A 56,127-nucleotide genomic window follows, 5' to 3' on the forward strand; every position below is an offset into this window, starting at 1 on the left:
GTCGTCGTCCAGGAGGCCCGCAAGGGCACCGGCGCCGCCGCCGACACCGGCGTGCGGCACGCCATCGCCCAGGGCGCCACCCATCTGGCCAGGACGGACGCCGACTGCGTGCCGCGCCGCGACTGGGTGCGGGCGATCAAGCGGGCCTTCGGCGACGGGCTGGAGATGGTCGGCGGCAAGCTCAGGCCGCGCACGGACGAGTTCCCGCTCAAGCTGTGGGAGCGGCGCCTCATCCCCTTCGTCGTCGGCGTGGCCGCCGCGTTCGGCCGCCTGCGGCCGGGCAACCGCGACGCCGGCCATCTCGGGCCGTACATCATGATGCCCGGCGCCACGGTGGGCATCACGGCCTCGCTCTACGAACGGTCGGGGGGCTTCCCCCGCACGGCCATCGAGGAGGTGCACGAGGACCGCGCCCTGGTCAACCGGGTGCGCAAGGTGACGCGCGCGTACGGCTCGCGGCGCGACGTGGTGGTGTACGGCTCGGTGCGCCGCCTGCGCGCCTACGGCCTGGCGGGCACCCTGGCCTGGTACGCCGACCACCACTACCGTCCCGACGTCGTCGACGTGCGATGACCGCCCGCGCTCCGGGCAGGGAGGCGCGCCCGCGCCGCGCCGGGCGGCGCCCGTGGAACGCCGGCCACGAGACCCGCCTCTACCTGGCCGCCCATCCGGTCGTCTACCCGCTGATGCGGCTGCTCGCCCGGCTCGGCCCGGTGGTGCGCGTGCCCGGCGTCGGGGTCGTGGTGAACGACGCGGCCACCGCCCGCGCCGTGCTGATGGACGAGCGCTTCCGCAAGGACGGCCCCGGCTCCCCCGGCGATCTGTGGACGCCCGTGCTCGGCCCGTCCGTGCTGCTCAACATGGAGGGCGAGGCGCACGCCGCGCTGCGCCGCAAACTCGCACCGCTGTTCGCCCCGGCCCAGGTCGCCTCGCTGGTGTCGCAGGTGCTGCGGGCGCCGCTCGCCGACCTGTCCGCGCGGCTCGCGCGCGGCGACACGGTCGACCTGGTGGACGAGATGCGGCTGATGGCGGGCGCGGTGATCTGCCGGCTGATCGGCATGGGGGAGGTCTCCCCGGACGACGCGCGGGCGCTTTTCGCCGACGGCGAGCGCATCGTGTCCATGGTGTCGCTGCGCTCGCGCCGCCTGTCCGAACGGCAGGTCGCGGCCGCCCGCCGGGTGCTGGACCGCATCGGCGACATCGCCGCCGCCGCGTACGAGCGGGGCGAGGAGACGACGCTCATGGGCCGCATGCGCTCCCTCGGCCTGTCGGCGGGCGAGGCGCGCGGCGCGGCGGGCGCGTTCTTCCTCACCGGCACAGAGACGGTGGCCACGTTCGTCCCCCGGCTGGTCGCGCTGCTGCACGACGCGGGCTCGCCGCCCGCCGGGCCCGGCGACCTCGACCGGGCGATCGAGGAGGCGATGCGGGTCACCACGCCGACGCCGATGATGCTGCGGTCGGTCGCCGCCCCCGCGCGCGTCGGGCGCGTGCCGGTGCGGCCGGGCGACCGCGTGCTGATCGCGACGCACAACTGCGCCCGCGCCCACGGGCCGTTCGACCCGGCCAGGACGCACCCTCCGGAGCTGCGCAGGCTCTGGTTCGGGGCAGGTCCGCACTTCTGCATCGGGTACCCGCTGGCGCTGGCCGAGATCCGCGCCGTGGCCGGCGTCGTGCTGTCCGGCCCCGTCCACGTGGTCCGCCGCAGCGCCGCCCGGGGCGTGCTCATCCCCACCTATCGCCACCTGTGGATCAGACGGGTCCCCACATGAGCGACGTGGTCGGCGGCGTCCTGGACGCCGCCCTGCGCGCGCCGCGCGGGGTCGCGCTCGTCGACGGACGCGGCGCGGCGCTGACCTACGGCGAGCTGCGGCGCCGGGTCCTCGCCGTCGCCGAGGCCATGACGGGGCTGCGGCCGGGCGACGGGGTGCTCTTCGCGGTGCGTCCCGGCCCGGACGCCGTGGCGCTCGCCCTCGGCGCCGTCGCGGCCGGGGGGATGCTGGTGCTCGCCGACCCGGGTCTCGCCCCCGCCGTGGCCGCCGGACGGATGGCCCTCGCCGAGCCGGCCTGGGTGGTCGCCGACTCGCTCGCCTACACGCTCAGCGGGCCGCTGCGCGGCCTGGCCCGCCGCCGCGGACTCTCGCTCCCGCACCTGCGCGACCCCGTGCCGGGCCGCCCGGTGCGTCACCTGTACGCCGGCCCGTGGCTCCCCGGCGTCCCCCGCGGCGCCGTACCACTGCGCGCTCTCCCCCGAGCCCGCCCCTCCGGCCCGCCCGAACACCAGGACCCGCCGGACGCTCCGGCGCGGTCGGGCTCGCCAGGCGACCTCGCAAGGGCCGGGCGCGCGGGACACCCCGAGCGGCCGGGCGGGGGCGCGGGGCATCCTGGGCAGCCGGCCGTGGTCGCGTTCACGTCGGGCACGACGGGACGGCCGCGCGGGGTCGTGCACACCCGCGGTTCGCTCGCCGAGGGGTCGGCGCTGTTCCGCTCGGCGGTCCCGCTCGGCCCCGGCGACGTCGTGCACACCGACCAGCTGATGCTCGGTCTGCCCGCGCTCATGGCGGGCGCCACCTGGTCGCTCCCCGGGGCGCGGCCGTTCGCGGAGGAGCTCGCGGCGCGGGGGGCGACCCATGCCTTCTGCGTGCCCGTTCGGCTGGACAGGATCCTGCGGGACGACCCGCGCCTGCCCGGCACCCTGCGCTGCCTGCTGCTCGGCACGGCCCCCGCGCCGCCCGCCGTGCTGCGCCGCGCCCGCGCCGCCGCGCCGCACGCCGAGATCCTGTCGGTGTACGCCATGACCGAGGCCCTGCCGATCGCGATCGCCTCGGCGGAGGACAAACTGGCCTGCCGGGAGGGCGACCTGCTGGGCACGCCGCTGCCGGGCGTCGCCGTGCGGATCGCCGGCGACGGGGAATTGCACGTCTCGGGGCCCCAGCTCGCCCGGGGCTACCTCGGCGAGCCGCCGCTGCGCGAGGTGGCGACCGGCGACCTCGCCCGCGTCGACGAGCGGGGCCGGCTGGTCCTGCTGGGCCGCAGGAAGGACATGATCCTCAGGGACGGGGTCAACATCTACCCGGGGCTGTACGAGCCCGCGCTGGCCGCGCTCGCGGGCGTGGCCGAGGCCGCCATCGTGGGCGTGCCCGACGCCGAGACCGGCGACGAGGAGGTCGTGCTGGCCGTGGTGGCCGACGACGGCTTCGACCCGGCGGCCCTCCGCAGGGCCCTCCGCAGGGCCCTGCCCGGCCTCATGGACGCCGGGGCGCTGCCCGACCGGGTGGCGGTGCTGGCGGACTTCCCCCGCGCCGGCCGCACCGACAAACTCGACCGCGCCCTGCTACGCGCCAGGCTCGCCCGGGAGGCGCGATGACCCGCGCGGCGGCCGCGCGGGCCCCCCGTCCCCCGGCCTCCCCACGACGGTCAGCGACACCCCGGCCGGAGGCGGCGCGGCTGGTGGCACATCGGCCGGGGACGCCTGGCGGTGTCCGGTGAGGGTGGCGGTGACCGGGGCGACGGGGTTCGCCGGCGGGGCCGTCTGCCGCGCCGCGGCGGCCAGGGGCTGGCAGGTGCACGCCTTCGGCCGCCGCCCCTTGCCCCCGTGCGACGGGCCCGGCGGTGGGGGGCTCGGGGATCTGGTGCGGTGTGGCGTCGTGCGTTATCACTTGTGGGACATCACCGGGCCGCCGGCCGAGGAGCCGCCCGAGGTGGACGCGGTGGTGCACTGCGCGGGCAGCGTGACCGACTGGGGTCCGGCGCGCGGGTTCTTCCAGGTGAACGCCGGCGGCGCGCTGCGGGTCCTGCGGGCCTTCCCCGGCGCGCGGTTCGTCCACGTCAGCACGGCGAGCGTCTACGACCCGTTCCGGCCCACCGTGATGGCGCGCGAGCACGAGTGCCGGGCCACGCGGTACGTCAACGCGTACGGGGCCTCCAAGGCGCTCGCCGAGCGGATGGTGCGGGACTCGGCGGTGGTGCTCAGGCCACACGCCGTCTACGGCCCGGGAGACCGCACCCTGCTGCCCCGGCTGATCGGCGCGGTCCGCGGCGGGCGCCTGTGGGCGGTCGGAGACGGTCGTCAGCGCATCAGCCTGACCTCGGTGGACAACCTGGTACAGGCGTGCATGCTGGCCGCGGAGGGCCCGGTGGACACCGGCGTGTTCAACGTGACCGACGCCGAGCCGGTCGTGCTGGACGACGCCCTCCGCCTTCTCCTGCGCGAGCGGGGGATCGCCGCCCGGCCGGCGTACCTGCCCGCCGCCGTCGCCGGGCCGCTGGCGGCCGTCGCCGAGACCGCCTTCCGCGTGCTGGGACGCCCGGACCCGCCGCGCCTCACGCGGTACGCCGTCGGCCATCTCGCCGTGGAGCGCACGCTGGACATCACCGCGGCCCGCGAGCGCCTCGGCTTCCGCCCTTCGCGAACGTCGTTCCGGGGAGCATCGCACTGGTGAGCCGCCCATGGACCACTTTTGATCACTATCTGTCATGACAAGTCTTGACAATGGGCATTGCGAGATCGTGGCGCAGATGCGACGGTCGATAGGACCGTTCGCGATGGGCAAGCGAACCGACGAGAGAGGCGCCACCGTGACCGATCTCCCTCAGCTGCCGTTCCAGCGGCGCCACCAGCTCGACGTGTCACCGACGTACCGCGAGCTGCGCCGGCAGGCGCCGATCACCAAGGTCCGCACCCAGACCGGTGACGAGGCGTGGCTGGTCACCGGCTACGAGGACGTCCGGCGCATGTTCGCCGACGACCGCCTCGGCCGCTCGCACCCCGACCCGGACTCGGCCGCGCGGGTGTCGGGCTCGGTGCTGCTCGGCGGCCCGATGGGCGACTACGAGACTGAGAAGGAAGAGCACCAGAGGATGCGCAAGCTGCTGGCGCCCGCGTTCTCGGCGCGCCGGATGAAGGCCCTGTCGGGCCACGTCCAGGAGCTGGTGTCCGGTCTGCTGGACGAGATGGCGCAGAAGACGCCGCCGGTGGACCTGCACGAGAACTTCTCCTTCCCGCTGCCCGTGCTGGTCATCTGCGAACTGCTCGGGGTGCCCTTCGAGGACCGCCACCACTTCCGCGCGCTGTCGGACGGCATGGCCGTCACGACCGACCCCGCGGCGTCCATGGCCGCGATGGAGAAGTTCAGCGCCTACATCCTGGAGTTGGTGCAGCAAAAGCGCAGGAACCCGGCGGAAGACGTCCTGTCGGACCTGGCGCACATGGACGCCGACGACAAGGAGATCGCCAGGCTGGGGGCGGGCCTGCTGTTCGCCGGGCACGAGACCACGGTCAACCGCATCGACTACGGCGTCGTCTTCCTCCTCGGCGACCTCGCCCAGCGTGACGCCCTCGCGGCCGACCCCTCGCTCGCGCCGGGTGTCGTCGAGGAGATCCTGCGCATGACCTCGCCCTCCGACCACGGCCTGGTGCGGTACGCGAAGGCCGACATCGAGGCCGGCGAGGTGACCATCCGCAGCGGGGACGCGGTGCTGCTCATGCCGTCGGCGGCGAACCGCGACGACAGCGTCTTCCCCGACCCGGACGCCTTCGACATCCACCGCGACAACCCCGAGCCGCACGTCGCCTTCGGATACGGCCACCACTACTGCATCGGGGCGAACCTGGCCCGGGTCGAGCTGAACGAGGTGTTCGGCACCCTGTTCCGGCGGTTCCCGACGATGGAGCTGGCCGTGCCCACCGAGGAACTGCGCACCCGCGGCGGCCGGTTGACCGGCGGGCTGATGGAGGTCCCCGTCACCTGGTGACCCGTCCCGGCCGCCTCGCCGGAAGGTTCTTCCGGTGTGTCGCGGCCGTGCGCAGTCGCGCGGCCACTCACCGTTACTAACCTGTTATCGATTACTGGTGCGGTGAGAGTTTGGGAGGCGCGATGCCGATGAGAGGCGATCGGGGTTCCCTGCGGCTGGGCGGGGCCCTCGGGCTCACCCTCGCGTCGGCCGTGGTGTGGGGGCTGGCCCACCTGCGCGCCGGTCGCCGCGCGGCCGGCGTCGCGCTGCTGGGGACGCACGTCGTGCTCGTGGCGAGCGTGACGGTGGCGGCCACGGCGTTGCGCCCCGAGGTGATCGCGCTCATGGTGCGGCCCGGCCGGCTCGCGGGCCTGGCCGTCGCGGCGGTGCTGGCCGGCGTGTCCTGGACGATGGTGATCCTCTGGTCCTATCGGCTCGCGCGGCCCCCCGTCCTCAGCGGGCCGGCACGCCTGCTGGGACGGGCGTCGGTCGGCCTGATGTGCGTCGCCGCCCTGCTGCCCACGCTCTACGCGGCGCGGCTCGCGTACGTGGGCCGCGAGGTGGTGACCACGGTGTTCACCCCGCGCGGCGCCGCCGCCCCGGCCGACCCGTGGCAGGGCAGGCACCGGGTCAACGTCCTGCTGATCGGGGCCGACGCGGCGGCCGGCCGTCCCGGCGCGCGCACCGACAGCATGTCGGTCGCGGCCATCGACACGAGGACGGGCAGGACGGTGCTGTTCGGCCTGCCGCGCAACCTCCAGCATGTGCCCATGCCCGAGGGGCCGGCCCGGCGGATGTTCCCCTTCGGCTTCGCCGGCGACGGCACGCCGGGCCACCCCGGCCTGCTCAACGAGGTGTACCAGTGGGGCGAGGACCACCCCGCGGCGGTGCCGGGCGCCCCTGCGGGGCGGCACGGCGCCGAACTGCTGAAACGCACGATCGGCGGCATCCTCGGCCTGCCCGTCGACTACTACGCGATGGTCGACATGAAGGGCTTCGCGCGGATCATCGACGCGACGGGCGGCGTCACGGTCACCGTCAAGCACGACATTCCCTACGGCCTCGCGGGCGGCGTCCTGCGGGCGGGCACCCGCAGGCTGAGCGGGGCGGAGGCCCTGTGGTTCGGCCGGTCCCGGTCGGACGGCGACGACTACGTCCGCATGGGGCGCCAGCGGTGCCTGCTGGACGCGGTCGCCAGGCAGGCCGACCCGCTCACGGTGATCAAAAGCTTCGACCGGCTCGCCGACGCGGCAAAGCGCTACATATCTACCGATATCACCCAAGAATCACTTCCGGCATTTATCGCCCTTTCACGCAAAATAAAGGACGCGCGCCTCGAAAGCGTGCAATTCGTGCCACCGCTCATCGACACCGCCGCCCCCGACTGGGCGCTGATCAGGGAGAAGGTGTCGGCCACGACGGGCGTCCCCATGCCCGAAGACGCCGGGAACCGGCGCGGAGACGACCAGGTCGCCCCCGGGGCGCGCGCTTCCGGGACGCCGTCCGCCACCCCTTCCCGAACGGAAGCACTGTCGCCCGACGCCTCTTGTAACTGATTCTCATATGGCCGGTTTAGGATGCAGTCGATCACCACGCTGATCGGGGAGACATGCTGAGCCTCTGGTACGACCGTCCCGCGGACGGGCCGGACGACCATGACGCGTGGGAAAGGCGGGCGCTGCCGATCGGCAACGGCAGGCTCGGCGCGATGATCTTCGGGCGGCTCGGCTCCGAACGGGTCGCGCTCAACGAGAGCACGCTGTGGACCGGCGGTCCCGGGTCCAAGGACGCCGGGCCGGGCGGCTACCGGTCCGGCGACTGGCCCGCGCCCCGGCCCGGCGTCCTGGACGAGGTCAGGCGGCGCGTCGCCGAGGAGGGCCGCGTCGATCCCACCGAGGCCGCCCGCCTGCTCGGCAACGCCGCCGGCGAGGACGGCCGCATCCCCGGCTTCGGCGCCTACCAGCCCTTCGGCGACCTGCTGCTCGACATCGCATCCCCGGCCGCCGCGGGCTCCCTCGGCACCGGCTCCCCCGCCACCGGCTCCCCCGGCACCGACTCACTCGGCACCGGGGCCGCGGCCGCCGCCTCCGGCGTCCGCGACTACCGCAGGGAACTCGACCTGGTGACGGCGATCGCGACCGTGCGCTACACGACCGGCGGCGTGCGCCACACCCGGGAGCACTTCGCCAGCCACCCCGCCCAGGTCCTCGTCCTGCGCCTGGCCGCCGACCGGCCCGGCCAGATCTCCCTGACCGTGCGCCTGTCCCCCGGCCCGCCGACCGCCCCGCCCGAGTACGGCGTGGCCCGGGGCCGGCTGACGCTGCGCGGAGCGCTGGAGGACAACGGGCTGCGGTACGAGGCGCAGGTCCAGGTGGTCGCCGAGGGCGGCCGGGTGACCGACCAGGCGGACGCGGTCGCCGTCCACGGGGCCGACGCGGTGACGCTGCTCGTGTCCGCGGGCACCGACTACGCCCGCGCCCACCCGCGCTACCGAGGGCCGCACCCGCACGACGCGGTCACCGCGCACGTCGACCGCGCGTGCGCGCGCACCTACGCCGACCTGCGCGCCGAGCACGTCGCCGACCATCGGGGCCTGTTCGACCGCGTCCGGCTCGACGTGGGCGGCGACGCCGCGGCCTGCCCGCCGACCGACCTGGCGCTCGCGGCGTACGGCGGCGGCGGCCCCGGCGACCGGGCGCTGGAGACGCTGCTGTTCGCCTACGGCCGCTATCTCCTCATCGCCTCCTCCCGGGAGGACTCCCCCTTGCCGGCCGGCCTGCGGGGCCTGTGGACCGACGGCCCCGCGCCGCCCGCTCACCGCGACCGGCACAGCGACGTCAACGTCCAGATGAACTACTGGCCGGCCGAGGTGACCGCGCTGAGCGAGTGCGCCGTCCCGCTGCTGCGCTTCGTCGACGCGCTGCGGGCCCCGGGGAGGGCCACCGCGGCCGCCATGTTCGGCTCGCCCGGCTGGGTGGTCCACTCCGACACCAACCCCTTCGGGTTCACCGGCGTGCACGACCGCCCGGCCTCGTTCTGGTTCCCCGAGGCCGCCGCCTGGCTCGCCCAGCACCTCTACGAGCACTTCCTGTTCGGCGGCGACCTCGGCCACCTGCGCGAGCACGCCTACCCCGTGCTCAAGGAGGCGGCGGACCTCTGGCTGGACAACCTGGTCGAGGACGGCGGCCTGGTGGTGTCCCCGAGCCACTCGCCCGAGCACGGGCCCTTCTCGGCCGGGGCGGCGGTCTCCCAGCAGATCGTGTGGGACCTGCTGGGCAACACCGTCGAGGCCGCCGACCACCTCGGCGTCGACCCGGGGTACCGCATGCTCAAGGCTCTGGGAGAGCTCGACGAGGGCCTGCGGGTCGGCTCGTTCGGGCAGTTGCAGGAGTGGCGGGAAGACTGGGACGACCCGGAGGACACCCACCGGCACCTGTCGCACCTGTTCGCCCTGCACCCGGGGCGCCGCATCCATCCCTGCACCGAGTACGGGGACGCCGCGCGGGTCACGCTGGAGCATCGCGGCGACGGCGGCGACGGCTGGAGCAGGGCCTGGAAGATCAACCTGTGGGCGCGGCTGCTCGACGGCGACCGGGCGCACCGCCTGCTGGGCGAGCAGCTGCGCCACGGCACGCATCCGAACCTGTTGGGCGCGCACCCGCCGTACCGGATCGACGGCAATCTGGGGACGACGGCCGGCATCGCCGAGATGCTCCTGCAGAGCCACCTCGGCGTGATCGACGTGCTGCCCGCGCCGCCCTCGGCGTGGCCGTGCGGCTCGTTCGACGGGCTGCGCGCCCGGGGCGGCCACACGGTGGGCGCCTCCTGGCGGGACGGCGCGCTGGTGGAGGTGCGGCTCCTGGCGGGCCAGGACGGTGAGGTGCGGCTGCGCAACCCGGCGTTCCTGAACGGGTGCCGCACCCGCGTCCCGTGCGCCGTCGAGGGGGACACCGCGGTGTTCCAGGCCGACGCCGGCCACACCTACCGCCTCGCCATCGGCTGACCCCCGCCGTCTCCCCGCCGCTTTCCCCGCGCCGCCTCGCCATCAGCCGGCCCGCGCCGCCTCTCCCGTCCCACCACTCACCGCTGACTCCTCGCCGACATAAACGCATATATCGCCATATAGGCAGGTAGGCGGCTCGCCTTCGGGCACCAACCGATAACGACGGACGCCGCGAACCCCTCCTCCGCTTGACATGTCGCGCCCCATGCCGTCTTATGGCATCTAACCGACTTATTAAGTAGGAAATTAGGGAGAGGTACATGAGGGTTCGCAGGCTACGAGCGATGGCGGCCGTGGTGGCCGCGGTCGCGGTGACCGCCCTCGCGGCTGCCTGCGGAGGGGATGGGGGATCCTCCGGCGGCGACGCTGCCAAGACCGAGGTCCGCCTCGGCTTCTTTCCGAACATCACGCACTCCACGGCCCTGGTCGGCGTCAAGAAGGGCTTCTTCGCCAAGGCCCTCGGCTCCGGCGTCACGCTGAAGACCGCCACCTTCAACGCCGGGCCGGCCGCGACCGAGGCGATCTTCTCCGACGCCATCGACGCCACCTACATCGGGCCGAACCCGGCCATCAACGCCTGGTCCAAGTCCAAGGGCGAGGCCATCAAGATCGTCGCGGGCGCGGCGTCCGGCGGCGTCTACCTGGTCGTCAAGCCCACCATCAACGACGTCGCGGACCTCAAGGGCAAGAAGATCGCCACGCCGCAGCTCGGCAACACCCAGGACGTGGCGCTGCGCTACTGGCTGCAGGAGAAGGGGATCACGACCGACACCAAGGGCGGCGGCGACGTCTCCATCGTCCCCCAGGACAACTCCCAGACCCTGCAGACCTTCGCCACCGGCGACATCGACGGCGCGTGGGTGCCCGAGCCCTTCGCCAGCCGCCTGGTGCTCGAGAGCAAGGGCAAGATCCTGGTCACCGAGGCCGACCTGTGGCCGGACAAGCAGTTCGTGATCACCCACCTGATCGTCAGGCAGCAGTTCCTCAAGGAGCACCCCGACCTGGTCAAGAAGCTGATCGAGGCGCACGTCGAGTCGACCGCCTACATCGAGTCCGACCCGGCGGGCGCCAAGGAGGCGATCAACGCCGAACTGCAGGACCTCACGGGCAAGCCGCTCAAGCCCGAGGTGCTGGACAGCGCGTTCAAGAACATCGCCTTCACCAACGACCCGATCGCGTCCTCCCTGGTCACCAGCGCCGACCACGCGGAGAAGGTCGGCCTGCTCGACCCGGTGGACCTGAACGGCATCTACGACCTCAAGATCCTCAACGAGGTGCTCGCCGCGAAGGGTCAGCAGGCGGTGAACGACAGGTGACCGGCCCCGCCCTCCCGGGCGGGCGCCGCGGCCCGTCCCGCCCTCGCGGCGGGACGAGCGCGCCGCCCCGCTCCGCCGGCGTCACCGGCGGCGGGGGCACCGAAGGTGGAAACAGCCGACACGGCGCCCACGGCCACCGGCCGGCGCGGGCGCCGGGTGAGGAGTCGAAGTGACAGCTCCGACAGAGGAGCTGCGCTCCAGCCGGATCGACGGGCACGGGCCCGCGGTCCGGCTGGACGCGGTCTCCAAGGTGTACGGCAGGGAGTTGCTCGCCCTGGACCGCGTGACGCTTTCGGTGAGCAAGGGCGAGTTCGTCTGCCTGCTCGGCGCGTCCGGTTGCGGCAAGAGCACGCTGCTCAACCTGGTCGCCGGGCTCGACCGCGCGACCGCCGGGACGATCGACACGGCCGGGGCGCGCATCGCGATGATGTTCCAGGAGCCCGCGCTGTTCCCGTGGCTCACGGTCTCGGCCAACATCGAGCTGGCGCTGCGGGTGACCGGCAAGGCCAAGAGCACGACCAGGAAGGAACGCCGCGCGCGGGCGGCCGAGCTGCTGGAGATCGTCCATCTCGGCGGCTTCGGCGCCAAGCGGCCGCACGAGCTGTCCGGCGGCATGCGCCAGCGGGTCGCGCTCGCCAGGGCGCTCGCCCAGGAGGCCGACGTGCTCCTCATGGACGAGCCCTTCGGCGCGCTGGACGCCATGACCCGCGACCTGCTCCACGACGAACTGGAGCGCATCTGGCGCGAGCGGGAGCTGACGGTCCTGTTCGTGACGCACAACGTGCGCGAGGCCGTCCGCCTCGGCGACCGGGTGGTCCTGCTGAGCAGCAGGCCCGGCACGGTGATCGAGGACCACCCCGTGACGCTGCCCCGTCCCCGCCGCACCGACTCCGGCGAGGTCGCCGAGCTGGCCGCGGGCATCACCGACCGGCTCCGCCGCGAGGTCCTGCGCCACGCGCGCCCCGCACAGCGGTCGTCCTCGGCCGAAGCCGTCCCCGCCGGAGCCGACCGATGACCGCCGACGTCTCCCAGCACCTCGCCGGCCTGGACGCCCTGGAGCTGTCCGGCGGAGAACGGCGCGGCGTCGCCGCGCGCGTCTGGGCGCGGGCATGGCCGATGTTCTCGGCGATCGTCCTCGTCTTCGCCATCTGGCAGGTGGTGGTCCTCACCGGCTGGCGTCCCGAGTACGTCCTGCCCGGCCCGATCGCGGTCCTCGGAGAGCTGGGGCACCGCGTCGGCGACCTGGAGTTCTGGGGCGCCGTGGCGGTGACCATGCGCCGCGCCATCACCGGATTCGCCGTCGCCATGCTGGTGGGGCTGGTGGTCGGCGCGGCGGTGTCCCGGGTGCGGCCGCTGCGCGCGGCGTTCGGCTCGCTCATCACGGGTCTGCAGACCATGCCGTCCATCGCGTGGTTCCCGCTGGCGATCCTGCTGTTCAAGCTGAGCGAGAGCGCGATCCTGTTCGTGGTGGTCCTCGGCGCCGCGCCGTCCATCGCCAACGGGCTGATCGCCGGCGTGGACTACACCCCGCCGATCCTGCTGCGCGCCGGGCACATCCTCGGCCTGCGGCGCCTGGCGCTCTACCGGCACGTCATCCTGCCCGCGTCGCTGCCGTCGTTCCTGTCCGGCCTCAAGCAGGGCTGGGCGTTCGCGTGGCGGTCGCTCATGGCGGGAGAGCTGCTGGTGATCATCGCGCACCAGACGTCGATCGGCGAGCAGCTCGACAACGCGCGTGAACTGTCCGACGCCCCAGGGCTGCTCGCGACGATGATCGTGATCCTGGTCATCGGCATCGTCGTGGACATGTGCTTCGGCGCGGCCGACAACGCTCTCCGGCGCCGCTGGGGGCTCGACCAGCGCGTCGGCTGATGCGGATCTCCGCCAGAACGCAGTACGCCCTGCGCGCCGCCGCGGAGCTCGCGGCCGCTCCCGCGGACCGCCCGGTGTCCGCCGAGCGCATCGCGAGCGCCCAGGACATCCCTCGCAGATTCCTGGACAACATCCTGCTCCAGCTGCGGCGCGCGGGGCTCATCGAGAGCCAGCGGGGCCCCGACGGCGGATACTGGCTGGCCAGGCCGGCCACGGAGATCACGCTGGCCGACATCATCCTGGTGATCGAGGGCGTGCCGTCCCACAGCGAGCGGTTCCCCGGCGTCGCCGGGCCGCTGGCCGAAGTGTGGTCGGTGCTGCGCACGTTCGAGAACACGACGCTCACCGATATCACGCTGGCCCACATCGCCAGCGGCTCCCTGCCGCCGCTCTCATCCCCGCCCCTGCCCGCGCCGCCCCGCTGAGCACGGCCGTCCGGGCGTCGCCCGGACGGGACACCATCGGCGTCCAGACGGGACACCATCGTTGGAGCGCGCGGACGGCGGCAACTGTGGAAGACTTCCCCATCTGCTAATTTCTCGCGCTATCGCCCGCGAAGGGGCACTTTGGATGGGAACTCCTGGGCAACTGGTGGTGAAGCGGTACCGGCTGGTGCGAGCCCTCGGGCAGGGCGGCATGGGCATGGTGTGGGAGGGACACGACACCCTTCTCGACCGGCCGGTCGCCGCCAAGGAGGTCCTCGTCCCGCGCAGGCTCGACTCCCGCCAGCGGCTCCAGATGCTCCATCGGACCTCCCGGGAGGCGCGCACGGCGGCGCGACTCAACCACCGCACCATCGTGGGCGTCTACGACGTCGCCGAGGAGGACGGGCATCCGTGGATCATCATGGAGCTCGTCCCGTCCCGGTCCCTGGACCGGGTGCTCGCCAGCGAGGGTCCCCTGTCGGTGCCCAGGGCGGCGACGATCGCGAGTGAGGTGCTCACGGCGCTGTCCATCGCCCACTCCGCCGGCGTGGTCCATCGCGACGTCAAACCGGCGAACATCCTGATCGGCTATGACGGGCGGGTGGTGCTCAGCGACTTCGGCATCGCCACCTCGCTCGAAGACCCCTACACGCAGCACAGCGGCACCGTCGGCTCGCACGGCTTCGTCGCTCCCGAACGCCTCGACGGCGCGCCCGCGGCTCCGGAGGGCGATCTGTGGTCGCTGGGCGCGACGCTCTTCGCCACCGTCGTCGGCCGGCCGCCGTTCGAGAACTCCATGGGCCCGCTGGCCTCGCTGCTCGCCCAGGACGCCGAGCTGGCCAGGGTGCCCGACGCACTGCGCCCCGTGCTGGCCGGCCTGCTGGCCAAGGACCCCGCCAGACGGATGACCGCCGCGCAGGCCAAGGCCCTGCTCGAACCGCTCCGCTCGCCTCCGCCGGCGCAGGCCGCCCCCCGCCCGCGTGGGCTCACCGGCCGTACCAAGCTGCTGGCCGGCGTGGCGGCGGCCATCGTGGTCGCGGTCGCCATCGGCGGGTGGGCGGTGCTCCGTCCCCCCGGCGCCGCGACAGCCGCGCCGGACGGCGCCTCCGCCTCGGGCGCTCCCACCTCCAGCGTGCTGTCCAGCCGCGCGGCCTCGGCCGCGACGGCCTCACCGGCCCCGAGCCGGATGCGGCTGAAGTGGTACGACGCCGAGGACGGCTGGCGGGCCGGGGTCCCGCGCAGCTGGCGGCTGTCGATCCAGCGGGGCCGCCACACCTGGGCGGCGCCGACGGGCACCGCCTATCTGAGCGTGGAGGTCGTCGAGGCGCGAGGACGCGACCCGCTGGACGTGCTCGCCGAAGTCGAGGCGTCCCTGTCGGCCTCGGTGCGGAAGTACCACAGGATCCGCCTGGAGAAGCTCCCGTCCCTGGCCCCGTCTTCGTCCCCGGCACCGTCCCCGTCGCCCTCCGCGGCGACCGGGTCGCCGGCCGCCGAGAGCACCGGCCCGGCCAGGCAGGCACGCGCCAAGCGCGTCGTCATCGCCGAGTGGGAGAGCACCTGGACCGGCCCGGGCTACCACTCGTGGGCCGTCAAGGGCGTGCCCTACCACGAGTCGCAGCGCGTGATCGTGACCGGCGACCGGATCGGCGTCATCGGCTGGGCGACCACCCGGACCGAGTGGGACCGACTCCGGCCCACCATGGACGCCGTCTTCAAGTACTACCGCCCCCGCGCCGCCCGTCCCTGACCGCGGTCCCCGGGCGGCCCCGGGCCGGACACCGGTGGACGGGTGCCAGGCGGTGCGCCCCGGCCCGGGCGAGCACCGGCGGAAGCGGCCGGCCGGCGGGTCAGGACTTGGTGAAGAGCAGGAATCCACAGGGTGACGCGTGCCATGATGTGCGCGGTCATACTTGCAATGGTTTTCATAACCAGATTGGATCCCTCGTATGAGAGTCGCCTTCGTCGGGAAGGGCGGCAGCGGAAAGACCACGCTGTCGTCCCTGTTCGCCCGGCACGTCGCACGGCAGGACGGCCCCGTGGTCGCCATCGACGCCGACATCAACCAGCATCTGGGCCTGGTACTGGGCCTCGATCCAGCGGCCCTGCCCGAGCCGCTGGGCGCCCACATCAGCGAGATCAAGGACTATCTGCGCGGTGACAACCCGCTGATCGCCTCGGCCGCCTCCATGATCAAGACGACGCCGCCCGGCCGCGGGTCACGGCTGGTGGGCCTCACCGACCCGTTCTTCATCGACCGGTTCGCGACCCCCGTCCAGGGGTTCCAGCTCATGGTCACCGGCCCCTTCAACGAGGACGACCTCGGCGTCGCCTGCTACCACTCCAAGGTCGGCGCGGTCGAGCTGTTCCTCAACCACCTGGTCGACGGGCGCGACGAGTACGTCGTCGTCGACATGACGGCGGGGGGCGACTCCTTCGCCTCCGGCATGTTCACCCGCTTCGACATGACCTTCCTGGTCGCCGAGCCCACACGGCAGGGCGTGAGCGTCTACCGCCAGTACCGCGACCACGCCCGCGACTTCGACGTGCCCATCGCGGTGGTCGGCAACAAGGTCCACTCGGCGGCCGACGTCGAGTTCCTCAAGGAGCAGGTCGGCGACGACCTGCTGGTGTGCCTTGAGCACTCTCCGGCGATCCGCGCCATGGAACAGGGCCGCGCGTTCACCCTGGACGATCTGGAGCCGGCCAACCGAGAGGCGCTCGCGGTCCTCCTGAGCCGGGTGCGGGCGCAGGAGAAAGATTGGGAGCGGTTCGGCCGCCAGACCATCGAGTTCCACGTCCGCAACGCCGGCGCCTGGGCGAACCGCGCCACCGGCGAGGACCTCCTCAAGCAGATCGACCACGGCTTCGTCTTCGGCGAGCGCCCCGTGGTCCCCGCCGGCTGACGCCCCTGCGCGCTCCGCGTCCACGTGACTGTCCCTTTTCCGCCACCTGGAGCCGACCCGGCGTGACGCCTAACGTCGGAGTCGCCCATCTCGAGAGGAGAACCCAGCATGTCGCTGACCGTTCCGAACGAGCTCGTCGAGCAGGCCCGCGCCGGTGACGTGGACGACGAGGCGTTCCTCGCCTGCGTCCGCGACTCCCTCCCGTACGCCTGGTCGCTGATCACCGGGCTGGTCCGGCAACGCCAAGAGAGCGGAGCCGAGTTCGCCGACAACCACACGCCGCCGCCGGACGAGGCCGCGCGGGGCCAGTTGCTGCGCTGCCTGGCGAGCGACTCGATGCGCGGGGCGCTGGAGCGCCACTTCGGCGTGCGGCTCGCGTTCCAGAACTGCCACCGCGTCGCGGTGTTCGATCCTGCGGCCGAGAAGGCCCACGCGGAGTTCGTCACCGCCAGGGCCCAGATCCTCAACCAGCGGCCCGAGCTGGTCGACTGCTGAGGCCCCCTCCTCCGCGTTCGACGCCGGCTGATGTCCGCGTCCGGCACGCCGGCCCGACGTCCGCGTGCCGGCGCGCCGGCCTCACGTCCGCGCCCGCTCGACGAAGGGGGACCGCACAGGCGTGGTGAGGTCGGCGGCGAGGTAACGGGCCGCGACCTGCAGCGCCCTGAGCGTCACCGCGACGGACGGGCGGCTGACGCTCGCCGTCCTGACGACGGCCCGCACCTCCCGGGTGACCGGGTTCCCGGGGATCTCGCGCACCACGACGCCCCGTACGCCGGCCGCGAGGGCCAGCGCCGGCACGGCGGCGATCCCGATGCCCTTGGCGACCAGGCTGAGCACGGTGCCCAGCCCTTCGAACTCCCACGGCACGGGCAGAGCGCCTCCGACGTCCGACAGCAGCCGGTCCACCGCCATCCGCGACGGCTCCCCGTCGGGGGTGGCCATCCACGGCTCGTCGCGCAGGGCCGTGAGGTCCACCGGCACCGATGTGTCGGCCATCCGGTGGCGGCGCGGCACGACGAGCACGATGGGGTCGTGCAGCAGCGGCAGCACGCGCAGGGCGTCGGTGCCGCGCGTGCGCACGCCCCCGTACCAGTCGTCGACCAGGGCGATGTCGGCCTCGCCCGCCTCGACCTCCCTGATGCCGCGGCCCGAGCGCCCCTGGCGCAGCCGCAGCGACAGGGCGGCGTGCCGGCGCAGCGACCGCACGAGCACGGGGGCGAACGCGACGGCCGCCGTGGGGAAGGCGGTCACGACCACGCGGCCCGAAGGGGTGGCGGCGTGGGCCGACAGGTCGGACTCGGCGGCCTCGACCAGAGAGAGGATCCGCTCGGCGTGCCGGACCAGCCGGTACCCGGCCTCGGTGAGCTCGGCGCTGCGCGAGGTGCGGTCCAGCAGTACCGAACCCGCTTCGCGTTCGAGGGTGGCGAGCTGCTGCGACACCGCCGAGGCGCTGTACCCGAGCGCGGCCGCCGTCGCGGCGATGCTGCCTCTTCGGGCGAACTCGCGCAGCAGGGACAACCGCCGTAAGTCGAGCATCGGTTCTCCTTATGGTCACCACCGAAAAGCCTCGCTTGTGGCGATGGGTGTACCCGGTCAGGCTGGGCAGGTCCCCAATCACCAGGAGGTTATGACCATGAACGTCACACTTTCGGCCACCCTGGCCGCTAATGAGGACATTGCCCGAAGACGCCGCGCCGGGGAACGGATTTTGAACCTGGCCTTCGGCGAGGCAGGGCTCCCCGTCCACCCGGCGCTGCGCGAACGCCTCGAAGCGGCCTCGCGGGAGAACGGCTACGGACCGGTCGCGGGCGCCGCGGCCCTGCGCGAGGCGGCCGCCGGCTACTGGGAACGCCGCGGGCTGCCCACCGATCCGGACCTGGTGGTCTGCGGCCCCGGCAGCAAGCCCTTGCTGTACGCGCTGCTGCTCGCGATCGGCGGCGACATCGTGCTGCCCATGCCGAGCTGGGTGAGCTACGCGGCCCAGGCCGGACTCGCCGGCGTTCACCCGATCATGGTTCCGGCGCCCCCCGACGAGGGAGGGACGCCCGATCCCGAACAGGTGGCGGCGGCCGTGCTGCGAGCCCGCGCCCAGGGCCGCTCAGTGGGCTCGGTGCTGGTGACGCTGCCCGACAACCCGACCGGCAGGCTCGCGACGCCGCGTACCGTGCGGCGCCTGGCCGAGGTGGCCCGCGAACTGGACTTGATGATCATCTCTGACGAGATCTACCGCGACCTGGTCCACGACCCTGACGCGGCCTTCCTCGGCCCGGCCGGCATCGCGCCCGAGCGCACCGTGGTCACCAGCGGGCTGAGCAAGAGCCTCGCCCTCGGCGGATGGCGCATCGGGGTGGCGCGGCTGCCCTCCCGGCCGCTGCTGGACGTGGTGCTCGCCGTCGCGTCCGAGATCTGGTCCAGCCCGGCCGCCCCGGTGCAGCACGCCGCCGCGTACGCCTACACCGAGCCGCCGGAGCTGGTGGAACGGATCACGGCGAGCAGGAGGCTGCACGGCATCGTGGCCCGCGCGGTGGCCGGCCGCTTCTCCCGGGCGGGCGCCGTCGTGGCCGAGCCTCAGGGCGGTTTCTACATGTATCCAGATTTCACCCCGCTCGAACGGTTCGGCACCTCCACGGAGCTGGCCGCGGCCCTGCTCGACCGGCACGGCGTCGGCGTGCTGCCGGGAACGGCGTTCGGCGACCGGCCCGCCAACCCGCGCGTACGGGTCGCCACGAGCCTGATGTACGGCGAGGACGAGGAGCGGCGGCTGGCCGCGCTCGAAAGCCGCGAACCACTCCGGCTGCCCTGGATATCGGCCGGCCTGGACCACCTCGACGAGGCCCTCGCGGCGCTCGGCGACGGGGGCCGTCCGGCCGCCTTGGTCACCCCCTCGCTGGCGCCCGCGGCGCCATGATCTCTTTTACCTATCCTTTACCGTCGCCGCGGGGCCGCAAGTCGGTGTGATCATGCCGCTGAGCTGCGGATTCACCCATATGCTCACCTCTTGTCCGGACGCTCACCGAGATGTTCCATCCGATTTGGTGCAGAGTCCGCCATGGAGCCCCCATCATGTGCTCATGCCCGCTTTTGTCACCCTGTCCGGGCGCTCCGTGCGCCTGGAACCGCTCAGCCTCGCGGTGGTCGACGACCTGGTCGCCGCGGCGAGTGAAGACCGTTCCACCTACGCCTTCACTCGGGTTCCCGTAGGCCGGGAAGAGATGACCTCGTACGTCGAGGCCGCTCTGGCTGAGCAGGCGGAGGGCCGCACCATGCCCTTCGCCATCCGGTGGCTGCACACCGGCGAAATCGTCGGCGCCACCCGTCTCATGCACCTGGAGTACTGGCAGGGCCCCCTGCCCTGGCCTCCCGGCGCGCGGGGCGTGGTGGGGGAGGTCCCGTCCGTGGCGGACATCGGTTACACCTGGCTGGCCGCATCGGCCCAGGGCACCGGCGTGAACCGGGAGAGCAAGTACCTACTGCTCTCGCTCGCCTTCGAGACCTGGCAGGTCCACCGCATCACCCTCAAGGCAGACGTACGCAACCAGCGATCACGGGCCGCCATCGAAGCCCTCGGCGCACACCTCGACGGGGTGCGGCGGGCGGAGAGCCGAGGCGCCGACGACACGGTCCGAGATACGGCGTACTACTCGATCCTCAGCTGCGAGTGGCCCGCGGTCCGAGAACGGATGCACGCGAGGCTCGGTCTCGTGGAAGCGGCGTGAACTCCCCGTACCTTCGATGAATCCTTGGAACGCACAGCCCGCCCGGCGGCCTTCGCGGCCGCCGGGCGGGCTGTCGTGTTCCCCCGCTGTTCCCCTGTACTGCGAGCTCCCCCTGCTCTCCGGGTCTCCCCGGCACTTCCCCCCTGACACCCGGTTCCCCGGCGCACACCCCCCGTGTGCTGCCGGTTCGCCGGCACTTCCCCCGTGTTCACCGGATCACCCCGGCGATGAATTACGCCCCAGGAGGTGTCACTTCCCCCGTTCGTCCCCCTGGGGCGTCCCCTGTGGGGCTCCCGCGGCGCGTCCCCAACGTGCCGCGGGCTCGCCGCGCGGATGAGGCGTGGGGCCTCATCCGGCGGACGTCTCGGCGTCGTGGATCACTCCTCGCCGTCGGCCTCGTAGATGTAGTTCCAGCGGCCGCAGTACTTCTTGGCGCCGTGGTGGTTGGACCAGTAGCAGGTGCGGACCTGGATGCTGTCGACGTCGTCGGAGGAGAAGTGGAAGGAGCGGTAGCCGCTGGAGCCGCACTTCTTGGCCCAGTAGGTCGACTCGTCGCCGTCCTCGTTCTCGAACTTGACCTGGACGTAGCCGCAGAGCCAGCCCGGCGAGTACTTGTCGTAGAGCTTGCCCACGACGTGGAAGTCCCCGTCCCCGTCCTCGTAGACGTGGCCCCTGGCCTTGGCGCGCGAGCCGTTGTAGTACTTGGAGTAGTAATAGCCCCAGTGGTCGTCGAAGTCGTAGCTGGAAGCGGACGCGACCTGGGTGGCGGTCGCGGCGGACGCCGAGGAGGCGACGGCGGGGAGGCCCACCGCGATGACCGCGGAGGCGGCGGCGAGGCCGAGGACGTTGCGGATGGAGTGGCGCATTGTGGTTCTCCTATTGAGGGGTTCCCCCGTGTGCCTGCTGCTTCGGGGCTTATGACCAAAGTGATAGAACCCATCGCCTGCAGGTCGCTTACAACGGCCTTACCTCCACCTGCAAGGCGCTTGCCGACCCCTGCCGGATCCCGGTTCCCCGGTCCTGGATCCGGCTGCGGTGCCGCCGCCGCTCGCGGCCGCCCCCGTTGAGCGGGCCACGTTCGAACGTGCCCTCAGCATCACCCCGGCCGCTCAACGCCAGATCAATGAGAAATCAACGACTCGATTAACGCCGGGGCGATCGCATAGGGGACAAAGCATGTGGGGACCTATCATTTGAAATTAGAACTGTCTTAAGGGTGGAGAAGTAGAGAAATGGCTGGTCAAGAGGGTTCGGCTGGCCTTCGCTTCGCGGTGCTCGGACCGGTTCAGGCCTGGCTGTCCGGCCGGGAGGTCGAGCTGGGCACGCCCTTGCAACGATCCATCCTCGCTATGCTGCTGCTCCGCGAGGGCCGCGCCGTGACCCCGATGGAGATGATCGACGCCATCTGGGGCGAGGACGCCCCGCCACGGGCGCTCGGCGCGCTGCGCACGTACGTGTCCCGGCTGCGCGCCGTGCTGGAGCCGGACCGCTCGCCGCGCATGCGCCCTGAGCTGCTGACCTCGGTGGGCAGGGGGTACGCGCTCCGCCTTCCTCCCGACGCCCTCGACCTCGCGCTGTTCGAACGCTCGGTGGCCGCCGCGGAGGCGCGGCGCAAGGCGGGCGACCTGACGGGCGCGGCCGACACCGTGCGCGACGCCCTCGCCCTGTGGTCGGGAGAACCGCTCGCCGGCGCCCTCGGGCCGTACATCGAAAGCCAGCGGGGCAGGCTCGTCGAACGCCGCATCGGCGTGGTCGAGAACCTGATGGAGCTGGACCTGGCGCTCGGCCGGCACGCCGACGTCATCCCCGAGCTCCTCGCCCTGACCGCCGAGCATCCGCTCAGGGAGCGGCTGCGCGGCCAGCTCATGCTCGCCTACTACCGCTGCGGGCGACAGGCGGAGGCGCTGGCGGTGTTCTCCGACACCCGGCGGGCGCTGGTCGACGAGCTCGGCATCGACCCCGGCCACGAGCTGTCCACCCTCCATCAGCGCATCCTCGCCGCCGACCCCCGGCTGGCCTGGACGACCGCCGCGGCGGAACGGCGCCCCGCCGACCGCCCCTCCTCCACCGGCGCCGCAGAGCGCCGCGAGCCGGCGCGCGAGACGCACTCCCCCGCCTCCCGGCAGGCGGGCGACACGTCCTTCCCGGGCGGGGAGGCGGAGGAGGCCGAGCACGAGGGCTTCCAGGACATGCCCCGGCCCGCGCAGCTCCCCGCCGCCGTGAGCGACTTCACCGGCCGCAGGCAGGTCGTCAACCGGCTGCGCACCCTGCTGACCAGCGCCACCGGCACCGAAGGCGTGCCCGTCGCCGCCGTCTCCGGCATCGGCGGCGTCGGCAAGACGACCGTCGCCGTGCACGTGGCCCACTCGCTGCACGAGGTGTTCCCCGACGGCCAGCTGTACGCCGACCTGCGCGGCTACAGCAAGGAGCCGACGGCGCCCGAGTCGGTGCTGGCCGCGTTCCTGCGCGCCCTCGGCATCCCGGTGGACATCATTCCCGACGGCCTCGCCGAGCGCGGCGCGCTGTTCCGCTCGCTGCTCGCCGACCGGCAGATGATCGTCCTGCTGGACAACGCCCGCGACGCCGAGCAGGTGGAGCACCTGCTGCCCGGCACGGCCGGGTGCGCGGCGATCATCACCAGCCGGGGCAAGCTGGCCGACCTGCCCTCGGCCCGCCTGCTGGACCTGGAGGTCATGGAGCCGGACGAGGCCCTGACGCTGTTCGCCGCGGTCGCGGGCCCCGAGCGCGTGGCGGCGGAGCGCCCCGCCGCCATGGACGTGGTCGCCATCTGCGGCTTCCTGCCGCTGGCCGTGCGCATCGTCGCCGCCCGCCTGGCCGCGCGGCCGTCGTGGACGGTGGCCTCGCTCGTCCCCCGGCTCGCCGACGAACGCCGCCGCCTGAACGAGATGCGCATCGGGCACCTCGCCGTGGACGCCACCTTCTCGCTCGGCTACAGCCAGCTCGACCCGGTGCAGGCGCGCGCGTTCCGCCTGCTCTCGCTGCCCAACGGCCCGGACATCGGCGTCCAGGCCGCGTCCTCGGTGCTGGCGTTGAGCATGATCGAGACCGAGGACATCCTGGAGTCGCTGGTCGACGTCAGCCTGCTCGAAGCCCCCGCCCCCGGCCGCTACCGCTTCCACGACCTGCTGCGGCTGTTCGCCCGCAAACAGGCGGAGCTGACCGAGAGCCCGGAGGCCGGGGCGCTGGCGCTGCGCCGCCTGCTCGGCTTCTACCTGTCGTCGGCCGAGGCCGCGCACCGGCTCGCCTACGAGGGCAGCGTGATCTCCGACCACCTGGTGTCCTCGGGCGTCCCCGGGCGGAGCTTCGCGGGCGCGGACGAGGCCGTGACCTGGCTCACCGTCGAGGCCGAGGCGCTGTTCGCCACGATCGGCCAGATCGCCGAGTCGACCCCGGCGGCCGAGGCGCTGTCGCCCGCCGCCGACCTGCTGGTCGCCATGGAGCCGCTGCTGGAGTCCGGCGCCTACGTCCGCGAGTTCGCCTCCCGCGCGGGCGCGGTGATCGCGGCGGCGCAGGCCGTCAACGACAAGGTCGGCGAGCTGCGCTGCCGCTACGTCCTCGGCCGCGTGCTGTTCGGGAGCAACCGGATGGACGACGCCGAGGAGCAGTTCCGCGCGGCCCTGGACCTGGCCGACTCCACCGGCGACCACATCGTCACCGGCGAGATCTACAACGGCCTGGCCGTCGTCGCCGGGCGCAGGCGCCGCCACCAGGACGCGCTCGCCCTGTTCGACTCCGCGCTCAAGGCGTACCGGGACATCGGCGCGGCGGCGGGCGAGGCGCTCGTGGCCAGCTACTCGGCCCGCGACCATCTGGGGCTCGGCAACAGCGAGGAGGCGATCGCCGCCGCCCACCGCGGGCTGGCGATCTTCACGGAGCTGGGCAGCGAGCCCGGCATGGCCCGCGCGCGCTACCAGCTCGGCATCGTGCTGTCCCGGGTGGGCCGCCTCACCGAGGCGGTCGTGCACCACGCCGAGTGCCTGGACTTCTTCCGGGCCGGCGGCCAGAAGGTCTGGGAGCAGCGGGTGTGCACCCGGCTCGCCGAGACGTTCATCGCGGCCGGGCGTTACAAGGACGCGGCGCGGTACGCCGAGCAGGCCCTCACCCTGAGCAGGGAGATCGGTCACCCGTACGGGGAGGCGCTGTCGCTGACCGTGCTAGGCCGGGCCCTCGCCGGCCTCGGCAGCGTCCGGCGGAGCGGCGACTGCCTCAAGCGGGCTCTGGAGATCTTCACTCGGCTGGGATCCCCCGAGGCCGACGACCTGCGGACGCTGCTGAAGCTCGATCAGGTCGGCGATTAGCTCGCGAACCCCGCTCATCGGCTCGTCGTCTAATCGGGTCATCCACACATGGTTTATCAACGTATATCCCGACATCGTGGGCGGCTGTGAGAGTGCCCGGCCGGTCGTCTGCCGCCGCTGGGCGCTGGGGGCCCGGTTGGTTTACCGGTAGCGCGTTCGCGGCGGCCGTCCGCCTGACGACGACCGGCCGGACGTCAGCACGGATCTTGAATCCCCCAAGCTCCGTGCTTACGTCCCGAAGGCTCCCGTCCAGGGTTCAACATCGGATCAACAGCGGATGAAACGCCTGGGAGCGGCGGGCGAGGCCCAGATCACCTGGGGTTCCGGGATGGTCAAGTCAACGGCAAGCCGCGAGTAAGCGGGTAGGTGTACGACTGAGATGTACGCCCGCGCCACCCGCACCAAGGAGCGGACCCAATGCTGATCCCGTGCTTCGCCTGTGAGTCCCGGTTCCGTCCGGACGAGTACTTCCTCGCGTGCCACGACTACAACCGCGGCATGGATCTCGTCGCCTGGACCTGCCCGCACTGCGGCAACCGGGACGACCTCAGGGTGCTGCCCGACGCGATCGGCTTCGGTTACCCGCGCCGCGGGCGCTTCGACGTGCAAGACCGCTTCCGCGTCCCCGGCCTGCGCCGCCACCGGCTGGACATGCGCCTGGACATCTCGCTGAACAAGGAGGTCTGGCGCGTCCCCACCCGCCTCCGCCAGCTCACCTGATGGCCGGTTCTCCGGCGGCCGGCCTCCTGGCGGCCGGGTCCGTCCTCCGCGACGGCGCGCCGAAGCGGTAGGCGCGCGGAGACGCGCCCATCACCCGCTTGAAGGCATTGCTGAAGGAGCTTTCCGATCCGTACCCGCAGTCGGCCGCGATGGCGTGGACCGTACGGTCGGTGCGGCGCAGCTGCCGGCCGGCGGAGTGCATGCGCCAGCGCAGCAGGTAGTCCAGCGGCGCCGAGCCGACGGTGGCCTTGAACCTCAGCGCGAAGCTCGACCGCGACATGCCGGCCGCGGCGGCCAGCTCGGCCACCGTCCACTGGCGCGCCTTGTCCTCGTGCATGAGCCGGAGGGCGGCGCCGATCCCCGGGTCGGTCAGCGCGCCGAGCCAGCCGCGCGGCGCACGGCCCTCGGCCGCGTGCGCGCGCAGGGCCTGGACGAAGATGATCTGCGCGATGCGGTCGGCCATGAACTCGCTGCCGAGGCCGGGGGCGGTGTTCTCGTGGGCGAGCAGCGTGAGCGCCGCGCGCAGCGTCTCGGCCTGGCCGGATCTCGCCGGCGTGTGGACGAACGGCGGCAGGACGTCCAGCAGCAGCGCGGCGTTCGCTTCGTCCAGTCTGATCGGCCCGCCGACGATCACGACCTCGTCGGCGGTGCCGTAGCGCAGCACGCCGTCCACGGCCTCGCGGTAGGCGATGGGCGCGTGCACGGCCTCGGTCTCAAGGTCACCGGCGATGCGATAGGGAGTCCCGCCGCTGATCAGGTAGCAGTCGCCCTCTTCGACGTGCACCGGCTCGGTGTCCCCCACCGTGACCCAGCAGGACCCGGCGAGCACGGCGCAGCACTTCACGTGCGGGTAGCCGTCGAAGCGCAGCGCCCAGGGACCGCCCGCCTCCAGGCGCGAGGGGGTGATGCTCTCGACGTTCAGCAAGGACAGCACGTTGGACAGCGGATCCACGTCGGCTCCGGACGATCGCTCAAGAAAATCGGACTTTCTCGCATGGATTGTCGCGGGTGAACCTCGTAACGTGCAAGGCGACTGTCAACAAGGGGGACAAAACATGAAATATCGCCCACTGGGCCGTACGGGGGTCTACGTATCGGAGCTCTGCCTCGGCGCGATGACGTTCGGCGGCGCCGACCACCCGGTGTTCAAGATGGTCGGCGGGCTGGGGCTCAAGGACACCGACCGGATCGTCGGCGCCGCCCTGGACGCCGGGATCAACTTCATCGACACCGCGGACATGTACGCCGCCGGCGAGTCGGAGACGCTGCTCGGCCAGGTGCTCGACGGCCGCCGCGACGAGGTCGTCCTGGCCACCAAGCTCGCCGCCCGCACGGGACCGGGCCCGAACGACGTCGGCCTCTCGCGCCTGCACATCGCGCGCAGCCTCGACGACAGCCTGCGCAGGCTGCGGACCGACCACATCGACCTGTACCAGATCCACAGCATCGACCCCCACACCCCGATCGAGGAGACGCTGCGCGCGCTGGACGACGCCGTACGCCAGGGCAAGATCCGGTACATCGGCTGCTCGAACCTCGCGGCGTGGGAGGTGGCCAAGGCGCTCGGCGTCTCGGCGGCGCGCGGCCTGTCCGACTTCGTCTCGGTGCAGTCCTACTACTCCCTGGTCGGACGCGACGTCGAACGCGAACTGATCCCGATGCTGAAGTCCGAGGAACTGGCCCTGATGGTGTGGAGCCCGCTCGCCGGCGGCCTGCTGTCGGGCAAGACCGACCGCACGGGCGTCTCCGACGCCGGGGCACGGCACGCCCAAGGGCAGTTCATCCCGGTCGACATGGACAAGGCCTATGACGTCATCGACGTGCTCAAGGCCGTCGCCGCCCGCCACGAGGTGAGCGCGGCCCGCGTCGCGCTCGCCTGGGTGCTGGCCCAGCCCTCCGTCACGAGCGTCATCATCGGCGCCCGGCGGATCGACCAGCTCACCGACAACCTGGCCGCGACCGACCTGACCCTCACCCCCGAGGACCTGTCCCAACTGGACGAGGTCAGCCGCGAAGCCACCCCGTACCCGACATGGGTGCAGCAGGCCGGCCTGGCGGACCGGCTCCCACGGCCGGCGTGAGATATCCGGGCGTCTCCGCCGATTCTCCCGCCGTAGTCGTCATGCGCGGGAGTTCTTTCGCATGACGCTCTTCCACCCACCATGGGGAGCATTAACCATAAATCACGACAAATAGAGATATGCACCATCCGCAGGCCGGCCCCCCGGACGTCCGCCCGGTGGGCCGGCCTGCGGGTTCGCCTTCACCACCAGGAGATTCCCCATCCGGCCGGGCCGGATGCTGGAATAAATACGTTCCGCATTCACCGGCACGTCCATTGACTTCGAAATGACCCCGTCCGCACGGACCGGCATACGCCATCGATACAGTCCTGAATGGCGATATCTGGCACCATATGGCTCTCGTAGCGATTTCTCAGAGGGAGCACCTTGGCCGGTCTTTTTCGTCGGTTCCGGATCGGCGGTGCGGTGGCCGCCGTCCTCGCCGCTTCCGCGTTGATCCCGTTCTCGGGAAGCCTGACCACGAGGCCGCAGGGTACGGGCTGCGTCGGCGACACGCGGATCCCGGTCATCGCGTCCATCGACAAGATCGACGCCATGCGGCGGATGGCGCAGGAGTTCACCGGCCCGCACGGCCACGAGGTGGACGGCAGGCGCGTCTGCCTGGACGTCCTCGAGTCCCAGACGGGGTCGGTGATGCTCAAGCTGATCGAGGGCTGGCGCCGGCACGACATGCCGGGCGCGGTGGACACCCCCGGGCCGTTCGACGACTACCCGCTGATCTGGCTCCCGGCCTCCACCATGTGGTGGGTCCAGCTCAAGGAGCGCACCGACTCGTGCGGGAGTGAGACGACCGCCTTCACCTGCGCGGACAACCCGCTCGGGTTGGAGATCACGGCGCCTCCGTCCCTGGCCCGCTCGCCTATGGTCGTCGCGGTGCCCCGGTCGCACAGGGACAAGCTCAAGAAACTCTCCGGCGACACCATCACCTGGAAGGCGCTGACCACCTGCTACCCCACCGGCTGCGACCCGGCCCTGGGGAAGACCAACCCCAACCTGTCCACCATAGGGCTGGCCGCCGAGCTCGGCATGATCTGGGAGGCCGCCGGCGACCGGCTCAACGAGGGCGCGGCCCCGGTGATCTACGACGTGGTGCGGGGAAAGGACGACGGGACGCCCGACCCCCGCATTCTCGCCCTGCGCGAGCGGGCGCGCGACGGCGTGCGGCGGATGGAGACGGCCTTCACCCACTACGGCGCGACCACCACCGACCTGTTGTGCGAACTGACCCGCGAGTCCGCCGACGGCAAGGTCAGGCAGGCGGTCGTGGTGGACGAGCAGACGGTGTGGCTGTACAACACCGGCCGGCAGGTCGGGCTCGGCTGCCGGAGCGCCACGAAGGGCGGCAGGCCGCAGGACCCGCTGTCGCCGATCTTCCTGGCCGACCGCTCGCTGATGGCCGACCACCCGTTCGTCCTCATCGACCCCGAGCCGAAGCTGCACGCGGTGGAGAACCGGGCGGCCCGCGACTTCCGCGACCACCTTCTCCAGCCCGAGCGGCAGAAGGAGTTCCAGGACCTCGGCTTCCGGATCCCCGACCAGCAGACCGGCGAGTACGTCCTCGGCGGCCCGCAGATCAAGGAGCTGTATCCGGACAGGTCGGTCTACGACCGGGTGCTGAAGGGCCACCATCTGCGCCCTCCGCCCTGTGTCACCGCCGACGAGCAGTGCCCGCGCGGGGTGTTCGACGACGCGCTGACCCTGTGGGCGGCCGAACTGCGCAGACCGCTGCGCGCCGAGGTGCTCGTCGACTACTCGGGCTCGATGAGCGACCCCGTACGGGACACCGGAGCCACCAAGATCGACATCGCGCTCGCGGGCGTCGCCCAGATGCTCGCGGCCTTCCACGAGGGCGACCGGCTCGGCGTCCGGGTGTTCGCGACCCTGCACCCGGAGGAGGGCCGCGACTGGGAGGACATCCGGCCGTTCTCCCCGGTCACCTCGAAGGGCACCGCGGCCGAGGTGCGCGCCGCGTTCCAGCGGTTCTTCACCGTGCGGCACGGCGGCGAGCGCCGCAGGACGGGCCTGTACGACAGCATCGCGGACGCCGTCGAGAAGGTCGCCGACGGGTGCACGGGCGGCGGAACCGGCACCGTCGTCGTCCTCACCGACGGCGCGAACGCCAAGGACGGCGGGCGCAAGCTGGACCCGCTGGTCAACGAGCTGCGCCATCCCGTCAACGGCAGGTGCGCGGTGCGCGTGATGCTCGTAGCCTACGGCGGGGACATCGACGACAAGGCCGCCGACGCCATGGCGAAGATCGCCGACGCCACGTCCGGACGGGTGTACTACGCCACCGACCCCGCGTCCCTCGGAACGGTGCTCACCGACCTCATAGCCGACTTCTGACGCCCTCCACTTCTGACGCCCTCCACGCGAGACGCGCGGTTTCGTAACGGACTGTTCTGAAAGGACCCGGCTCCATGCCGATCTCGACCCCGCACCGGATCGCCGCGGCGGCCTCCGGCGCGATCGCGGCTGCGATCTCGCACATCACGGGACGGCCGCCGCCCGGCGTCGTCGTCGCGGTCGGCGTCCTCGTCTGCGGCGCCTACGTCGCCGGCCTGGCCGTGGGGGACGCCGTGCCCCGGCTGATCGTGCACGTCCGGCGGATCCCGCGCCGGCGGACCGCCCTGCTCACCGCGGCGTCCATGGCGCTCGCGATCATCACGGTGCTGCTCGCCGGGGACTCCGTCATCGTCCGGGTCGCGGGCGCGCTCGCGGGGCTGTTCGCGCCGTTCCTGCTGGACCTGGCCGTGTCCGCCCACCACAAGGAGTCCGCGCCGCCGACGTCCCGCTCCGGCCCGGCGTCCACGGCCGGGCTCGGGCCCTTGGAGTCCGGTCTCGTCCCGCTGTCGTCGGACCCCGGCCCCGGGACTCCGGCAGGTGGTCCCGAGCCCGCGGCGTCCGGCTCCGCCGGTGCGCCGGCCGGCGGGGCTTCCGCCTGACCGTCCCGGCCTCGCCCTCCCCCGCACATGGATGAAGCCGGGTGGCCGACGATCCGTCGTGGCCACCCGGCTCCGGCTTTCCGGGGAGGGTTCCCGGGGTTGTGGGCTGTCGCGCTTCCAGGGTCAGTTCACGCTCGCCAGGACCGCATCGGCCTCGGCGGCGTCTTCGGGCTGGGCGGGCTGACCGGCGGGGGCGCCGCTGCTCCGCAGGATGACCGCCGACAGGACGGCCAGGCCGATGAAGATGACCGCTCCGACGGCGGCGACGACGTTCAGGCCGCTGGTGAAGGCGGTGCGGGCCGCGTCGACCAGGTCGGCGGCGACCCCGCCGCCGAGCTCCCGCGCGGTGCCGAGGGCGGCGGTGATGCTCTGCCGCGCCGTGTCGGCGGCGTCGGCGGGGACCGCGGCCGGCAGGTCGCCGGTGAGCCGGGTGCGGTAGACGAAGGTGCCGAGGCTGCCGAGGGCGGCGACCCCGAGGGCGACGCCGAACTCGCCGCTGGTCTCGCTGATCGAGGCGGCCGAGCCGGCCTTCTCCGGTGCGACCGAGGCCATGATGAGGTTCATGGTCAGCGACATGGGCAGGGCGATGCCGAAGGACGCGAGCACCAGCCCGGTGACCAGCAGCGGCAGGCCGTCGACGCTCGGGACCTGGGTGTGGGCGATCAGACCGGCGCCGGCGATCAGCAGGCCGATGGCGATGACGTAGGCCGGGCGCAGCTTGCGGGCCAGCGCCGGGGCGGTCATCGAGCCGGCCACCATGGCCGCGTTCTGCGGCAGCAGCCACAGCCCGGCGTCCATCGGGCCGAAGCCCTGCACGGTCTGCAGGTAGAGGCTGGACAGCAGGGTCGTGCCGGCCATGACGATGCCCGCCATGAGGCCGACGGCCATCGAGGTGCTGAAGGTGCGGTTGGCGAACAGCCGCAGGTCGAGCAGCGGACTGGCGAGGCCGCGCTGGCGCCGGACGAACACGGCGCCCACGGCGAGGCCGGCGACCAGGGCGGCGACGGACGGCGCCTGCACGCCGCCGCGGGCCAGTTCCTTCAGGCCGTAGATCGCGGGCAGGATCGCGCCCAGGGACAGCGCGACGCTCGCCAGGTCGAGCCGGCCGGCGTTCGGGTCGCGGTACTCGGGCAGCAGGCGAGGGCCGACGACCAGCAGGAGCGCCATGACCGGGACGCCGAGCAGGAAGGCCGAGCCCCACCAGAAGTGCTCAAGCAGCAGCCCGCCGACCAGCGGGCCGAGGGTCATGCCGCCCATGAAGCAGGCGAACCAGACGCCGATGGCGGCGCCCATCTGCTTGGGGTCGCGGAACATGTTGCGGATCAGCGCCATCGTCGAGGGCATCAACGCGGCGCCGGCGATGCCGAGCAGCGCCCGGGAGGCGATCAGCATCTGCGGGTTGACCGAGTACGCGGCCACGATGGACGCCGCGCCGAACGCGGCGGCGCCGGTGAGCAGCAGCCTGCGGCGGCCGATGCGGTCGCCCAGCGTCCCCATGGTGACCAGGAAGCCGGCGAGCATGAACGAGTAGATGTCCAGGATCCACAGCTGCTGCGTGGAGTCGGCGCCGATGCCCGCGCTCAGGTGCGGCAGGGCCAGGTACAGGACGCTGATGTCCAGCGACATGAGCAGGGTCGGCAGGGCCAGCACCGCCAGCCCGATCCATTCGCGCCGCCCGGCCCGCGGGCCGGGGGTGATCTCGCCATTGGCGTTCATCGCTCATTCCTTCGTGGTCGGTGGTCGCTCGACGGCGTCCTCGATGGTGTCCCCTGCGCGATCGCCGCCCCTCCGGGCTTCGATCAGCGCCGCTTCGTGCATATGAGAACCGTCTCACCGACAAACTTTATTGTCAAGACTATTCGAGCTTTCGGTGAGAGCGCGTGTGGGAACCCACCGCCGGCGGGACGGCGTCACGGGGACGAAGGGCGGGTGACGGCGTTCAGGGCAGGCTGTCGGCGATGCGCTCGACCTGGCCGGGGTCGGCGGACCAGCAATAGAGCATGACCTCGTCGGCCCCGGCGTCTCCGAAGGCCGTGACGGCACGCCGGATCTCCGCGGGCGTGGTGAGCATGCCCTGGACGACCTTGTCCCGGTAGCCGCCGAAGTCGTAGTACGCGTGGATGGCCCGCCTGGCCGCGTCCACGACCCGCTCGGGGCCGAGGACCGCGTTGGCCTGCGCGACGAGGCGGGGACGGCCGTCGCGCCCGGCCACCCGCCACGCGCCCTCCACCATGCGGAAGAACCGGCCCATGTCCTCTGGGCCGAACATCGCTCCGACGAACCCGTCCCCGTAGTGGGCGACGCGGTCGGCGGTCGCGGGGACGAACCCGCCGAAGAGCACCTCCGGACCGCCCGCGCGGGCCGGAGCGGGTCCGACCGGCCCGGCGCCCTCGCCGTACGCCTCGCCCGCCCACAGGCGCCGCATCGTCCTGATCTGCTCGTCCAGGCGGCGGCCACGGCCGTGGTAGCCGACTCTCGCGGCGCGGAAGTCGTCCTCGCGCACGCCCACGCCGACCCCGAGAGTGAGCCGGCCGCCGGACAGCCGGTCCAGGGTCGCGCACTGCTTGGCGAGCAGCGCCGTCTGCCGCAGCGGGGCGACCAGCACCTCGGTCATCAGCCGGATGCGCGAGGTGGCCCCGGCGAGGGCCGCGAGGGTCACCAGCGGCTCGGGGTTGTCGTACACGATGCGGTCGAGAAGGCCGAGGGTGGAGAACGGGCCGGCCTCGGCGCGGCACGCCCAGGTGCGCAGGGCCTCGATGTCGCTTACGGGCAGGCCCAGGCCTACGTCCATGGCGCTCGCTCCCGTCCTGTGGCGGCTACCGGAATGGTGCGGGACGGGGTTTGTCCACTCTAGGCCCCTGGCGAGCGCGCCGCCCGCGGGCGCGCCGAGGCGCGCCTGGTCGGACGGGCCGGGTGGCTCCGGTCAGACGAGGCGGAGGCTGAGCCAGGCGGCTTCGCCGAGGGCCTTGATCTCCTCGTCGGTCGGCTGGTGGGCCCCGGAGAACCAGAGGCGGCACATCTCGGTGGCCGGGCCGAGCCACAGCACGTAACACATGGTGGGATGCACCGGGCGCAGCACGCCGTCCTTCATGTGCGGGCGCCACCAGTCGGACACCTGGCGGAAGAAGGCCCGCCGCGACTCGGCGACCTCCGGGCCGCCCGGCTCCTCGCGGCGGGGCGGGCGCTCGCTGATCAGGATGCGGGCCCGCTCGGGATGCTGGCCGCACCACGCCATGTGCATGGCGACGATCGCCTCGATGCCGGCCTGGGCGCTTTCGTGCCGGCACAGTTCGTCGACGAAGGCGCGCTGGTACATGTTCTGGATCTCGGAGTAGAGCACCCCGAAGACGTGTTCCTTGCTGGCGAAGTGGTGGTAGAAGCTCCCCACGCTGACGCCGCTCTCTTCGCGGAGGCTGGCGAGCGTGGTGGCCGAGACTCCGTCCTGGCTGAAGCGGCGCAGGGCACCCTCGATGATGCGGGTGCGGCCGTCTCGTCCGTTCTTCGCGGTCTTCACGGTTTCAATGGTGACTCAACAGAACGTTGTTCTGCAAACCCCGCAACCAACCTATCCTAACGACCTTGACCGAGGCCCGTGTCCCGGGCTGCCGATTCTCAGCCCGCGGCGGAGGCCTCGATCGACGCGGCGATCTCCACGGCGCCGGACGCGACGCGCATCTCCGCGTGCGGCCACCACCGGCCGACCATGGAGAGCGCCTTGCGGTTCTCGCCCATGACGTCCATCGTCACCCGCTTCGCGCCGCGCGCCACGGCCCGCCGCAGGAGCGTGCGCACCAGCCTGGAGCCGAGCCCCGCCCCCTGCCACTCGTCCGCGACGACCACCGCGATCTCGGTCGACTCCTCAAGGGTGTAGCTCATCGCGTGCCCGATGACCCACTCGCCGCCGTCCACGGCCACCAGGATGTCGCGGGCCCCGCCGCAGGCGACCATGGCGCGCAGCAGCGCCCCGCCGGGACGGGTGACCCCGCCGAAGAAGCGCAGCGACCTGCTGCTCGGCGAGAGCCCTTCGACGAAGGCGCGCACCCGCTCTTCGTCGTCCATCCGGCTCGGCCGGATCAGCACGGCGGCCGCCCGGCCGGCGCGGGAGAGGGGCGCGGGCTCCGGGCCGGCGGAGAAGGCGGAGAGGACGGGGAGCGGGAGGGCCCGGCGAGCCTCCTCCTGAGTCTGAATCATAGACTCAGGGTCCCGTAGGCCCTCTGAGTCTGTCAACTAGACTTAGCTGTGTTGGAGGGAGGGAGAGTGAGCGCCTACGATGCCCCCATGTCCGGGCCGACTCCGTTCAGGGTGGACAACTGCTCGATCGAACGCACGCTCGCGATCGTCGGCGAGAAGTGGACGCTGCTCGTCCTGAGGGAGATCTTCAACGGCGTGCGCCGGTTCGCCGACATGCAGGCCGGCACCCGCGCGCCCAGGCAGGTGCTCAGCGCCCGCCTCGCGCGCCTGGTGGATGAGGGGTTGCTGCGCAAGGTGCCCTACCGCGAGCCCGGCAGCCGCCGCCGCGACGAGTACCGCCTCACGCAGAAGGGCCTCGACCTGTATCCGATCCTGGTCAGCCTGATGCACTGGGGCGACCGTTACATGGCCGACCCCGAGGGTCCCGCGGTCGTTCTGACCCACCGCGACTGCGGCTCCCCCATCGCGCTGGGCCTGCGCTGCGCGGACGGCCACGAGCTGTCCTCACCCCAGGAGGTCACCCCGCGCGTCGGCCCCGGCGCCCGCCGCGCCGGCTGACGGACGGCGTCGCGCTCACAGCCGCTGCTGTACGACCCGGAGCACTCGCTTGAACGCCAGCACGGAGGCGCCGGCGGCGAGGATCATGAGGACGGCCACGGCGGAGGTGCGGACGACCAGATAGGTCTCGATCGACTCGCTGAACAGCAGCCACAGGCTCAGCGTGCCGTTGACGAACTGGACCGTTCCCCAGAGCAGCGACAGACGGACGAAGAGCCGTCGCATCGCTGGGTGGTGGACGAGATGGTCGGGCAGCGGCACCAGGTCGGTGGTGACCCGCTCGATCAGCGGGCGCGGCGCGGCCGCCGTCGACAGGAAGGCCAGGCTCGCGCAGAACACGCCGAGCGTCGGCTGCAGGAAGTAGATGACCACGTCGCCGGTCACCAGGGCCAGCACCGCCCGCACCGTGATCGCGAGCATCGCCAGCAGCACGGTACCGGGCACCTCCTGCCGCCTGACCAGCCGCAGCGCGGCCCCGCCGTAAACCCACGCCACCGCCATCGCCAGCCCGCCGTTGACCCCGGCCACCAGCATCCCGGCGTAGAACACGGCCACCGGGAGGATCATGCTCTCCAGCGCGCGCGGCGCCGCGTGCCTGATGAGGACCGAGATCCTCGGCAACGCCGTGTGCTGTGCGGCGGGCGGCGACGCGAGAGTGGACGCGGTCATGTGCGAAACGGCTCCTGCGGGACAGAGCGACGTGCCGAGGACGAAATCGGTACGACCGTACGGCATGCCTCCGCCGTCCGCGAGTGGTTCCACGAGATCATGATCGGCCGCTGGACGGAGCTTCACCACGTACAAGGACGCGCATGGCGGGAGGTGGCCGGGTCCATCTCGTGGCCGGGTCGGGGACCACTCGCCGGCCTGCCTAGGCTGAATGCGTGTACCGGTTCCTCCTGAGGCCCCGCTGGCTGGCGTTCCACCTGCTGGTCCTGCTGCTCATCCCCGCCTTCGTCTTCCTGGGCAGATGGCAGTTCGGACGCTATGAGGAGCGCTCGGCGGCGAGCGAGCAGGCGAACCGCAACATCGCCGCCGCGGCGGTGCCCATCACCCAGTTGGACGGGCCGGGAGCGGACGTGCCCCCGGCGGTGAAGTTCCGCACCGTCACGGCCACCGGCCACTACGACGCCGCCCATGAGCTGCTCGTACGCCGCCGTCCGCAGAACGGCCGGCCCGGGTTCTACGTGCTCACCCCTCTCGTCACCTCCGGCGGCGCCGCGGTGATCGTCAACCGGGGCTGGGTCCCGATGGGCCCGACCGCCGACGCCCCTCCGGCGGTCCCTCCGCCGACCACCGGTGAGGTAACTGTCACCGGCCGGCTACGTCCGGCGGAGACCGAGGACAACACCGGCATCACCGACCGCGCCGGGCTGCCGCCCCGCCAGGTTCTTCTGATCGACACCGCGAAGCTCGGCCGGGCGATGCCGTACAAGCTCTTCGGCGGCCACGTCGAGCTGGTCGGGCAACGGCCCGCGGCCACCGCCGCGCCCGACCCGGTGCCCGAGCCCGACCTGGGCGGTGGGGGCGGCCTCAACCTGGCCTACGCCGTGCAGTGGTGGCTGTTCATCGGCATCGCGATCGGCGGCTGGTTCACGCTGATCCGCCGCGAGGCGCGCGACCTGGAAGCCGAACGCGCGGCCGCGCCCGGCTCCGGCGACGTCCCCACCGAGGACGACAACCGTCCCATGACCGACCGCTTGTCGTAATCGTCACACTTTGCGGTAAGGCCGTTCTACGACGCCGGACGCCGCTGTGCGCGCGAACGGATACCGATCGGAGACCTCCCAGCTTGTCTGGTGTTATTCCTGCGGCATACGGTTTTCCCTGTGAACTCATCGCTGCCCCCTGACCCCGAGCCGAGGCGGCGAGATTATGTGATCATCAGCGTCGACGATCACCTGATCGAACCGCCGGATCTTTTCGAGGGCCGGCTTCCCGAACGGTACGTCGACATGGCTCCCAAGGTCGTCGAGACCGACGCGGGCCATCAGGTGTGGCGGTACGGCGGCGCCACCTACGCGTGCGCCGGCATGGACGCCGGCGCGGGGCTGCCCCGCGACCAGTGGACGCTCGACCCGGTGCGCTTCGAAGAGATGCGGCCCGGGTGCCACGACATCGAGGCGCGCGTCAAGGACATGGACATCGCGGGGGTGTGGGCGGCGCTCAGCTTCCCCGGCATGCTCGCCGTGCAGTCGGGCATGGCCTTCGCCAAGACCCGCGACCAGGATCTCGGCCTGGCGCTCACCCGCGCCTGGAACGACTGGCACTGCGACGTCTGGGCCGGCACCTATCCCGAGCGCATCATCGCCCTCCAGCTCCCCTGGCTGCCCGACCCCGAGATCGCGGCCAAGGAGATCAGAGCCAACGCCGCCCGCGGGTTCAAGGCGGTGGTCTTCCCCGAGTTCCCGACGCGGCTGCGGCTGCCGTCCATCCACACCGGCCACTGGGACCCGTTCTTCGCCGCCTGCGAAGAGACCGGCACGGTCGTCTGCCTGCACACCGGCGCCTCGTCGTGGTCGCCGGTGCCCTCGCCCGACACGCCCATCGAGGCCATCACGACCATGATCCCGGCGAGCGCGATGTTCGCCTGCGCCGACTGGCTGTGGTCGGGCATCCCGCTGCGCTTCCCCAAGCTGCGCATCCTCATCGTCGAGGGCGGCGTCGGCTGGCTGCCCATGCTCGCGGCGCGGGCCGACTACGCCCTGGACCACCCGGTCGCCGACGAGGCGACGTGGGAGGGCGGCCTCAAGCCGAGCGAGGTGCTCCGCCGCAACTTCTACTTCGGCACGCTCGACGACTACGCCCTGTCCGGCGTGCGCCTGGCGGTCGGCCTGGAGCACGTCCTGCTCGAAAGCGGCTACCCGCGCTCCGAGTCCACCTGGCCGGACGTCCAGCAGGCGCTGGCCCGCAACCTGGGAAGCCTGCCCCCGGCCGACATCGGCAGGGTGGCGTACGGCAACGCGGCCCGTCTGTTCGGCCACCCCTTGCCGTCGCGCGCCTGGCTCCTGCGCGAAGGCGAAGACTGACCTCGCCCGTCCCCCGGGTTCAGGTGACCTCGCCGCGGACGACTTCGGAGACCTCGCCGTGCAGCCGCCGGCGCTCCCAGTCGACGTAGCGGCCGCTCTCGCTCAGCAGCGAGGTCATCAGCCACAGGAACGCGCCGAAGTCGTCGGCGACGCCGATCAGCGGCAGGAAGTCGGGCAGCACGTCGATCGGCGAGACGATGTAGAGCACGCCGAGGCCCATCAGGGCCAGCTTGCTCTTGCCCAGATCGCGGTACTCGCCGCGCAGCGAGCCCCCGATCATCCTCGGCAGCGCCCTGAGGCGCGCCATCAGGCCGGGCGAGCCCGGGCGGCTGACGTCCCGGTAAGCGCGGTAGGCCGCGGCCGCGCGTCCAGCCTTGGTCATGAGGGCCACCTCCGTCTGTGCCACGGTCACACGCGCACGGTCGGGTCGCGTCGACTCACGCCACTACCCCGCCCCGCACCCCGATAACGCCCGCCCCGCGTCGCGGAGTTCCGCCCAGGTCGCGCCCGCGGACTTCCGCCGAAGTGAGCCGGGAGTTCCGCTCAGGTCGCGGCGGGAGCGGCGGAGGCGGCCGGAGCGAGGTCCCGGACGGCCTGGGGGATGGGGACGTGGTCCGTCTTGATCGGAGCCAGCACGGGCGTCGTGAGGCCGTTGTCGACGTACTCCTGGACGCGCGCCCGGCAGGTCGCCGCGTCGCCGTGCACGATCAAGGCGTCCACGACCTCGTCCGGGATGGCGTCGACGGCACGCTGCCGGTCGCCCGCCGCCCACGCCTCCTGCATGGGCCGCAGCACCTCGCCCCGCCCCAGCCATTCGTGGAAGGCGCCGTACACCGGCACGGTCAGGTAGGCGGCCAGCATCCGCTTGCCCAGCTTCCTGACCCTCTCGGCGTCCTCGCTGACGCAGACGAACAGGCGGGCGATCAGCTCGGTCTCCGCGCCAAGCTCGGCGCGCACCTTGCCGACGTCCTGCGGCGAGAGCCAGTTGGTGATGGCCCCGTCGGCCTCCTCCGCCGCCAGGCGCAGCATGCGCGGGCGCAGGGCGGCCAGCACGATCTTCGGCGGCGCCTTGGGCGCCCGCTCCAGCCGGAAGCCCTTGACCTCGAAGGTCTCGTACTTCTCTGTGACCTTCTCACCCGTGAGAGCCTTCTTGAGGAAGCGCAGGGTGTCGCGCGTCCTGCCGTACGGCTTGACGAACTCGCCGGCGTTCCACCGCTCCACGATCGCCGGGGACGAGGCGCCGATGCCGAGGACGAAACGCTCGGGCGCCAGGTCGGCGAGCGTCGCGGCCGACATGGCGAGCAGGCCGGGGCCGCGCGTGGACACCGGGATGATCGCGCTGCCCAGCCGGAGCCCGGGAGCCCAGTCGGCGGCCAGGGCCAGCGGGACGAAGCCGTCGTTGCCACTGACCTCCGCCGACCAGGCGTCGGTGTAACCGAGCCCCGGCAGCTCGGCCACCAGCTCCTTGGACTCGGCCATGGTGCGGTCGAAGAACGGGATGGTGATACCCCAACGCTTCACTGTCCACCTCCTGACGGCCGACCATACCAACCGGACGGTATGGAGCGCATCAGCCTGTCCAGCCCGTCCGCGCCCCGTTCCGCGTCCCGACGATCTCGGGCGACGCCCGCTTGCTCGCGCCGCGGCACGATGATCCGATGCGGCGCCGCGGCACGACGCCCGGCCCGGCGGACGCCGGCCGGACGGCGCTAGCCGCGCAGTTCTCGCATGGCGGTGATGAAGTCCTTGGTCACCCCACGCAGGCCCGGCAGATGGGACAGGCCCACCAGCCGGTCGATCAGCGGCACCATGACCTCGATCAGCCGGTACGTGCGCTCGCACCCCGGCGAGGTGTCGTGCACCCAGAACAGCACCACGCCCAGCGAGGACAGCCACAGCAACTCGGGCAGCTCCTCGCGCAGCTCCGCGTCGATGCGGTCGGAGGAGCCCTCCACGACCTCGCGGTAGATGCCGATGGCCGCCTCGCGGGCGGGCGTCGACTCTCCGCTGAAAGGACTCAGCGGATTGCTGGGCTCGGAGGCGTGCTTGAAGAACTTGACGGCGAACCCGTGGTACGGCTCGGAGACCTCGACCCACGCCCGGAGCACGCCGCTCAGCCGGGCCGCGAACCTGCGCTCGCTCGCCAGCAGGTCACGGCACGCGGCCTCGTGCTCACATTGCGCCCGATCGTAGTAGGCCTGGACCAACTGCTCTTTCGACGCAAAGTAGTAGTAAGCGTTTCCCACGGAGACGCCCGCCTCGGCCGCGATGGCCCGCATGGTCGTCGCCTCGTACCCTCGCTCCCGGAACAGGCGCAGAGCCGTCTCGACGATGACCTCCCGGGTCTTTTCTCCCCCACGCGCTCTCGGCGTCGATTCGACCACGTGGCCACTGTACGGCCCGAAACCCTCCATGGTCACAGACGCACAGCATGGCCGCCATTTTCCCACCAAAACACGCAGAGTAGTGGAGTCAGCGCTCAGGGCGGGTGGGATAGATCCTCTGGCGGAGGGGCGCCCTGCGACAGAGGATCAATATGGGTGTGCATCCATGCACTCGGGGGCCCGCGTGGCTTGGTGCCTGCGCGTTGCTCGCCGTGCAGATCACAGTGACGGCGCTGGGATCGGCGGAGCCCGCTTCGGCGGCGACTCCGCGACCGGGCGGTACGGCGGGGTTCCGCGTTGTACCCGAGAAGGCGTACGGGCCGACCGGCTCACTGGCGGAGGTGACCACGAAGACGGCGCGCGCGCCGTTTCCACAACAAGCCACACACGACCGAGCCACCCTCGCGCGCGACGCCCTCGACCAGACCGCCCTCGGACGCCGCGCCCTCGACCACCTCGCCGCACCGGGACGGGCGACGCCGCAGGCGGCGGTCCCGGATTCGGCGCTGCGCCGGGCGACCGGCCGCCGGACCACCGCCTCCTGGCGGGCCGAACCCGCCCGGCGGCCGGCGGCGTCCCCGCAAGAGACCGCCGCCTCCGGCCAGGCCACGAGCGCCCGGCGCATCACAGCGGCCCGGCGCATCGCGGCGGCCCGCAGAACCGTGCGCGCCCGGCAGCCGGACGTAGCCCCGAAGCTCGCGCCCGGCCGCCGGACCGTCTCACGGCAGGCCGCGGTGATCCGCCGGGCGCCTGTCGGGCGTAGTGCCGCGGCCGCGCGTCGTGCGCTGCCCTCGCTGCGCGCGGCCCGGCGCATCGCCAAGGCCGCCGGGACGGTCAGCCCACTGCTGTGGAAGCAGCATCGCCTGTACCAGGCCGTCCGGCTCCAGCACCCTCAGGCGGCGCGGCGCCTGCGACACGCTGGCCTGCGGTGGCGGTCGTCGGGCAACTGCGTCAACCGGCGCCGATCGTCCTGCACCTCGTTGTCCAACGTGCGGCTGCAGACCTTGTGGGGCCTGGTGAACCTCAAGCGGCGCAGCGGGTGCGACGTCCTGGTCACCGGAGGCACCGAGATCGGCCATGCCGGCGGGTCGTACAGCCACGGCAAGGGCTACAAGATCGACATAGCCCACAACCGGTGCATCGACCGGTTCATCAGGAGCAGGCACAAGGGACAGGTCCGCGGCGACGGCGCCCGCCTCTACTACGAGAGGCGCCCGCAGGGCCACACCGTCTACGCCAACGAGCCGAGCCACTGGGACATCATGTTCCGCTGACCCGGCATGTTCCTGTCCTGTCCCGCGACGTGCTTTGACAGTGCAGTCCCAGGACATGCTTGACACCGGTGCCTTGTTCCGGCTTCTCGTGATGCGTCGCTGACCCGGCACGGCGGCGGGCCCGTCCGACCGAGCGAATCGAGCCGTCCGAGTCGGCGACCCGAGGGACAAGGTCGAGAAGCCGTCCTGACGCATCCGGCCCTGAGGGGCCGGATGCGTCTCATGCGGTCATCCCTTCTCCCGGTGCTCCCGGCATACGGCGAAAAGCAGAGCCGGATTGCCGGCGGCCCTCCGGCGCGGGACACTGGGCACGGTCGAGGTGAGTGAACACCGCATCAGCGGGCGGACAGCTCGGCGGCGACGAGCTCGGCTATTTCCGCGGTGTTCAGGGCGGCGCCCTTGCGCAGGTTGTCGCCGCAGACGAACATGTCGAGCGTGTTGGGGAAGTCGAGCGCCTGGCGGATGCGCCCCACGTAGGTCGGGTCGGTGCCGACGACGTCGGCGGGCGTGGGGAACACGCCGTTCGCCGGGTCGTCCAGGACGACCACCGTCGGCGCGGCCTCCAGCACCGCACGGGCGGTGGCGACCGTCACCGGCTCGTCGAAGGTGGCGTGCACGGCCAGCGAGTGCGTGGTGACGACCGGCACGCGGACGCAGGTGGCCGAGACCTTCAGGTCGGGGATGCCGAGGATCTTGCGGGACTCGTTGCGGACCTTGAGCTCCTCGGAGAACCAGCCGTCCTCCTTGAGCGAGCCCGCGGCGGGCACCACGTTGAACGCCAGCGGCGCCGGGAAGGGCGAGCCGACCAGATCGGGAACGGCCTTGCGGACGTCACCGGCCACGGTGCCGATGGTGCGGTTGCCCGCCACGGCGGCGATCTCGTCGTAGAGCCGCTCGGGCCCGGCGACGCCCATGCCGGAGACGGCCTGGTAGGACGCCACGACCAGTTCGCGCAGGCCGTACTCGCGGTGCAGCGCGCCGAGCGCGGCCATCATCGACAGCGTCGTGCAGTTGGGGTTGGCGATGATGCCCTTGGGCCGCTGCCGGATCGCCTCGGGGTTGCACTCGGGCACCACGAGCGGCACGTCGGGATCCATGCGGAAGGCGCCGGAGTTGTCCACGGCGACCGCGCCCCGGGAGGCGGCGACGGGCGCCCATTGCGCCGACACCTCGTCGGGCACGTCGAACATGGCGACGTCGACGCCGTCGAACGCCTCGGGCGAGAGCGCGACGACCTCGACCTCCTCGCCGCGGACGACGAGCTTCTTGCCGGCCGAGCGCGGGGAGGCGATGAGGCGGATCTCGCCCCAGACGCCGGGACGGCCGGACAGGATCTCCAGCATCACCGTGCCGACGGCGCCGGTGGCGCCGACGACGGCCAGGGTGGGCTTGGTGGGGTTCACCGCTCGGTCACTCTCCTCGCCGGCGCTGTGCCGCAGGTCGTCGCTCATCGTCCGGTACCTCCGTAGACCACGGCCTCGACCTGGTCGACGTCGAGGTCGAAGGCCCGGTGGGCGGCCGCGACGGCCGCGTCGACCTCGTCCTGGCCGACGATGACCGAGATGCGGATCTCGGAGGTCGAGATCATCTCGATGTTGATGCCGGCGTCCGCCAGGGCGCCGAAGAAGGTGGCGGTGACGCCGGGGTGGGAGCGCATGCCGGCGCCGATCAGCGACACCTTGCCGATCTGGTCGTCGAACAGGATCTTCTCGAAGCCGATCTGCTCCTGGATGCGCTTGAGGGCCGTGACGGCGGCCGTGCCGTCGGCCGACGGCAGCGTGAAGGAGATGTCGGTGCGCCCGGTGGCGGCGGCCGAGATGTTCTGCACGATCATGTCGATGTTGATCTCGGCGGTCGCGAGCGTTCTGAAGATGGCCGCGGCCTCTCCGACCTTGTCGGGCACCCCGACAACGGTGATCTTTGCCTCGCTCCGGTCGTGCGCGACGCCGGAGATGATCGGCTGCTCCATCTCGTTTCCTTCAGTGTTGGGATCGGAGACGACCCAGGTGCCTTCCTTGCTGCTGAACGAGCTTCTGACGTGGATCGGCAGGTTGAACCGCCGGGCGTACTCCACGCAGCGCAGGTGCAGGATCTTGGCGCCGCAGGCGGCCATCTCCATCGACTCCTCGTAGGAGATGCGAGGGATCTGACGGGCGGCGGGGACGATGCGCGGATCGGCGGTGAAGATGCCGTCGACATCGGTGTAGATCTCGCAGACGTCGGCCTGCAGGGCGGCGGCCAGCGCGACGGCCGTTGTGTCGGAGCCGCCCCGCCCGAGCGTCGTGATGTCCTTGGTGTCCTGGGAGACGCCCTGGAAGCCGGCCACGATGGCGATCTGCCCGTCGCGCACGGCGTCCTGGATGCGACCAGGGGTGACGTCGATGATGCGCGCCTTGCCGTGGGTGGAGTCGGTGATCACGCCGGCCTGGGAGCCGGTGAACGACCGCGCCTCGTGACCGAGGTTGGCGATGGCCATCGCCAGCAACGCCATCGAGATGCGCTCGCCGGCGGTCAGCAGCATGTCGAGCTCGCGCCCAGGGGGCAGCGGGGTCACCTGCTGGGCCAGGTCGAGCAGCTCGTCGGTCGTGTCGCCCATCGCCGAGACGATCACCACGACGTCGTTGCCGGCTTTTTTCGTCGCGACGATCCGCTGGGCCACCCGCTTGATGCGAGAAGCGTCGGCGACGGAGGAACCACCGTATTTCTGGACAACGATCGCCACGGGATGTCTCCCAAAGGTTCAGTATGCGGAGCTCACAGTCTACTGGGGGCTCCCCAAGCCCCCGCTGATTTAGCCCAGCATGTGGACAACCGACGCCGAGACCGCCGCAAACCGGACATGACCTGTGGACGACCCGTCAGCGTCCGAGACGTACGCGGACGAGCCCGGTCGCGGGACAGTGCGTAACGCATGCGGTCGCGGGACAGTGCGTAACGGGTCCGGTCGCCGGACATGCGTGCACGACCGGTTCGATCGCCGTACGCGCGCCGTGCCGACGCGGCCGCCCGCGCGGCCTCCAAGGGCCCCGGGCGGGCGGACATTGGTGGCGCGCAGGCGTACAGCGGTACCGCGGGCGGCGCGGCGCTTGGGCGGATCAGGCGGTGGTCGTCTCCTCGACCACGTCCAGGCGCGTGTGCGCCACCAGCGCCTGCAGCGCGCGCATGGCCGCGCCCGCGTGGTTGCCCCAGGTGTTGAAGTAGGAGTACTGCCACCACCACAGGGCCTCCAGCGGACGCCCCGCGCGGTAGTGGCCGAGCCCGTGGATCAGGTCGGCCGCGACGGCCGCCAGGTCGTCCGACAGACGGTAGGCGGTGACGCCGGTGTCCTTGTAAGGGTCGAAGACCTCGGCGTAGTCGTCCACAGGACCAAGACGCGTGGCGAGCGCCGTGCGCACCCCGTCGAGATCGGGGTCAGGACCGGTCGCCGGCTCGAAATTGCCCTGCAGGATCACGTCCTGGGCGGCTCCGAGCTGTGCGCCCGCCAGGCTTACCTGCGCGACCTCGACGAGCAGCATCGGCAGCATGGCGTCGCCGCCCTCGCCGCCCGCCAGCCTCGTCAGGCCATCGAGGTAGTTCTGCGCGTGCGCGGCGATGCGATCCGCCATGGCGTTCCACTCGTCAAACATCCAGCAGCCTCCGTCCTTCGAAAGCGCGGCCCAAGGTGACCTCGTCGGCGTACTCGAGATCTCCGCCCACTGGCAGACCGCTGGCCAATCGTGTCACTTTCAAACCCATCGGTTTCACCAACCTGGCCAGATAGGTAGCCGTGGCCTCCCCTTCCAAGTTCGGATCGGTGGCGAGGATCAGCTCGGTGACCTCCCCGTCGGCCAGCCGTGTCATCAGCTCGCGAATGCGCAGATCATCCGGGCCCACGCCCTCGATGGGGCTGATAGCCCCGCCGAGCACGTGGTAGCGGCCGCGGTATTCGCGCGTCTTCTCGATGGCGACGACGTCCTTGGACTCTTCGACGACACAGATGACATGGGGGTCGCGCCGGGGGTCGCGGCAGATGCGGCATTCCTCCTCGGCCGCGACGTTCCCGCAGACGCGGCAGAACCGGACGCGCTCCTTGACCTCCAGCAAGGCGTGCGCCAGCCGCTTGACATCGGCCGGGTCGGCGGACAGCAGGTGAAACGCTATGCGCTGCGCGCTCTTGGGACCGACGCCGGGCAGCAGACCCAGCTCGTCGATCAGATTCTGGACGACCCCTTCGTACATGGCGGTCAGAACCCCGGAAGCTGGAATCCGCCCCCGCCGAGGCCCTGGGCCAGCGGACCGAGCTTCTCCTGCTGGAGATCGGCCGCCGCGCGGACGGCGTCACGCACCGCCGCGATCACCAGGTCGGCGATCGTGTCGGCCGTGTCCTGCGGGTCACCGGAGTCGATGGCCTTCGGGCTGATCTTCAGTTCGAGCAGCTCGCCGCTGCCGTTCACCGTGGCGACGACCAGGCCGCCACCGGCGGTTCCCTCGACCTCCGCGTCGTTGAGCTCCTGCTGTGCCGTCGCGAGCTGCTGCTGCATGAGCTGCGCCTGCTCGAGCAACTGCTGCAGGTTGACATCACCTGGATTCACGATCGTGCGCTCCTCATGGCTTCGCGTGTGGCACGAGCCTACGGGGTTTGCCACGGATGTTGCACTGGCGCCGACCGGTGTTGGCGAGCGGGCGGCGGTCACGGGACACGGCGCCGCAGGTGCCCGCCCCGGTTGGCGGCCACATCTCGCGGGCCGGCACGGCCGTCCCGCAAGGTGCCGACGCGGTCGTCCCACCGCGCCCCCGGACCCGGCGCGGCCCCCGCCCGTGCGCGACTCCAGCGTCCCAGAACCGGCACGGGGACGGTGTCAAGGAGGAGCACGCATCACGTCAAGACCATATGAGGACGCCGCTATGTGTGGTCGATCTCGCCGATGACCTTGCCGCCCAGTTCGCGCTCGACGAGGGCCATGCCGGTCAGCGCGTCGGTGTCGGCGTCGGCGTCGTTGTCAGGATCGACCTCGTCGGCCTCGACGGGCGTCGGGCCGGAACGGCGCGGGACGGCGTCCGGCCAGCCCGCCGCGCCCGCCTGCCTCGGCCCCGACTGGGCCGCCGCCTGAGCGGCCGAGCGGGCCGCGGCGAGCCCCGGACGGGCCCCGCCGAACCCCGGGCTAGGCGCGTGCCCCTCGTCGTCCGGCGGCGGCGCGTCCGGCCACGGCTCGTCCGACGGGGACGCGGCCGGGGCGGGCCGCTGCGCGGGCGCCTGCCGCCGCCCCTGAAGGGAGGTGACGGACGCGCCCGTGGCCTCCGGCGGCGCGGGAACCTGCGCGGCGGGCGGGCTTTCCTGGCGCGGGGACGGCGCCGGCCTGGCGGCCGCCGGAGCCTGCCGCGCGGGCGCCGAGGGCGCGGCGCCGCCCGGCGCGTTGCCGACCACCGCCTCGACGCGCCAGTTGCCGCCCATGACCTCCGCGATGGCCGCCGCGACGACGGTGTCCTTACCCCCGTTGACGAAGTTGCGCATGGCGCCGACCTGGCTGAAGCCGAGCGTGACGATGTTGTCCTCGACGCCGATGAGCTGGGAGTTGGTGTTGACGTTCGCCCAGACGGCGGGCGAGCGCCGCTTGAGCACGTCAAGGATCTGCGGCCAGGTGTGCTGGAAGGCGCCGGACGCCGCCTGGACCACCGGCCCCGCGGCGGAGGCATCCTGCCCGCGCGGCGACGCCTGCGGCGCGGCGGCGTCCTGCTGCCCATGGGTGGCGCCCTGCTGGGCGCCGGCCCTCGCCGGGGCGGGCCAGTCGTCCGAAGACTGACGCGCGGCGGGCGGGCGGGCCTCGGCCGGCTGCGCCGTCTGACCGGAGGCGGCGTTCGCGGCCTGCCCCGGTGCGGCGTGCGGCGAAGCCACCGCGGCGACGTGCTGGGACTGGCCCGGCTGCGGGTAGTGCCGCTCACCGGCCGGATGCGGCTCGGACGGCGCGGCGGCCCGCGTGCCGGTGCTGGCGGAGGCGGCGCCGGGCACCGGTACGGCGGCGGCCGCCACGACGCCGCCGCGTTCGAGTCGCTCAAGACGGGCGAGCAGCGCGCCCTCGCCCTGGCCGGCGGCGGGCAGCAGCACGCGCGCGCACATCAGTTCGAGCAGCAGCCGGGGAGAGGCCGCGCCGCGCATCTCGGTCAGCCCCGCGTTGAACACCTCGGCCGCGCGGGTCAGCTCGGCGGGCCCCATGGAGGCGGCCTGCTCGGCGAGCCGCTCAAGCTCGTCGGCCGGCCGGTCGAGCAGCCCGTTGCCCGCGGCCTCGGGCACGTTGGCGAGGATCACCAGGTCGCGGAAGCGCTCAAGGAGGTCCATGGCGAACCGGCGCGGGTCGTGGCCGCCCTCGGCCACGCGGTTGACCGCCTGGAAGACCGCGGCGCCGTCGCGCCGGGCGAACGCGGCGACGATCTCGTCCAGCAGCCCGCCGTCGGTGTACCCCAGCAGGGACACCGCGCGCGCGTAAGTGATGCCGGCCTCGTCGGCTCCGGACAGCAGCTGGTCCAGGATGGACAGCGAGTCGCGGGCCGAGCCGGCGCCCGCGCGCACGACCAGCGGCAGCGCGGCCGGCTCGTACGGCACCGACTCGGAGGTGAGGATCTCCTCCAGCAGCTGCCGCAGCGTGGCCGGTGGCATCAGCCGGAACGGGTAGTGGTGGGTGCGCGACTTGATGGTCCCGATGACCTTCTCGGGCTCGGTGGTCGCGAAGACGAACTTCAGGTGTGGCGGGGGCTCCTCGACGAGCTTGAGCAGCGCGTTGAACCCCTCACGGGTCACCATGTGCGCCTCGTCGATGATGTAGATCTTGAAGCGCGCGGAGACCGGGGCGAAGAAGGCGCGCTCGCGAAGGTCGCGGGCGTCGTCCACGCCTCCGTGGGACGCGGCGTCGATCTCGATGACGTCGAGGTGGCCGGGGCCGGTGGGGGCGAGCGCCACGCACGACTCGCACTCGCCGCAGGGATCGGGCGTCGGGCCCTTCTCGCAGTTGAGCGAGCGGGCGAGGATGCGCGCGCTGGAGGTCTTGCCGCACCCGCGCGGCCCGCTGAACAGATAGGCGTGGTTGACGCGGCCGGTGCTGAGCGCCTGGCGCAGCGGCTCGGTGACGTGCTCCTGACCCTTGACTTCGGCGAACGTCCCAGGCCGGTATTTGCGGTAGAGAGCGAGACTCATGCCGTCTCCTCGCCTAGGGGGTCGGAGTAAGTGGTCACCAGAGCGACTTGAGGGTCATGTGTGCCGATCATCGCGATCATCTGACGACACCGCCTCGAGGCTCCAGCGAAGAGACCCCTCGCACACCCGACAGAGCCCGCTTATCCTTGCTGCCTTCCGGCCCTGGGGAGGTTCACAGGATGACGCCGTGCGAGGGGTCCGGTGACAGTCTAGCCGTGCGCGGCAGTGCTCGGGGCGGCCACGGCGCGAAGACCGAGACCGATTCGTCGTCGTCTCGATGGTCTCGGCGCCCTCCGGAGTCCGGTAAGCTTCTCGGCGGAGGATTCGCCTAGTTGGCCTAGGGCGCACGCTTGGAAAGCGTGTTGGGGGCAACCCCTCAGGAGTTCGAATCTCCTATCCTCCGCGCTTGGTTGAGCAGCAAGAAGGGCCCGGTCCATCCAGCCGGGCCCTTCGTGTTTCTCAGATCCGGTCGCGGATGGCGGCGAGGATGCGCGGAGTGTCGGGCGCCGGCGCGGCGAGGATGCTGAGCCTGTCCAGGACGGCGGCGTACTCGTCGACCTCGGCGCGCTTGTCCAGGTACATGGCGCTGGTGAGCTGTTCGAGGTAGACGATGTCGGGCAGGGTGGGCTCGGCGAAGCGCAGGATGCTGAACGGGCCGCACATCGCGGCGTGCCCGCCGACCTCGAACGGCAGCACCTGCAGGGTGACGTTCGGCATGGCGGCCGCCTCGATCAGGTGGTCGAGCTGGGCGCGGTGCACCGACGGGCCCCCGAGAGGCCGGTGCAGTACGGCCTCGTCCACGACGCACCACAGCCGCGGCCCGTCCTGCCCGGCGAGGATGCGCTGGCGGCCCATGAGCAGGCCGACGCGGCGGTTCACCTCCGAGAGCGACGCCTCGTCATAGCGGCCCACGACGAACGCGCGGGCGTAGTCCTCGGTCTGCAGCAGCGCGGGAATGAGCTGGACGTCGTAGCTGCGGATGATGGTGGCGGCCTCCTCCAGTCCGATGTACGCCTCCGACCAGCTCGGCAGGACGTCGCCGTACCGGTGCCACCAGCCGTTGGCGCTGGCCCGCGTGGCCAGGGTGAGCAGCGCCTGCCGTTCGGCCTCGTCGGTGACGCCGTACAGGGTGAGCAGGTCGGACACGTCGCGGGTCTTGAACGGGCTGCGCCCGAGCTCCAGCCGTCCGATCTTGGAAGCGCTCGCGCGGATGGCGTACCCGGCCTCGTCCCGGGTGATGCGCCGGGTTTCGCGCAGGTCGCGCAGCCGGCTGCCGAGCATCATGCGCAGGACGGTCGGGCCGGCGCCGGGGAGCACCGCGCCGGTCGATGTACCGCTTAGCACGTGTTCCCCGGTCATCGAGCGCTCCCTGGTCGACTGGACGGCGCGGCGGAGCCGCCGTTCTCAGCGGCACATCGTACGCCTTTCAAGTATGTGACGATGCAAATGCACGTGCATATGGAGAATTATCTTCTCGTGCAAGTGCACTTGCACAGGGCGATCAGTTAGAGCAGGATAGCCGCGCGTAAGGCTCTAACCGCGATGAGCGGCAGAAAAAGCGAACGGCCCCCTGTGGTCTAGACAGGGAGCCGCTCTAGTCCATCCCCGCACTCCAACCGCACGAGAAGGACATCGCCGATGAGGATACCTTGGCGGCAGCCTGCCCAGAACAGCCCCTTTCCCAAGCAGCCGGCCCGGCTGCCGCAACGCTGGGTGCTCATCTTGGGGCTCGCCGGCAGCGTCACCACGAACATGACCGCGGCGATGGGCCCGGCCGTCGGGCTGCCCGCCGGGCTCGCGGCCGTCGGGCTGCTTCACTCGATCATGGACTGAGCGAGGACGCCGGGGCACGCCCGCCGCCGGCGTGCCCGCAGGCGGGATGCAGGCCCAGGCCGGCTCCGGCGCCGGCCGAGAAGGCGAGCACCAGGCCCGCGACGATCGGCCCGTGGGAGACGGCCCACGCACGCAGCCAGGCGCTGACCGGCATGATCGGCAGACTGCGGACGAAGTAGGCGGGGGGCGGCACGACATCGGCGGCCCGACGCGGCGCGTCGCCGTCATGGGCGAGGTCATCGGCATGCGCGACGTCATAGGGGTAAGGCGCGTCGCCGGAGGCCGGGCGCCGGTCGTGGACGCGACGAGGGGGCGGCACCTCGTCGCGGGAGGGAGGCGGCGTCTCGTTCCTGGCACTCAAGGTGACCTCCGTATCACCCGCGGTGATCTTCGATCGTCACCGTAGCCCGCCCCCGGCCGCCGGCCCCGCAGCCGTCGCCCTGGCGCGGCCGATCACGGCCGCGCGTTGGCCCTCAACGGCCACGACCTTGGCGAAAGGCCCCTTTGTGCGACGCCTGCGCCGCCCTGGGCATGACTCCGGCTTGATGTCATCCCGCGACAACGCATGATCGTTCTTCTGCGGGGCACTAGGCAGACGACACCTGAGGACCGAGAAAAGGAACGGGCCGATGGATTTCCGGGACGATGTCGACCTTGACGCTTCTCAGGTCGAGAACCGAGGTGGCGGAGGCGGACTCCGAGGCGGCGGGCTCGCCATCGGAGGAGGCGCGGCGGGCATCATCGCCCTCATCGCCGCACTCATATTCGGGATCAACCCCGGTGACATCACCGGGGGCGGTGGCGGCGACACGACGGGCGTCCAGCCGACCTCCGATCTCTCCCAGGAGTGCAAGAAGGGCTCCGACGCCGACCAGTCCGAGAACTGCCGGGTGGTGGGCGTGGTGAACAGCATCCAGGCGTACTGGAAGGACGCCTTCGGCAAGAGCGGTGACGGCGCGTACTCGCCGGCCAAGACCGTGCTGTTCTCCCAGGCGGTGGACACCGGGTGCGGGCAGGCCACCTCGCAGGTCGGGCCGTTCTACTGCCCGAGCGACAAGCACGTCTACCTCGACCTCAGCTTCTTCGACGAACTGCAGAGCAAGTTCGGCGCCAAGGGCGGCCCGTTCGCGCAGGCGTACGTCATCGCCCACGAGTACGGCCACCACGTCCAGGACCTGCTGGGCACCATGGACCGCATCAGCGGCAACAGCCAGGGCGCCGACAGCGACTCGGTACGACTGGAGCTCCAGGCCGACTGCTACGGCGGCGTGTGGGCCAAGAACGCCGTGGACACCGGCTTCTACGACAAGCCCTTCACCCAGACCGACATCCAGGAGGCGCTCGACGCCGCGGCGGCCGTCGGCGACGACCGCATCCAGGAGAAGGCGCAGGGCCGCGTGGACCCGGAGGCCTTCACCCACGGCACGGCCGAGCAGCGGACCAAGTGGTTCAGCACCGGCTACACCTCGGGCGATCCCGCCAAGTGCGACACCTTCTCGGGCGGCATCTGAGCTGGTCGGCACTTCACTCCACAGTCGCTGAAGCAGGGGAAACCGGAAAACTCTCTTAAACTGCGTAGGGTGATCTTCAAGTCAGTCGGTGATGGCCGCCCGTACCCCGAGCATGGCCTGTCGCATCGCGAATGGGCACAGATTCCGCCCCGGCAGGTCAGGCTCGACTCCTTGGTCACCACGAAAGCGGTGCTCGACCTGCACTCTCTGCTCGCCAAGGACTCGACGTTCTACGGTGACCTGTTCCCGCACGTGGTGCAGTGGCGCGGCGAGCTGTACCTGGAGGACGGCCTGCACCGCGCCCTGCGCGCGGCCCTGCACCAGCGCTCGGTCCTGCACGCGCGCGTGCTGGAGCTGGACGACTCCGGCGGCTCTTCGGCGCAGTGACGGCCGGACGAGGAGGCGCGGGCGAGATCGAAATGAGGTGAACAGCGCGGATCACGAGGCCGGCCACCGGCCTCGTAGGTAAAACAGTTCCCGTACCGGCTCCGCGCCGCAGGCCGGTTACCTAGGCTTCGACCGTCGCAGGGGCGACACGGCTCACGCCGCTGGAACGCGAACGCCGGGCGGTCATCCAAATGCCAGACGTCACACAGCTCGTGGCACAGATCCGTGAAGAGCTCGCGGCGGAGTTCCGCGAACGCGTTCGCGAGCGTCTCACCGAGCAGCCCACCGAGTGGCTGGTCGAGCAGCTGATGGCCCTGGTCCTCCCCAGCGCCGACGTGACGCGCCTGGTCCCGCGGCAGGCGCCATGGAGCACGGGCCCCGGTGACGGCGAGAACAGCGGGCACGACGGCCAGAGCGGGAACGGCGGCCACAGCGACCACGGTGGCCAGGCAGGGTACGACGGCCAGAGCGGGCAGAGCGGGCACGCCGCGCATGCGAGCGGCGAGACGGGCCGGGACGCCGGCCGGCCCCCGGGGCAGGCGCACGAACCCCCGGCCCACCGCGGCGGGCAAGATTCAGGCACCGGGGAGTACGACGACGAGGACGCCGAGGATCGCGCGGCGCGGGCGTCACGCGTCCGGCTGCTCGGCCTCGACGACGCCTCCCTCCCCGGTCACATCGAGCGATATCGCGCGCTGGCGAGGGAGCAGCTGGAGAACGAGGGCTACCTCCTCGATCCGCCGCACAAGGGCGGCCCGCTCATCTCCCCCGCGCACCGCTCGCCGCGAGGTGAGGCGCTGTTGCTCGAAGCCAAGGACCTTCTGTACGCGCTGCTGTTCGGCGGCCCCGAGGAGGGCGTCCGCCTCGGCCGCGTGCAGCGCGAGCTGCTCACGCTCACGATGCCGCGTGCGAAGGCGTCCGCCGTGACCTCGCTCCTGCGCACGGCCACGGAGATCGGCGCCGAGGGCGCCCGCCACGACCCGCGACGCGCCGCGGACGACGACCGCGCCGCCGACCTCGTGCTCCAGGTGGAGTACGGAGAGGTCGCGGGCGAACTGGTCGGCAACGCCATCGCGGCGAGCCTCCGTCTGATCAACAACCTCGAGATCAACGAACAGGCCCTCTACGGCCGCATGGAGAACGTCGAAGAGAGCACTCTGGACCCCTGACGCCCGCCAGAACCCACACCTCCGCACCCCTTGGGGTCCGCCGCCCGGACGTTGCGGCGTCGCTGACGCGCAGCCGAACCCAGCGCGGAGGCGAGCCCAGCGCGGAGGCGAGCCCGTACGCGGAAGCGGAAGCGAACCGGCGTGAAGGCGAACCCGGACACGGAACGGGCGGGGAAGCGGGCGGCCTGCCGGTGGCCGGGCCCGGTAATCGCGTTGACACTCCCGCGGCCGCGCGGCCAGCCTGAGTGGATGCTGATAAGACGCGAGATCGCCGCGGACATCCCGGCCATCCGTGAGATCCACAACGCCGCCTTCGCCAAGCCCGAAGCGCCCGGCGAGCCGACGGTGGAGGCCGTCCTGGTGGACGCCCTGCGGGCCTGTGACGCCTGGCTGCCGCCGCTCTCGCTGGTCGCCACCGCACCGGACGGCGAGGTCGTGGGGCACGTCGTCTGCACCCGGGCCTCGGTGGAGTCGGCTCCCGCGCTCGGGCTCGGGCCGCTCGGAGTGCTCCCGGCCCACCAGCGCCGGGGCGTCGGCCACGCGCTCATGCACGCCGTGCTCGGAGCGGCGGACGCGCTCGGCGAACCGCTGGTCGTGCTGCTCGGCCACCGCGACTACTACCCGCGGTTCGGTTTCCGGCCGGCCGCCGAACTGGGCATCGTCCCGCCGGTCCCGGCGTGGGGCGCCCACTTCCAGGCGCGCGCCCTGACCGCGTACTCGCCGGCGACGCGCGGCGCGTTCGCGTACGCCAAGCCCTTCGACGACCTGTAGCCGCCCGACCCGCCGCTCTGACCGGCCGCGGACTCCAGCGGGCGAGCACACCAGCGGGCAAGCGGGCAAGCAGAAGGGCCCGCGGCCGGTCGCCCGGCGCGGGCCCTTCGTGGTGGCGGTGGAGGTGGGATTTGAACCCACGGATAGGTTGCCCCATCACACGCTTTCGAGGCGTGCGCCCTCGGCCACTAGGCGACTCCACCGCCGAGCAGCCTACCGGATCCGCGGCCCTCTTCGCTCGCGCACACCGTCCGATAGGCCCCAAATGCCCTTTTCATTGGCGGCGCTCGGCAAAGAAGTCCCGCAACACGGCCGCGCAGTCGCCGGCCAGGACTCCGAGGATGACCTCCGGACGGTGGTTCAGCCGCCGGTCGCGCACCACGTCCCAAAGCGAGCCGGCCGCGCCGGCCTTCTCGTCGGCGGCCCCGAAGACGATCGTGTCCACCCGCGCGAGCACCGCGGCACCCGCGCACATCGTGCACGGTTCGAGGGTCACCACCAGCGTGCAGCCGGTCAGCCGCCACTCGCCGCGCGCGCGGGCCGCCGCGCGCAGGGCGAGCACCTCGGCATGGGCCGTCGGGTCGGCGCTCGCCTCGCGGTCGTTGCCCGCGGCCGCCAGCACCTCGCCGCCGGGCCCCAGGACGACCGCCCCCACCGGCACCTCGCCGCGCCCGCCGGCCAGCACGGCCTGTTCGAGCGCGAGCCGCATCGGCGCCTCGAACGCGGCGGACGCCGGCTCGCTCACGGGCGCGACCTCGCGAGCGACCTCGCGAGCGACCCCACGGGCGGCGCCACGCCGGACGACGCCGCGCCGGGCGGGGCGTCAGTGCAGCCGGTCGAGTTCATCGGCGAAGGAGAGCTTCTCGGCGATGACCGAGAGGGTGTCGGCGGGGAGCACCCCCTCCTCCATGCTGAGCTCCAGCATCTCCTCGGCGCTGACCCCGAGGTCGCTCAGCAGCTCGAAGTCGCCGGCCGGGCGGACGCCGAGATCGGCCTCCTTGTCGGGCACCACGACGCCGGCCAGCTCGTTGAACAGCTCACCCAGGCCGTCACGGGCCGCCGCGTGGGCGTCCGAGAGGAACGCGCGAGGCTCGGCGTCGTCGTCGTAGCGAACGATCGCGAACCACTCGTCCTCCACCTCGACGCACAGCAGGGCGAGCTCCTCGCCGTTCAGGCCCAGGGCCTCCGAGACGGCGTCTCCGAGGTCGTCGGCGATTTCGGCGTTGGTCAGATCGACCTCGGCACCGCTCCACCCGTCGGGCGTGCGGACGAAGGCCGCGGCGAACAGAGCGCTGTGTGTTGGTCTCGAGGGCATGATCGGGGCTCCCGAGGTCAGCCGATGGCTGAGTCGACGGCACGTTCAAACGGCTGGGAGAACCCCAGCCGCGCGGCGATGCTGGAAAGCACCTCGTCGGGCAGCAGTTCGAGGTCACCGGAGAGGGCGCCCAGCTCCATCTCGTCGAGGCCCAGGTCGGCGAAGATCGACAGATCTCCGGCCGGGAGGACCATGTCGAGTTCCTCCTCCTCCGGCACGGGGACGTCGAGGTACTCCAGCACCTGCTGGGCGAGCGGCCAGTCCCACGACGCGGTGATGTCGGACAGGAAGACGTCGACGCGCTCGCCGAACACCCTCAATGCCACGAAGAAGTCATCCCCAACGGCGACCAGGCCAATCGTGGCACCCATGCTCGGCTGCTGACGGAGGGCATGGATCAGCCCGTGGAGGTCCGCGGTGAGACCCACGGGCAACATCTCGGCTTCCCAGCGGTCGTCCTCGCGGTAGACCACGATGGCGAAGTCAAGAGCATCTACGTCTGTCATCTTC

The 56,127-nt window shown here is 72.0% G+C and carries 52 protein-coding genes, 2 tRNA genes and 1 other RNA gene (1 of these 55 only partly in view); 31 read left to right on the plus strand and 24 right to left on the minus strand.

Features of this window, described 5'->3' with window-relative positions:
• The 14 genes from ACZ6QO_RS08605 to ACZ6QO_RS08670 all read left to right on the plus strand — a co-directional run.
• Nucleotides 1–573, plus strand: partial view of a glycosyltransferase family A protein gene (locus ACZ6QO_RS08605; RefSeq protein WP_465848958.1) — the 3' portion only. Its footprint begins 177 nt before the window's first position; 573 of the gene's 750 nt are visible here — the last part of the coding sequence; the start codon falls outside the window, past its left edge; it ends in the stop codon at nt 571–573.
• On the plus strand, nt 570–1,769 hold the full coding sequence (locus ACZ6QO_RS08610) for a cytochrome P450 (RefSeq protein ID WP_465848960.1): 1,200 nt from the start codon (nt 570–572) through the stop codon (nt 1,767–1,769). Before ACZ6QO_RS08605 ends, ACZ6QO_RS08610 begins: the two co-directional genes overlap by 4 nt.
• The gene (locus tag ACZ6QO_RS08615) at nt 1,766–3,364 is read left to right on the plus strand and encodes a class I adenylate-forming enzyme family protein (RefSeq protein ID WP_465848962.1); all 1,599 of its coding nucleotides are present in this window, start codon (nt 1,766–1,768) and stop codon (nt 3,362–3,364) included. The genes ACZ6QO_RS08610 and ACZ6QO_RS08615 overlap by 4 nt, the downstream gene beginning before the upstream one ends.
• A 130-nt stretch (nt 3,365–3,494) precedes the next feature.
• Nucleotides 3,495–4,439, plus strand: coding sequence for an NAD-dependent epimerase/dehydratase family protein (locus ACZ6QO_RS08620; RefSeq protein WP_465848963.1), 945 nt, complete (start codon nt 3,495–3,497; stop codon nt 4,437–4,439).
• A 136-nt stretch (nt 4,440–4,575) separates the two neighbouring features.
• Entirely contained in the window at nt 4,576–5,751 is a 1,176-nt protein-coding gene (locus tag ACZ6QO_RS08625; protein ID WP_465848965.1) for a cytochrome P450, read from the plus strand.
• A 128-nt stretch (nt 5,752–5,879) separates the two neighbouring features.
• A complete protein-coding gene (locus tag ACZ6QO_RS08630; protein WP_465848966.1) occupies nt 5,880–7,286 on the plus strand; it encodes an LCP family protein in 1,407 nt (468 codons plus the stop codon).
• 53 nt (nt 7,287–7,339) lie between these two features.
• A complete protein-coding gene (locus ACZ6QO_RS08635; protein WP_465848967.1) occupies nt 7,340–9,733 on the plus strand; it encodes a glycoside hydrolase family 95 protein in 2,394 nt (797 codons plus the stop codon).
• Nucleotides 9,734–9,993: 260 nt separating this feature from the next.
• The gene (locus ACZ6QO_RS08640; protein WP_465848968.1) at nt 9,994–11,049 is read left to right on the plus strand and encodes an ABC transporter substrate-binding protein; all 1,056 of its coding nucleotides are present in this window, start codon (nt 9,994–9,996) and stop codon (nt 11,047–11,049) included.
• Nucleotides 11,050–11,218: 169 nt separating this feature from the next.
• Nucleotides 11,219–12,064 carry an ABC transporter ATP-binding protein gene (locus ACZ6QO_RS08645; RefSeq protein WP_465848970.1) on the plus strand — a complete coding sequence of 282 codons (846 nt, stop codon included), beginning with the start codon at nt 11,219–11,221 and terminating at the stop codon, nt 12,062–12,064.
• A complete protein-coding gene (locus tag ACZ6QO_RS08650; protein WP_465848972.1) occupies nt 12,061–12,918 on the plus strand; it encodes an ABC transporter permease in 858 nt (285 codons plus the stop codon). The genes ACZ6QO_RS08645 and ACZ6QO_RS08650 overlap by 4 nt, the downstream gene beginning before the upstream one ends.
• The gene (locus ACZ6QO_RS08655; RefSeq protein ID WP_465848973.1) at nt 12,918–13,343 is read left to right on the plus strand and encodes an RrF2 family transcriptional regulator; all 426 of its coding nucleotides are present in this window, start codon (nt 12,918–12,920) and stop codon (nt 13,341–13,343) included. Before ACZ6QO_RS08650 ends, ACZ6QO_RS08655 begins: the two co-directional genes overlap by 1 nt.
• Nucleotides 13,344–13,488: 145 nt before the next feature.
• A complete protein-coding gene (locus tag ACZ6QO_RS08660; RefSeq protein WP_465848975.1) occupies nt 13,489–15,090 on the plus strand; it encodes a serine/threonine-protein kinase in 1,602 nt (533 codons plus the stop codon).
• Between the two features lie 199 nt (nt 15,091–15,289).
• Complete coding sequence (locus ACZ6QO_RS08665) at nt 15,290–16,246, plus strand: ATP-binding protein (RefSeq protein ID WP_465848977.1); 957 nt, start codon at nt 15,290–15,292, stop codon at nt 16,244–16,246.
• A gap of 108 nt (nt 16,247–16,354) precedes the next feature.
• A complete protein-coding gene (locus tag ACZ6QO_RS08670) occupies nt 16,355–16,741 on the plus strand; it encodes an SCO5389 family protein (RefSeq protein WP_465848978.1) in 387 nt (128 codons plus the stop codon).
• Nucleotides 16,742–16,822: 81 nt separating this feature from the next.
• On the opposite strand, the gene ACZ6QO_RS08675 is transcribed toward ACZ6QO_RS08670, so the two are convergent.
• Complete coding sequence (locus tag ACZ6QO_RS08675) at nt 16,823–17,782, minus strand: LysR family transcriptional regulator (protein WP_465848979.1); 960 nt, start codon at nt 17,780–17,782, stop codon at nt 16,823–16,825.
• Nucleotides 17,783–17,879: 97 nt separating this feature from the next.
• Here ACZ6QO_RS08675 and ACZ6QO_RS08680 point away from each other — a divergent pair, with 97 nt between their 5' ends.
• The gene (locus ACZ6QO_RS08680; protein ID WP_465848981.1) at nt 17,880–19,154 is read left to right on the plus strand and encodes a pyridoxal phosphate-dependent aminotransferase; all 1,275 of its coding nucleotides are present in this window, start codon (nt 17,880–17,882) and stop codon (nt 19,152–19,154) included.
• A gap of 163 nt (nt 19,155–19,317) precedes the next feature.
• The gene (locus ACZ6QO_RS08685) at nt 19,318–19,962 is read left to right on the plus strand and encodes a GNAT family N-acetyltransferase (RefSeq protein WP_465848983.1); all 645 of its coding nucleotides are present in this window, start codon (nt 19,318–19,320) and stop codon (nt 19,960–19,962) included.
• Between the two features lie 377 nt (nt 19,963–20,339).
• On the opposite strand, the gene ACZ6QO_RS08690 is transcribed toward ACZ6QO_RS08685, so the two are convergent.
• Nucleotides 20,340–20,828, minus strand: coding sequence for a hypothetical protein (locus ACZ6QO_RS08690; protein ID WP_465848985.1), 489 nt, complete (start codon nt 20,826–20,828; stop codon nt 20,340–20,342).
• Nucleotides 20,829–21,233: 405 nt separating this feature from the next.
• On the opposite strand from ACZ6QO_RS08690, the gene ACZ6QO_RS08695 reads away from it, so the two are divergent.
• Both ACZ6QO_RS08695 and ACZ6QO_RS08700 read left to right on the plus strand, forming a co-directional pair.
• Complete coding sequence (locus ACZ6QO_RS08695; protein WP_465848987.1) at nt 21,234–24,281, plus strand: AfsR/SARP family transcriptional regulator; 3,048 nt, start codon at nt 21,234–21,236, stop codon at nt 24,279–24,281.
• Between the two features lie 417 nt (nt 24,282–24,698).
• On the plus strand, nt 24,699–25,001 hold the full coding sequence (locus tag ACZ6QO_RS08700) for a hypothetical protein (RefSeq protein ID WP_465848988.1): 303 nt from the start codon (nt 24,699–24,701) through the stop codon (nt 24,999–25,001).
• Here ACZ6QO_RS08700 and ACZ6QO_RS08705 read toward each other — a convergent pair.
• Nucleotides 24,994–25,953 carry an AraC family transcriptional regulator gene (locus ACZ6QO_RS08705; protein ID WP_465848990.1) on the minus strand — a complete coding sequence of 320 codons (960 nt, stop codon included), beginning with the start codon at nt 25,951–25,953 and terminating at the stop codon, nt 24,994–24,996. The genes ACZ6QO_RS08700 and ACZ6QO_RS08705 overlap by 8 nt on opposite strands.
• Nucleotides 25,954–26,056: 103 nt before the next feature.
• Here ACZ6QO_RS08705 and ACZ6QO_RS08710 point away from each other — a divergent pair, with 103 nt between their 5' ends.
• From ACZ6QO_RS08710 to ACZ6QO_RS08720, 3 genes are all read left to right on the plus strand, one after another.
• On the plus strand, nt 26,057–27,082 hold the full coding sequence (locus tag ACZ6QO_RS08710) for an aldo/keto reductase (protein ID WP_465848991.1): 1,026 nt from the start codon (nt 26,057–26,059) through the stop codon (nt 27,080–27,082).
• Nucleotides 27,083–27,490: 408 nt separating this feature from the next.
• A complete protein-coding gene (locus tag ACZ6QO_RS08715) occupies nt 27,491–29,431 on the plus strand; it encodes a vWA domain-containing protein (RefSeq protein WP_465848993.1) in 1,941 nt (646 codons plus the stop codon).
• 74 nt (nt 29,432–29,505) lie between these two features.
• A complete protein-coding gene (locus ACZ6QO_RS08720) occupies nt 29,506–30,030 on the plus strand; it encodes a hypothetical protein (RefSeq protein ID WP_465848995.1) in 525 nt (174 codons plus the stop codon).
• 123 nt (nt 30,031–30,153) lie between these two features.
• On the opposite strand, the gene ACZ6QO_RS08725 is transcribed toward ACZ6QO_RS08720, so the two are convergent.
• The 4 genes from ACZ6QO_RS08725 to ACZ6QO_RS08740 form a co-directional block, all read right to left on the minus strand.
• Nucleotides 30,154–31,746: an MFS transporter gene (locus ACZ6QO_RS08725; protein ID WP_465848997.1), complete on the minus strand. Its 1,593-nt coding sequence runs from the start codon at nt 31,744–31,746 to the stop codon at nt 30,154–30,156.
• A gap of 223 nt (nt 31,747–31,969) precedes the next feature.
• Nucleotides 31,970–32,821: an LLM class flavin-dependent oxidoreductase gene (locus tag ACZ6QO_RS08730; RefSeq protein WP_465848999.1), complete on the minus strand. Its 852-nt coding sequence runs from the start codon at nt 32,819–32,821 to the stop codon at nt 31,970–31,972.
• 132 nt (nt 32,822–32,953) lie between these two features.
• Complete coding sequence (locus ACZ6QO_RS08735) at nt 32,954–33,544, minus strand: TetR/AcrR family transcriptional regulator (protein WP_465849001.1); 591 nt, start codon at nt 33,542–33,544, stop codon at nt 32,954–32,956.
• A 98-nt stretch (nt 33,545–33,642) separates the two neighbouring features.
• Nucleotides 33,643–34,221, minus strand: a complete 579-nt coding sequence (locus ACZ6QO_RS08740; RefSeq protein WP_465849002.1) for a GNAT family N-acetyltransferase — start codon at nt 34,219–34,221, stop codon at nt 33,643–33,645.
• A gap of 66 nt (nt 34,222–34,287) precedes the next feature.
• On the opposite strand from ACZ6QO_RS08740, the gene ACZ6QO_RS08745 reads away from it, so the two are divergent.
• Nucleotides 34,288–34,779, plus strand: a complete 492-nt coding sequence (locus tag ACZ6QO_RS08745) for a winged helix-turn-helix transcriptional regulator (RefSeq protein WP_465849004.1) — start codon at nt 34,288–34,290, stop codon at nt 34,777–34,779.
• A gap of 15 nt (nt 34,780–34,794) precedes the next feature.
• Here the strand turns inward: ACZ6QO_RS08745 and ACZ6QO_RS08750 are convergent, their stop codons facing one another.
• Entirely contained in the window at nt 34,795–35,448 is a 654-nt protein-coding gene (locus ACZ6QO_RS08750; protein ID WP_465849006.1) for a VC0807 family protein, read from the minus strand.
• Between the two features lie 215 nt (nt 35,449–35,663).
• Between ACZ6QO_RS08750 and ACZ6QO_RS08755 the strand changes: the two genes are divergently transcribed.
• Entirely contained in the window at nt 35,664–36,488 is an 825-nt protein-coding gene (locus tag ACZ6QO_RS08755; protein WP_465849008.1) for an SURF1 family cytochrome oxidase biogenesis protein, read from the plus strand.
• A 120-nt stretch (nt 36,489–36,608) separates the two neighbouring features.
• Nucleotides 36,609–37,808, plus strand: coding sequence for an amidohydrolase family protein (locus ACZ6QO_RS08760; protein ID WP_465849009.1), 1,200 nt, complete (start codon nt 36,609–36,611; stop codon nt 37,806–37,808).
• A 19-nt stretch (nt 37,809–37,827) separates the two neighbouring features.
• On the opposite strand, the gene ACZ6QO_RS08765 is transcribed toward ACZ6QO_RS08760, so the two are convergent.
• From ACZ6QO_RS08765 to ACZ6QO_RS08775, 3 genes are all read right to left on the minus strand, one after another.
• Nucleotides 37,828–38,190 (minus strand): YkvA family protein, encoded by a 363-nt coding sequence (locus tag ACZ6QO_RS08765; RefSeq protein ID WP_465849011.1) that lies wholly within the window; start codon nt 38,188–38,190, stop codon nt 37,828–37,830.
• A gap of 161 nt (nt 38,191–38,351) precedes the next feature.
• Nucleotides 38,352–39,329 (minus strand): LLM class F420-dependent oxidoreductase, encoded by a 978-nt coding sequence (locus ACZ6QO_RS08770; RefSeq protein WP_465849013.1) that lies wholly within the window; start codon nt 39,327–39,329, stop codon nt 38,352–38,354.
• Nucleotides 39,330–39,517: 188 nt separating this feature from the next.
• On the minus strand, nt 39,518–40,192 hold the full coding sequence (locus ACZ6QO_RS08775) for a TetR/AcrR family transcriptional regulator (protein ID WP_465849015.1): 675 nt from the start codon (nt 40,190–40,192) through the stop codon (nt 39,518–39,520).
• A gap of 341 nt (nt 40,193–40,533) precedes the next feature.
• Here ACZ6QO_RS08775 and ACZ6QO_RS08780 point away from each other — a divergent pair, with 341 nt between their 5' ends.
• Entirely contained in the window at nt 40,534–41,466 is a 933-nt protein-coding gene (locus ACZ6QO_RS08780; RefSeq protein WP_465849016.1) for a hypothetical protein, read from the plus strand.
• 335 nt (nt 41,467–41,801) lie between these two features.
• On the opposite strand, the gene ACZ6QO_RS08785 is transcribed toward ACZ6QO_RS08780, so the two are convergent.
• From ACZ6QO_RS08785 to ffs, 7 genes are all read right to left on the minus strand, one after another.
• Nucleotides 41,802–42,917, minus strand: coding sequence for an aspartate-semialdehyde dehydrogenase (locus tag ACZ6QO_RS08785; protein ID WP_465849017.1), 1,116 nt, complete (start codon nt 42,915–42,917; stop codon nt 41,802–41,804).
• Nucleotides 42,914–44,188 carry an aspartate kinase gene (locus ACZ6QO_RS08790; RefSeq protein WP_465849019.1) on the minus strand — a complete coding sequence of 425 codons (1,275 nt, stop codon included), beginning with the start codon at nt 44,186–44,188 and terminating at the stop codon, nt 42,914–42,916. Before ACZ6QO_RS08790 ends, ACZ6QO_RS08785 begins: the two co-directional genes overlap by 4 nt.
• A gap of 373 nt (nt 44,189–44,561) precedes the next feature.
• Nucleotides 44,562–45,092, minus strand: coding sequence for a DUF5063 domain-containing protein (locus ACZ6QO_RS08795; protein ID WP_380838899.1), 531 nt, complete (start codon nt 45,090–45,092; stop codon nt 44,562–44,564).
• Complete coding sequence (gene recR / locus ACZ6QO_RS08800; protein WP_465849021.1) at nt 45,085–45,684, minus strand: recombination mediator RecR; 600 nt, start codon at nt 45,682–45,684, stop codon at nt 45,085–45,087. The genes ACZ6QO_RS08795 and recR overlap by 8 nt, the downstream gene beginning before the upstream one ends.
• A 5-nt stretch (nt 45,685–45,689) precedes the next feature.
• Nucleotides 45,690–46,037: a YbaB/EbfC family nucleoid-associated protein gene (locus ACZ6QO_RS08805; RefSeq protein WP_465849022.1), complete on the minus strand. Its 348-nt coding sequence runs from the start codon at nt 46,035–46,037 to the stop codon at nt 45,690–45,692.
• Between the two features lie 311 nt (nt 46,038–46,348).
• Entirely contained in the window at nt 46,349–48,631 is a 2,283-nt protein-coding gene (locus ACZ6QO_RS08810; RefSeq protein ID WP_465849024.1) for a DNA polymerase III subunit gamma and tau, read from the minus strand.
• A 106-nt stretch (nt 48,632–48,737) separates the two neighbouring features.
• Nucleotides 48,738–48,833, minus strand: an RNA gene (ffs, locus tag ACZ6QO_RS08815) — signal recognition particle sRNA small type.
• Between the two features lie 115 nt (nt 48,834–48,948).
• On the opposite strand from ffs, the gene ACZ6QO_RS08820 reads away from it, so the two are divergent.
• A tRNA-Ser gene (locus tag ACZ6QO_RS08820) sits at nt 48,949–49,034 on the plus strand.
• A gap of 56 nt (nt 49,035–49,090) precedes the next feature.
• Here ACZ6QO_RS08820 and ACZ6QO_RS08825 read toward each other — a convergent pair.
• Nucleotides 49,091–49,990: a helix-turn-helix domain-containing protein gene (locus tag ACZ6QO_RS08825; RefSeq protein WP_465849025.1), complete on the minus strand. Its 900-nt coding sequence runs from the start codon at nt 49,988–49,990 to the stop codon at nt 49,091–49,093.
• 279 nt (nt 49,991–50,269) lie between these two features.
• On the opposite strand from ACZ6QO_RS08825, the gene ACZ6QO_RS08830 reads away from it, so the two are divergent.
• The gene (locus ACZ6QO_RS08830; RefSeq protein WP_465849027.1) at nt 50,270–50,464 is read left to right on the plus strand and encodes a hypothetical protein; all 195 of its coding nucleotides are present in this window, start codon (nt 50,270–50,272) and stop codon (nt 50,462–50,464) included.
• Here the strand turns inward: ACZ6QO_RS08830 and ACZ6QO_RS08835 are convergent.
• Nucleotides 50,454–50,825 carry a hypothetical protein gene (locus ACZ6QO_RS08835; protein ID WP_465849029.1) on the minus strand — a complete coding sequence of 124 codons (372 nt, stop codon included), beginning with the start codon at nt 50,823–50,825 and terminating at the stop codon, nt 50,454–50,456. The two genes, ACZ6QO_RS08830 and ACZ6QO_RS08835, sit on opposite strands and share 11 nt — an antisense overlap.
• A gap of 268 nt (nt 50,826–51,093) precedes the next feature.
• On the opposite strand from ACZ6QO_RS08835, the gene ypfJ reads away from it, so the two are divergent.
• From ypfJ to ACZ6QO_RS08855, 4 genes are all read left to right on the plus strand, one after another.
• Nucleotides 51,094–51,975, plus strand: coding sequence for a KPN_02809 family neutral zinc metallopeptidase (gene ypfJ / locus ACZ6QO_RS08840; RefSeq protein WP_465849030.1), 882 nt, complete (start codon nt 51,094–51,096; stop codon nt 51,973–51,975).
• A 69-nt stretch (nt 51,976–52,044) separates the two neighbouring features.
• Entirely contained in the window at nt 52,045–52,362 is a 318-nt protein-coding gene (locus tag ACZ6QO_RS08845; protein ID WP_465849032.1) for a type II toxin-antitoxin system VapB family antitoxin, read from the plus strand.
• Between the two features lie 191 nt (nt 52,363–52,553).
• Nucleotides 52,554–53,531 carry a hypothetical protein gene (locus ACZ6QO_RS08850; RefSeq protein WP_465849034.1) on the plus strand — a complete coding sequence of 326 codons (978 nt, stop codon included), beginning with the start codon at nt 52,554–52,556 and terminating at the stop codon, nt 53,529–53,531.
• A gap of 249 nt (nt 53,532–53,780) precedes the next feature.
• Nucleotides 53,781–54,302 carry a GNAT family N-acetyltransferase gene (locus ACZ6QO_RS08855; protein ID WP_465849035.1) on the plus strand — a complete coding sequence of 174 codons (522 nt, stop codon included), beginning with the start codon at nt 53,781–53,783 and terminating at the stop codon, nt 54,300–54,302.
• Nucleotides 54,303–54,415: 113 nt separating this feature from the next.
• Here the strand turns inward: ACZ6QO_RS08855 and ACZ6QO_RS08860 are convergent.
• The 4 genes from ACZ6QO_RS08860 to ACZ6QO_RS08875 all read right to left on the minus strand — a co-directional run bounded on the left by ACZ6QO_RS08860 (nt 54,416) and on the right by ACZ6QO_RS08875 (nt 56,123).
• Nucleotides 54,416–54,505, minus strand: a tRNA-Ser gene (locus tag ACZ6QO_RS08860).
• A gap of 71 nt (nt 54,506–54,576) precedes the next feature.
• On the minus strand, nt 54,577–55,011 hold the full coding sequence (gene tadA / locus ACZ6QO_RS08865) for a tRNA adenosine(34) deaminase TadA (protein WP_465849182.1): 435 nt from the start codon (nt 55,009–55,011) through the stop codon (nt 54,577–54,579).
• Nucleotides 55,012–55,125: 114 nt separating this feature from the next.
• Nucleotides 55,126–55,617, minus strand: coding sequence for a tRNA adenosine deaminase-associated protein (locus ACZ6QO_RS08870; protein ID WP_465849037.1), 492 nt, complete (start codon nt 55,615–55,617; stop codon nt 55,126–55,128).
• Nucleotides 55,618–55,634: 17 nt separating this feature from the next.
• Nucleotides 55,635–56,123, minus strand: coding sequence for a tRNA adenosine deaminase-associated protein (locus ACZ6QO_RS08875; protein WP_354851704.1), 489 nt, complete (start codon nt 56,121–56,123; stop codon nt 55,635–55,637).
• Nucleotides 56,124–56,127: the final 4 nt, after the last annotated feature.

It is taken from the genome of Sphaerisporangium sp. NPDC049457 (genome assembly GCF_055586705.1).

Coding starts and splice junctions, on each gene's coding strand:
- ACZ6QO_RS08610 (WP_465848960.1), top strand. CDS start 570: ATGACCGCCCGCGCTCCGGGCAGGGAGGCGCGCCCGCGCCGCGCCGGG.
- ACZ6QO_RS08615 (WP_465848962.1), top strand. CDS start 1,766: ATGAGCGACGTGGTCGGCGGCGTCCTGGACGCCGCCCTGCGCGCGCCG.
- ACZ6QO_RS08630 (WP_465848966.1), top strand. CDS start 5,880: ATGAGAGGCGATCGGGGTTCCCTGCGGCTGGGCGGGGCCCTCGGGCTC.
- ACZ6QO_RS08635 (WP_465848967.1), top strand. CDS start 7,340: ATGCTGAGCCTCTGGTACGACCGTCCCGCGGACGGGCCGGACGACCAT.
- ACZ6QO_RS08640 (WP_465848968.1), top strand. CDS start 9,994: ATGAGGGTTCGCAGGCTACGAGCGATGGCGGCCGTGGTGGCCGCGGTC.
- ACZ6QO_RS08650 (WP_465848972.1), top strand. CDS start 12,061: ATGACCGCCGACGTCTCCCAGCACCTCGCCGGCCTGGACGCCCTGGAG.
- ACZ6QO_RS08655 (WP_465848973.1), top strand. CDS start 12,918: ATGCGGATCTCCGCCAGAACGCAGTACGCCCTGCGCGCCGCCGCGGAG.
- ACZ6QO_RS08660 (WP_465848975.1), top strand. CDS start 13,489: ATGGGAACTCCTGGGCAACTGGTGGTGAAGCGGTACCGGCTGGTGCGA.
- ACZ6QO_RS08665 (WP_465848977.1), top strand. CDS start 15,290: ATGAGAGTCGCCTTCGTCGGGAAGGGCGGCAGCGGAAAGACCACGCTG.
- ACZ6QO_RS08670 (WP_465848978.1), top strand. CDS start 16,355: ATGTCGCTGACCGTTCCGAACGAGCTCGTCGAGCAGGCCCGCGCCGGT.
- ACZ6QO_RS08675 (WP_465848979.1), bottom strand. CDS start 17,782: ATGCTCGACTTACGGCGGTTGTCCCTGCTGCGCGAGTTCGCCCGAAGA.
- ACZ6QO_RS08680 (WP_465848981.1), top strand. CDS start 17,880: ATGAACGTCACACTTTCGGCCACCCTGGCCGCTAATGAGGACATTGCC.
- ACZ6QO_RS08685 (WP_465848983.1), top strand. CDS start 19,318: ATGCCCGCTTTTGTCACCCTGTCCGGGCGCTCCGTGCGCCTGGAACCG.
- ACZ6QO_RS08690 (WP_465848985.1), bottom strand. CDS start 20,828: ATGCGCCACTCCATCCGCAACGTCCTCGGCCTCGCCGCCGCCTCCGCG.
- ACZ6QO_RS08700 (WP_465848988.1), top strand. CDS start 24,699: ATGCTGATCCCGTGCTTCGCCTGTGAGTCCCGGTTCCGTCCGGACGAG.
- ACZ6QO_RS08710 (WP_465848991.1), top strand. CDS start 26,057: ATGAAATATCGCCCACTGGGCCGTACGGGGGTCTACGTATCGGAGCTC.
- ACZ6QO_RS08720 (WP_465848995.1), top strand. CDS start 29,506: ATGCCGATCTCGACCCCGCACCGGATCGCCGCGGCGGCCTCCGGCGCG.
- ACZ6QO_RS08725 (WP_465848997.1), bottom strand. CDS start 31,746: ATGAACGCCAATGGCGAGATCACCCCCGGCCCGCGGGCCGGGCGGCGC.
- ACZ6QO_RS08730 (WP_465848999.1), bottom strand. CDS start 32,821: ATGGACGTAGGCCTGGGCCTGCCCGTAAGCGACATCGAGGCCCTGCGC.
- ACZ6QO_RS08740 (WP_465849002.1), bottom strand. CDS start 34,221: ATGATTCAGACTCAGGAGGAGGCTCGCCGGGCCCTCCCGCTCCCCGTC.
- ACZ6QO_RS08750 (WP_465849006.1), bottom strand. CDS start 35,448: ATGACCGCGTCCACTCTCGCGTCGCCGCCCGCCGCACAGCACACGGCG.
- ACZ6QO_RS08765 (WP_465849011.1), bottom strand. CDS start 38,190: ATGACCAAGGCTGGACGCGCGGCCGCGGCCTACCGCGCTTACCGGGAC.
- ACZ6QO_RS08785 (WP_465849017.1), bottom strand. CDS start 42,917: ATGAGCGACGACCTGCGGCACAGCGCCGGCGAGGAGAGTGACCGAGCG.
- ACZ6QO_RS08795 (WP_380838899.1), bottom strand. CDS start 45,092: ATGTTTGACGAGTGGAACGCCATGGCGGATCGCATCGCCGCGCACGCG.
- recR (WP_465849021.1), bottom strand. CDS start 45,684: ATGTACGAAGGGGTCGTCCAGAATCTGATCGACGAGCTGGGTCTGCTG.
- ACZ6QO_RS08810 (WP_465849024.1), bottom strand. CDS start 48,631: ATGAGTCTCGCTCTCTACCGCAAATACCGGCCTGGGACGTTCGCCGAA.
- ACZ6QO_RS08825 (WP_465849025.1), bottom strand. CDS start 49,990: ATGACCGGGGAACACGTGCTAAGCGGTACATCGACCGGCGCGGTGCTC.
- ACZ6QO_RS08830 (WP_465849027.1), top strand. CDS start 50,270: ATGAGGATACCTTGGCGGCAGCCTGCCCAGAACAGCCCCTTTCCCAAG.
- ypfJ (WP_465849030.1), top strand. CDS start 51,094: ATGGATTTCCGGGACGATGTCGACCTTGACGCTTCTCAGGTCGAGAAC.
- ACZ6QO_RS08850 (WP_465849034.1), top strand. CDS start 52,554: ATGCCAGACGTCACACAGCTCGTGGCACAGATCCGTGAAGAGCTCGCG.
- ACZ6QO_RS08855 (WP_465849035.1), top strand. CDS start 53,781: ATGCTGATAAGACGCGAGATCGCCGCGGACATCCCGGCCATCCGTGAG.
- tadA (WP_465849182.1), bottom strand. CDS start 55,011: ATGCGGCTCGCGCTCGAACAGGCCGTGCTGGCCGGCGGGCGCGGCGAG.
- ACZ6QO_RS08870 (WP_465849037.1), bottom strand. CDS start 55,617: ATGCCCTCGAGACCAACACACAGCGCTCTGTTCGCCGCGGCCTTCGTC.
- ACZ6QO_RS08875 (WP_354851704.1), bottom strand. CDS start 56,123: ATGACAGACGTAGATGCTCTTGACTTCGCCATCGTGGTCTACCGCGAG.